This window comes from Cupriavidus taiwanensis, from assembly GCF_900250075.1.
Taxonomy (GTDB): Bacteria; Pseudomonadota; Gammaproteobacteria; order Burkholderiales; family Burkholderiaceae; genus Cupriavidus; species Cupriavidus taiwanensis_C.
In genome coordinates, this window is the sequence record NZ_LT977071.1 from 1,595,621 (window position 1) to 1,652,298 (window position 56,678).

Genomic DNA, 56,678 nt, shown 5'->3' on the forward strand with positions numbered 1-56,678 from the left:
GTTGCTGGTATCGACCTTGCACGCCGGCGCCAGCCTGTACCTGTGTGCGCGCTTCAACGCCGCGGACCTGGCCGCGGCGATCCGCGATGGCGCGATCACGCTGCTGCAGGGCGTGCCGGCCATGTTCAGCCGCATCCTGGCCCACGTGCGGGCCACCGGTGTGCCATTGCAGCCCTCGCCGCGACTGCGCTATCTCTACACCGGCGGCGGCCCGCTCGACCCTACCCTCAAGCGCGATGTCGAGGCGGCATTCGGCCAGCCGCTGCACCACGGCTACGGCATGACGGAGTACGCGGGATCGATGTTCGTGACGCGCCTGGACCGGCCGCGCACCGATTGCGCCGCGGGCGAGATCGTCGCGGGGGCGGACCTGCTGGTGGTCGGCGCTGACGGCAAGCCGGTGCCGCCGGGGCAGCCCGGCGAACTGTGGATCCGCGGGCCGGGCATGATGCGCGGCTACTACCGCGCGCCCGAACTGACCGCCGCGGCGCTGCGCCCCGGCGGCTGGCTCAACACCGGCGATATCGGCCGCCTGGATGCCGACGGTGCCTTGTTTATCGTCGGACGCACCAAGGACCTGATCATCCGTTCGGGCTTCACCGTCTACCCGATCGAAGTCGAATCGGTGCTCAACACGCATCCGTCGGTGCGGGTGTCGGCCGTGATCGGCCAGCCCGCCGCGGACGGCAACGAGGAAGTGGTCGCCTTCGTCGAGATCCGCGAGGGCGAGCGCTTCGACGCGCCGGAGTTGCATGACTACCTGGTCGGGCGCCTGTCGCCCTACAAGCGCCCCGAGCGCATCGTGCGCGTGGCGGCGATGCCGACGACTGCCAGCGGCAAGCTGCTCAAGCACCAGTTGCGGCAGACGCTCGCGGGCCAGGCGTAGCACGCAGGCGTGCCGCGGTGCTGCCTCAGTCCTGGCGTCCCTGCCCGTCTTCCACCAGCAGGTCCACCAGCTTGCGCGCGAACAGCGGCAAGGCGTCGAGGTCGGCCACGCAGATCTGCAGCTGGCGCTCGGCCCACTCGTCGTCGAGCTGGACGATGCGCAGCGCCATGGCCCTGGCATGGCGGCGCGCGGTGGTCTCGGGCAGCACGGCCAGGCCGACATTGGCCTCGACCATGCGGCACGCGGTCTCGAAATTGCTGACCTGCACGCGCCAGCGCAGGTTGCGCTGCAGGTCCGCCGCGGCCCGCTTCAGAAAGTTGTGGATGGCGCTGTCCTCGGGCAGGCCGATGAAGTCGTAGTCGAGCGTATCGAGGAAATCCACGCGGCCGCGCTCGGCCAGCGGATGGCTCAGCGCGGTGGCCAGCACCAGCCGGTCGCGCCGGTATGGCATGACTTCCAGCCCATCGGTACGCACATTGCCGGCGATGATGCCGATATCGACGATGCCCTCCTGCACCGCGCGCACGATGTCCGGGCTGAGCCGTTCGTGCATGTCGATGGTCACGTCCGGATGGCTGACCAGGTAGCTGCGCAGCACCGCCGGCAGGAACTCGCTCATGGCGGTGGTGTTGGCGAACACGCGCACATGGCCTTTGACGCCGGCCGCGTATTCCTGCAGGTCGCCGCTGAGCTGCTCCAGCTGGCGCAGCACGCGGCGCGCATGGGCCAGCAAGGTCTCGCCGGCACCGGTCACCTTCACGCCCTGGCTGCTGCGGCTCAGCAGCTTGACGCCGACGTGTTCCTCCAGGTTCTTGATGCGCGTGCTGGCCGCGGCCAGCGACAGGTGCGAGCGCTGTGCACCGCCGGTCAGGCTCTGGGCCTCCGCGATATGCGTGAACAGTTTCAGGTCGACCAGATCAAAGCGCATGACATCCTTCCCGGGCGTAACGACGGATTATCGCGCAAACCGCGTCATGGAACACCCCTGAGCCGCGCCGCGATTCACGCCACCGAGCGCTGCCGCGGCATGGCGCGCCCGCCGGCCAGCCTTCGCGCCGCTTCCAGCGAGACGCCGAAGCGATCATAGAATGCGCTGTCCAGATCACCGCCGGCCGGCCAGCCGACCCGGCGCCTGGCCTCGGCAAGGCCCGCTTCGCCCGCCATGACGTCGAACAGCAGCCGCATCAGCCGTTGCGTGCGGCACAGGTCGGTCAGCGCGGTCCCCTGCGCGAACAGCGCGCGGCGCAACTGCGCCGCCGACATGCCGAGCCGTTCCGCGATAAAGGCTGCGTTCCAGGCGTACTGCGGCTGCAGGAACACCCGCTTGGCAATGCGGTGATGCAGGCATTCGGAGGGTTGCGCCGGGGTCAGCCCCAGCAGCTCCAGCGTGCATGCCGCGGGCTGGGCACTGCTGCCATCCAGGCGCAGCGCAAACGCCTCGAACGGCTCGAGGGTGGCCTGCTGGCCGGCCAGCAGCACCCGTTCGTAGCCGCGCCGCCGGACCACCACCCTGCCGCGCTCGGCGCCGACCGACAGCGGAAAGGCCAGCAGCAACTGCTGCAGGCTGGCGTGCATGGAAGACTGCAGATGGACATGCATGGCGGAGCGCGAATGGCGGACAGGATCAAGCTGCATGATGGCCGCAATCCGGCGCGCGCGCCTCTGCCATTCCCGAACACTCCGTTCGCCGCCGCCGCATGCCGCGCCGTGTCAGGCGGTCGGAAACGCCTTCACCAGGTGCCGCAGCAAACCGTCCGCCACCGGCGATAAATGCCGGCCGGCGCGCGTCAGGATGTGGATGCGGCTGTTGTTCAGGATGGGATTGGCCAGCGGCAGCGATACCAGCTGCCGCAGCTGCGGCTCCTTCAGCGGCACCGAGCGCGCCGTCAGGATATAGCCCAGCCCCATCGCGGCGTATTCCCACAGCACCTTGAATGAGTTGGTGACCAGCATCGGCTTGAGCGTGATGTGCTCGTCCAGCTCCGCTGCCTGCACATGCTTGCGCACGCCGAACGAACCGGCCAGGAACGCGCCCTGGTGCTGCGCCAGGTCTGCCAGCGTCAGCGCGCGGCGGCGCCGCGCCAGCGGATGGTCCTTGTGCACGTGCGCGCGGATCGGCGACAGCCGCGAATAGTGCGAGTGCAGCCGCGCATCGTCGGGCGGCTGGAACACGAAGCCGATATGGGCCAGGTCTTCCAGCAGCAGCCGCACGGTCTCGTCCGTGCCCGCCACCTGGATGCTGCAGGTGACGTCGGGGTGCTTGCGCAGGAAGCCCTGCAGCACCGGTTCCAGCACCAGGTCGACAAAGCCTTCGCCGAAGGACAGTTCGACATGGCCGCGCTGGGCGTTCTTCAGGTTGTTCACCTCGGCCAGGAAGGTGTCGTTCAGGTCCTGCTGGCGCCGCGCGAACAGCGCCAGCAGCCGTCCCGCGTCGGTGGCGACCACGCCGCGCCCGCGCCGCTCCAGCAGCGCCAGGCCGGTGTCCTGCTCCAGCTTGGCCACGGCGCGGCTGACCACCGAGGGGTCCAGCTCCAGCACTTCGGCGGCGCCGCGCACCGAGCCGGTCTCGATGATCTGCAGCAGGCACAGCGCCCGCTTGCGGTCCAGCACGTCTTCCATGTCTTGGCCTCCTCCGGCGCCGGCGCAACGTTGTCGTTCCTGGCCGCGCCACGCGATCTCTTATCGTTGCATTTTATACAACGATTTGTCGCTACCGTTGTCATGGTTTTGGCGCGCCCCTGCGGTGAGAATGCGATGAACCACCACCATCCCGATGTCCCATGACCCTCGCCCTGCCCGCCGACCTGCAGTCATCGATCGCGACCCTCGCGCCGGAATTCGTTGCCATCCGGCGCAGGATCCACGCGCATCCCGAACTGGCCTTCGAAGAGCGCCAGACCAGCAACCTGGTCGCCGAACAGCTGGCGGCGTGGGGCTACACGGTGCATCGCGGCCTGGGTACCACCGGCGTGGTGGGCACGCTGCGCAAGGGCCACGGCAGCAAGGCTCTGGGGATCCGCGCCGACATGGACGCGCTGCCGATCCAGGAACGGACCGGACTGGACTATGCCAGCACCATCGCGGGCAAGATGCATGCGTGCGGCCATGACGGCCACACCGCGATCCTGCTGTGCGCCGCGCGCTACCTGGCCGAGTGCGCCGACTTCAACGGCACGCTGAACCTGATCTTCCAGCCGGCCGAAGAGAACGAAGGCGGCGCGCTGCGCATGCTGGAGGACGGGCTATTCGAGCGCTTCCCGTGCGACGAGGTGTACGCGCTGCACAACTCGCCGGGCATGCCGGTGGGACAGATCGGCGTGATCGCCGGCCCCGCCATGGCCTCGTTCGACCGCGCCACGGTCACGCTGCGCGGGCGCGGCGCGCACGGCGCCATGCCGCACCATGGCATCGACGTGATGCAGGGCGCGGCCAGCATGGTGCTGGGGCTGCAATCCATCGTCAGCCGCGAGATCGACGCGCTCAAGTCGGCGGTCATCACGGTGGGCGCGCTGCAGGCCGGCAGCACCTACAACGTGGTGCCCGACACCGCGACCATCAAGATCGGCGTGCGCACGCTGGACCCGCGCGTGCGCACGCTGGTCGAAGAACGCATCCAGGCCTTCGTCACGGCGCAGGCACAGAGCTTCCGCCTGCAGGCCGAGGTGGTCTACGAGCGCAAGTACCCGGTGCTGGTCAACCACGCCGCGCAGACCGAATTCGCGCGCCAGGCGGCGATCCGGCTGGTGGGCGCGGACAACGTGGTGGAGCGCCCGCCGGTGATGGGCAGCGAAGACTTCGCCTACATGCTGGAGCAGCGGCCCGGCGCCTACATCCGGCTGGGCAATGGCCTGGGCGAAGACGGCGGCTGCATGGTGCACAACCCGCTGTACGACTTCAACGACAGGGCCCTGCCGGTCGGCGCCGCATTCTGGGCGCACCTGGCGCAAAGCTATCTGGCCTGAACAAGAAACCGAGGAGACAACCCCCATGGCTACCCTGAACCGCCGCCGCTTCCTGCAACACGCCGGCCTTGCTGCCGGAGCTTCCGTACTGTCCGGCCTGCCGGCATTTGCGGCCGATGCCTTTCCCGCCAAGGCCCTGTCGCTGGTGGTGCCCTACCCCGCCGGCGGCGCCAGCGATGCGTCGGCGCGCATCTTCGGCGAATCGATCAGCAAGAGCGTGCGCCAGCAGGTGGTGGTGGAGAACTACGGCGGCGGCACCGGACTGATCGGCGCCAACAAGGTGCTGGCCGCGCCGGCCGACGGCTACACCTTCTTCCATGGCTCGATCAACGAGGTGTTCCTGGCGCCGCTGCTGAACCCCGCGGCGCGCTACAAGCCGCAGGACTTCCTGCTGGCCGCGCCGATCAGCGACGCCAATATCGTGCTGATGGTGCGCAACGGCATCGCCGTGGACAGCCTGGACAAGTTCATCGAGTTCGCGCGGCAGGGCAAGGGCAAGTCGCTGACCTACGCCACCGTCGGCATCGACTCGATCTATCACCTGATGGGCGATGCGCTGGCCGCGCGCCTGGGCGTGCCGTTCCTGCACGTGCCCTACAAGGGCGGCGCGCCGGCGCTGCAGGGCCTTGCCGGCGGCGAAGTGGACTTTGCCATCCTGCCCTACCAGTCCAGCTTCGACAGCATGCAGCAGCAGGGCCGGCTGAAGATACTGACCAGCTTCTCGCGCGCCTTGCCACCGGCGCTCAAGTCGGTGCCGCTGATTTCGCAGAGCAAGCTGGTGCCGGATTTCGAATACACCATCGGCGGCGGCTATTTCGTCAGGCAAGGCACGCCGGCGGATCGCGTGGCGGTGCTGCGCAAGGCCATCGGCGAAGCACTGGCCAAGCCGGAGATCCGCGCCAAGCTTGAAGCCGAGGGCCGCACCGTGCTGCAGCCGATCGACAGCCAGGAGCAGGCGAACCGGATGTTCGAACAGTACCTGGCCCGCGTCAACAAGCTGATCCAGGGCGTCGGCCGCAAGACCAACGCGGCCTGAGGCGCGGCGAGTTGCGGCGGCAAGGCATCAAGGCGTGCCGTCCGAGGCATCGATCCGGTAGACCCGCCCGCTGTTTGCGGACGTGCCCGGATCGGCCATCACATAGAGCGCCTGCGCGCCATCCACGCCGAACGAGAACACGCTGCCCGGCACCGTGACGTTCCAGTCGACCGGTTCGGTGGCGGCGCCATCGCGGTACACGAAGCTCTGCAGCTTGCCGGTGCACAGATCGGAATAGAAGTAGCGCCCCCGCAGCGCCGGGCTGGCGCTGCCGCGGTACACGTAGCCGCCGACGATGGCACAGCCGCCGTCGTCGTGGCCGTACTCGAACGCGGGCATGGTCAGTCCGCTCTTGTCGCAGGTGGCGGCGCCCACGCACACACTGCCTTCAGTCAGGTTCCAGCCGTAGTTCAGGCCCGCGCTGGTGGACGGCGCGACGTCGACTTCCTCGAGGAGGTTCTGGCCGACATCGGCGATATACAGCGACCCGGCGTCGAACGAGAACCGCCACGGGTTGCGCAGCCCGAGCGCCCAGATCTCGCCGCGGCTGCCGGACTGGCCCAGCAGCGGGTTGCCGGCAGGCACGCCGTAGCCCGCCGCGCCGCTGACATCGATGCGCAGCATCTTGCCGAGCAGCGTCGCCGCGTTCTGCGCGTTGCCCGCCGGATCGCCGCCACCGCCGCCGTCGCCCGTGCCGATATAGAGCATGCGGTCGGGGCCGAACGCGAGCTGGCCGCCGTTATGGTTGGAGAAGGTGGGGTGCGGAATCGACAGCAGCACCGTGCCCGAGGCGTCGGCAAGGTCCGGGTTGGCGGCCGAGACCTGGTAGCGGGCGATGGTGATGGCGCCAGCGGTGTCGGTGTAATAGACGTAGAAGCGGCCGTTGGCCGCATAGTCAGGATCGAACGCCATCGACAGCAGCCCGCGCTCGCCATCGGTAGTGGTCAGCGCGGCAATATCGAGAAACGGCGTGGCCAGCAGCGCGCCGTCGCGCACGACGCGGATACGGCCGGCGCGTTCCACCACGAACAGGCGCGCATCGCCGGCGGGCGCGGTCAGGAAGATCGGCGCCGAGTACTCGCCGGGCACCTGCGCCAGCGACAACTGCATCGATTCCGGCGCACCGTAGGCAACGCTGGCGGTCACACCCGTGCCAGCGGCCACTGCGACCACCTGCGACGGCAGCTGCGGCTTGCGCAGCGCACTGCCCGTCAGCACGCTGTCTGCGGTGACGGTGTAACTGCCGGGCGCGAGGTTGGACAGCGTGGTCGACTGGACCACGGCCTGGCGGAACTGTCCCGGCCCCGCTACCGTGATGGCCGCCGGGGTTCCGGACGGCAGGCCCGAGATGGCCAGCGTCAGCGAACCGTTGCCGCCGGTGCCGCCACCTCCCCCCCCTCCACCACCTCCACCGCCTGCACCGCCAGCGTCGCCGGCACCGGTGCTGTCACCCCCGCCACCACCTCCGCAGGCGGCAAGGCCCAGGCAGCAGGCGATGGCGAATCGGCGAAGCGCGTGGCGCAGTGCGTCGGGCATGGCGGGCTCCTGTGACGGCCGGGGCACCGCCTGGCATGCAGCAGCCGCTGCGCGGCCGCGCACTTGCGCCGGCGTGTCCGGCGGCAGGGGGCGCCTTGCCCTTGTAAAGTATGTCATGCGCGCGGCATCGGCCAACCACTGCAGATGCGCTTCAAAGCGCGCATTCCGTACAGGCGTAGTTTCCCGCACCAGCGCCGCTATCATCGGTGTGAATCTTTGCCTACAGTAAATGCGGCGGCGGTTGGCGAGTGCCGGCGGCGCCGCCTTCGCCGTCTGGTCGCGCCCCCGGAATACTGCCCGCCCGGGCGCCGCAGGCCCGATGCTGTCGCCCCCGGCACGGGTGCGAGGGCTTCGTCGCAGACCTTCGCCGTGGGCAGTTGCTGCCGGGTGCAAGCCAGTGCTGACTACTTCCCTAGATCCCCACGCGGCCGAAGCACGGCCGCGGCTGCTCGATACCGTCGACCGCGTATGCGAGACGTGCTTCGGCCTGTTCATGGCGCTGACCTTCGTGGGCGCGGTGTCGGCCGTCGGCGCGCCGGCGGATGCCCCGCGCACGATGTTCTTCACGGCGCTGGGCTGCAACCTGGCCTGGGGGCTGGCCGACGCCGTGATGTACCTGGTGCGCACGCTGACCGAGCGCGGCCGCAGGCTGTCCCTGGTCAAGGCGGTTCGCAATGCCGGCGACCCGGGAGACGCCATCGCGCGCCTGCGTGATGCGCTTTCGCCGGCCTTGCGCACGCTGGTCGACGATGCCGAGCTGGAAGCACTGCGAGGCCGCCTCGCCCGCTCCGCCGACCTGCCCGCGCGCCCGACGCTGAGCGCGCAGGATTTGCTGGCAGCGGTCGGGATCTTCCTGCTGGTGGTGCTGGCGACGTTCCCGGTGGCGCTGCCGTTTATCGTGTTTACTGATGTCTCCACGGCGCTGCTGGTATCGCGCGTGCTGACCATCCTGATGCTGTTCGGCGCCGGCATCGCACTTGGGCGCCATGCCGGCTTCGGCGGATGGATTGCCGGTGCGGCGATGACGCTGGTCGGGGTTGCACTGACCATGGCCATCATCGCACTGGGAGGCTGACCGTGCAGGCCGGAGGCAGCGCTGCACGTCCGGCGGCACGGCCGCCCACGCGGGCCGCGCTACTGGCTCCGCGACTGGCAGCACGCTGCCTGGTGCTGGCCGCGGCCATCGCGCCGCTGCCCTTGCATGCCGCCGAAGACAGCGGCACGCCGGCGAGCGCTGAGGCGCCGGCGTGGAGCGGCGGGATCTCGGCTTACCTCAACCTGCCGCGCGGCAGCGAAGCCTATGTCACGGGCATCGCCATCGCCAAGCGCGGCGTCTTGCACCTGGAGGCGCGCAGCAACTACGAAGGCATGGATGCGTACTCGTTCTTCGTCGGCTACAACCTTGGCTGGGGTGAGGCGTTGCGGCTGGATTTCACGCCGATCCTCGGCGTGGTCACCGGCAGCACGCACAGCGTCGTGGGCGGGTTCGAGGCCACCCTGACCGGCCGCTATGCCGATGCCTATATCGAGTTCGAATACGTGCCGGACGCCGAACCGTCCGGGTACGCCTACGCATGGAGCGAGCTAGCCTGGCGCCCCCGGGACTGGCTGCGGCTTGGCCTGGCAGCCCAGCGCACGCGTGTGCCCGACAATGGCCGCAATCTGCAGCGCGGCGTGTTTGCGCAAGTGAAAGGCAAGCATGTCTCCGGTGCGGTCTACTGGTTCAACCCGGCCGCGCACGACCAGATCGCCGTGGTCTCGGTCGCGCTGAGCTTCTGACGCGGCCCCGGGCGATGCGAGAAACCGGGGACGGTTTTTCCGGGGTGCGGGAATGGACCTGAAGCGCAACATCCAGCTTCACCAACCCGCCGCGCTCGAGGCCCTGCTGGCCGAGGTCCGTGCCTGCCGCGCCTGCGCGCACCACTTGCCGCTCGGCCCGCGCCCGGTGGTGCGCGCCGGCGCCAGCGCGCGCATCCTGATCGTCGGCCAGGCGCCGGGAACGCGCGTGCACGAGACCGGCATTCCATGGAACGACGCCAGCGGCGAGCGGTTGCGGCAGTGGCTCGGGGTCGACGACGCCACCTTCTGCGACGCCTCGCAATTCGCCATCATCCCGATGGGCTTGTGCTATCCGGGCCGTGGCAAGGGCGGCGACAACCCGCCGCGCCCCGAATGCGCGCCCTTGTGGATGGACCGCCTGCTGGCACAATTGCCGTCTATCGCCCTGACCCTGCTGGTCGGCCAGTACGCGCAACGGCATTTCCTCGGGGCGCGCCGCAAGCCCACGCTGACCGAAACCGTCCGGGCATGGCAGGACTACGCGCCCGCCTTCATACCGCTGCCGCACCCGTCGCCGCGCAACCAGCCGTGGTTCAAGCAGCATCCGTGGTTTGAGGCGGAGGTGCTGCCGATGCTGCGGGAGCGGGTCAGGCTGCTGCTGCGGCCTGGCGATATGCCGCCAGGCTAGGCTGCACGCGATACCTGCCGCGCCGTAGCCTGTCGAGGCGCCTCATTCGCTGGCCGTAAAGCCCGAGGCCACCACCACCGGCTGCCACTGCGCGCGCTGCGCCTGGATCAGCTTGCGCAAGGCATCTCCCGGCTTGCCGTTCATTTCCATGCCCAGCGCCGCCATCTTGTCGCGCACCGCGGGGTCCTTGACGGCGTCGAGCAGCGCCTTTTCGATCTTCGCCACCGCAGCCGGCGGCGTCCCCGCCGGCACAAAGGCCGAGTACCAGCCGGATGCCGTCTCGAACCCCGGCGCGCCCGCCTCCGCCAGCGTTGGCACATCGGGCAGCAGCGCCGACCGGCGAGTGCCGGTGACACCCAGGAAACGGATCTTGCCCGCCCGGTAGAGCTCCATCTGCCCGCCCACCGCATCGATACCCAGCGGCAGCGTGCCGCCGATCTCATCGGTCAGCATCATCACGGCGCCGCGATAGGCGGTGGGCAGCAAGGGCACGCCAATCGCCTTGCCGAGCGACAGCACCCCGAAGTGAATGCTGCCGCCGAGCGTGACCAGCCCCACGCCGCCCTTGTCCGGGTTGCGCTTCACCCATGCCAGGTATTCCGGCATGGTCCGATAGGGCTGGTTGATGCTGGCGGATGCCACCAGCGGCACGTCGGCCAGGTAGGCGACGGGAACCAGGTCCTTGTCGGGGTCATAGGCCAGCCGCTTGTAGGTCAGCGGAAAGATGGTGAATGGCGGCGCGGGGGAGATCAGCACCGTCTTGCCATCCGGTGGCGCGCGTTTGACGTTCTCCAGTGCCAGCCGCGCCGATGCGCCGGGGCGGTTCTCGACCAGCACAGGCGTGTCGAGCGAAACACGCAATTTTTCAGCAAGCGTTCGCGCGAAAATGTCGAGCGCGCCACCGGCCGCAAAGCCGACGACGATGCGCATGGGCGCTTCGCCGCTGGCGGCGCGGGCCATGGCGGGAGCGGCACTGATGCCCAGGGCCAGGGCCAATGCCAGCGCGGGGGCCAGCCGTTGCAGGGAATTCAGAAACAGCATGCGGGACTCCGATTGACGGGCGGCGGCTGCGGTCAGGCAGCATCCAGCTCAGTGTGCGCTTCCAGCGGATAGATGGGGCGGCGCAGGTTGCGGAACGGAAACTGGCTATAGTCGGAGCTGCAGACGCCGGGGCCGGCCACCAGCACGATCTCGCTGGCGATCGGCTCGAACCCGGCGCGGAAATGCTGGCGCGACTTGATCAGGATGTACTTGCGGCGCGACAGGTCGATGCCCGCGTGCGTGAACACGCCGGTATCGAACGGCTCCTGCGGCTTTTCGCAGATCACCACCAACGTGCCCGCGACATCCAGCACCACGGTGCGGCCCAGGCTCAGCTTCATGCCCGTGAACATCGGGCCGGTGACCTGATAGTTGCCGTCGGTAATGCACTGCACCCGGCCGGTCAGCCGCAGCGGGCGGCCCTTCAGGTCCAGCGCCGGCATGTCGGTCTTGCCGCCCACATCGAGCGTGACGGACTGCCCTACGCCGGCGGCAATCAATTCCACCACGGCGCCCGGATCCCAGAACGGCCCGGCGACCACGCCTTCGAGCCCCTGGCGCAGGACTTCGCCCAACACCGTCATTTCGTCCGTTGGCCCGCCTGCACCACAGTTGTCGCCATGATCCACCAGCACGACCGGACCTTGCGCGAGCGTCTTGGCGCGCGCGATGGATGCTGCCATCGGCTCGATCGGGAAGACGAAATCAGCCCGGCGTTCCCACGCCATGCCGCAGAGCTCATCGAGCAAGCGCCGGCCCGCTTCGATTCTGGTGGTCTCAGCCACGATCACCACTGCCAGGCCCGTATGCGGGATATCGGCAAGCGGAAAGCCACCGAACACCGACGCGTTGAGCACCTCGCCATCGCGCTCGGCCGTGATCGCACGCTCCATGATGTCCTTCATGGGTTGCGCGCGCGGGGTCTGGCGCAGCATGTGAGTCAGCATCGGCAGCGTGCGCCACAGCAACACCGGGCGGGCTTCCCCTTGCAGCGCCGCCATCAGGGTACGGGCGGCGCGCACGCCGGTCTCGTACACATCCACGTGGGGATAGGTGCAATAGCCGGTGATCACGGTCGCATTGTCGACCAGTGCAGCGCTGAAGTTGGCGTGGAAATCGAGCGCAACCGCGATCGGCGTCTCCGGTGCGACGGCACGGATGCGGGCCAGCAACTCGCCTTCCGCATCCGGATAACCCTCGGCCACCATGGCGCCGTGCAAGTCCAGCATCACCGCATCGCAGCCGGCGCGTACCGCCTCCACGATGGTGGCCGCCATCGACTCAAAGGCTTCGGCAGTGACCATGCCGCTGGGCACTGCGTTAGCCATCAACGGCATCACGAACTCGTCGCCCTGGCGCCGGGCGATATCGATGAATGCGGCCGCGGCGCTGTTGGTGCCCTGGCAGGCCCGCACCGCGTCGTCACCGTAAAGCGGGCCGTCGGTGCTGCCGCGGTTGAACGCGCTCAGTGGCGTGGGGATCGGCGAAAAGGTATTGGTTTCATGCCGCATCAGGGCAATGACAAAGCGCATGGACTGGCTCCGACAACGTCAAGGGATCAGTTGGATTCGAGATCGACCGCGCGCGCAATGGCGCCATAGCGGATCGATTCGGTCTGCAGGAAGCGGCGGGCCTGCTCGGGGGTGGACAGGACCGGCTCGTAGGCAAGCGTCTTCAGGCGTGCGGCGAAGTCCGCTTCATGCACGCTCGCCTTCACTTCCTGGTAGAGCCGGTCGATGACCGGGGCCGGCGTACCCGCCTTGACCATCAGCGCCAGGTTGCCGCGCACCTGCAGTGCGTCGGCACCACCCGGCCTCTGCGTTTCGAGGGCAGGAAACTGCGCAACCGGTTCCACCTGCAACACGGCCAGCGGCTTGGCCTTGCCATCCTGGACGTAGTTGACCGAAGAGCCGATCACATCGACATGGGCATAGGTCTGGCCGCCAATCAGATCCGCCATGGCCGGCGGCGAGCCGCGGTACGGAACGATAGTGAAGTCCAGGCCATTGCGGCGCTTCCAGTCGGCCAGGCCGAGGTGAGCGGCCCCTGCCACAACGTTGATGCTGATCGACACCTTGCCGGGATTGCGCTGGATATGCGCTTTCAGTTCACTCAGCGTCATCTGCTTGCGGTCGGCGCGCGTGATGATCCAGTGCGGCACGGTGCTGACGATGGTCACCGGCGTCAGGTCGGTATCGGGCCGATAGCGCAGGCCCTTGATCGTGTACGGATTGATACTGAGCGTGCCGTCGCTAGCCAGCAGCAGCGTGTTGCCGTCGGCCTTTTCCTTGAGCACTGAGGACACGCCCGGCACGGTCGCACCGCCGGCGATGTTCTCCACCACCACCGGCTGCCCCAGCCGCTGCTCCAGCTTGCGCGCGAGCGTCCGGCCGATGATGTCGTAGGAACCGCCGGCCGGGAACGGCACGACCAGGCGCAGCGGCCGGTCAGGCCACGCGGTCGCGGCACTTGCGCAAGTGGCCGTCAGCAAGGCTGCGCCGGCAAGCATGCAGCGCATGGTCGAGCGCAATCGGCATACTGCTTCCATTGGTCTCCTCCTGAGGTCTGATTGCCTCGTGATGGCTTGGAATGAATCAGGTGATGCGCCGACTATATGGGATTGGTCTCGATACCAAAAGCGAATTAAACTCGCTGTTTATTGAGCAAATGGTTAATCCACAAAGAAGCCAGTCAGCCCTGCACTCGCCTGCCATGCCTGCCGAAACCTTCATCCATACCCTGCTTGGCCGCCTCAAGCTGCGGCATCTGCGCATCATGCTGGCGCTGAGCGAGATGCAGACCGCCGCCGCCGTTGCCGTGCGCTTCCATGTCAGCCCAGCGGCAGTGTCCAAGACACTGGCCGAGATCGAAGACATCGTGGGCATGCCGCTGTTCGAGCGCGGCCGCCGCGGCCTGCGGCTGACCGATCCCGGCCGGGAAATGGCGTCGCATGCTGCGGTCTTGCTGGCGCAGCTGGAACGGCTCGCCGAATCGCTGGAGGCGGTACGCGCCGGCAGCCAGGGGGCGTTGCGCATTGCGTTTCGGACGATGTCGGTGCAGCCCTTCCTGGCACGGGCGATGAGCGACTTCTACCGGGATCATCCGCGCGTGGAGATCAGCGTGATCGAAGGCGGCATCGGCGAACTGGCGGATCAGCTTGTGGATGGCTCGCTGGATCTGCTGTTCGCCTATGACGATCCGCGCCTGTCGCTACCGGCGCTGCGCGCGGCGCCGGTGGTCCCGGCACAGAAGGTGGTGATCGTCGCCAGCCACGACCATCCGCTGCTCGCCCGCCGCAAGCTGACGGCGCGTGAATTGTCCGGGCAGCAATGGTGTATTCCGGTGTCCGGCTCGCGCATGCTTCACCTGCTGCACTCGGCGTTCCAGGCGCTGGACGCGCCAGCACCCACGCTTGGTATCCGCACCAGCGATGTCGCCGCCACCGCCAGCCTGTTGCAGGCCGGTCATTTCCTCGCGGTGTTTCCCGAGCGCATCGCCGCGCAGCTCGCCCTGGCCAAGGTGGGAAGAGTGCTGCGCTTCGAACTCGGCAGCCGCGTGGAGCCGGTGGTCGCGGTGTGGAACGACGAACTCACGCCGCGCACGCCGGCTCGCCTGTTTCGCGAGCTTGTCATGCACCGGGCCGGCGAATCCTTCATGGCCCAGCCGGTACCGTTGCTGGCCGCGCGCGCGGTTGCTGCCGCTGGCGTTAGCAAGCGCTGAGCGGAAAGCTTGCGGCCAGGCTCAGTGCGAGCACAACACCGCCGCCATCTCCTTCGCCGCACCCTGCAGCGTCGGCACCGCCTGCAGCAACGCTTCGAGCGAGGCCCGCGCGGTCGGCGCATGACAGGCAATCGCCGCGACCACCCGGCCGGGCCCGGCGCTGTCCGGTTCGCGCACCGGCACCGCCACGGCGCACATGCCGCGCACGAATTCCTCGTGATCGACGCCGATGCCGCGCGCGGCCAGCCGGTCGAGTTCGGTGTTGAGTACGGGCAGGTCGGACAGCGTGCGCGGCGTGTGCGCGGCGAGGTCCAGGCGCCGCAGTGTCTGCTGGCGTTCCAGCCGGTTCATCGCTGACAGGAACAGCTTGCCGCTGGCGGTGCAATGCAGCGGCACATGGATGCCAGGCGACAACTGCAGGCGCAGCGGCTCGTGTGTTTCCACGCGCTCGACGTAAAGCACGCGGTCGCCGTCGAGCGCGGTCAGGTTGCAGGTCTCTCCCAGCCGCGCCACCAGCCGGGCCAGGATGCCGCGGCATTCCCGCAGCAGCGGCGGGCTGCGCAGCGTCTGCAGCGACAACGCCGCCGCGGCCGGACCAGGCACATAGCCGCGCTCGGCCGGCATCCGCACCACGAAGCCGCTGCGCTCCATCGCCGCCAGCAGGCGCATCAGCGTCGCCTTCGGCACATGCAGCCGCTGCGACAGCTGCGACAGCGTCTGCGGCTGCTGCGCCCGCGCCAGGCTGGACAGCACCGCCAGCACGCGCAGGCTGCGGGCGTCCTCCTCCGGCGCCGCGTCCTCTGCTGCAGTGCGATTCTGAAACGGCATTGTCATGTTCTGTTTCACAACCGGCGTCTCCTCGCGATTGGGCTTTCCATTCCGGCCTTGAAAAATAAAATCCGGAACAGAACGTTTCAGATTATAAATCCAGGCCGCGGGCTACGTGCCCAGGCCAGCAACAGGAGACAGCGACGATGTCGCAAACCGTTGACTACATCGTGGTGGGCGCGGGCTCGGCCGGGTGCGTGCTGGCCAACCGGCTCAGCGAAGACGGCCGCTATTCGGTCTGCCTGCTCGAGGCGGGCCCGCCCGACCGCTACCCGTGGATCCATATCCCGATCGGCTATGGCAAGACCATGTTCCACAAGCAGGTGAACTGGGGCTTCTATACCGACCCCGATCCCAACATGCTGAACCGCCGCATCTACTGGCCGCGCGGGCGCACGCTGGGCGGCAGCAGCGCCATCAACGGCCTGATCTACGTGCGCGGCCAGCGCGAGGACTACGACCACTGGGCCGCGCTGGGCAATCCGGGCTGGGGCTGGGACGACTGCCTGCCCTACTTCCGCAAGCTCGAGAACAACGACCTCGGCGCCGGGCCGACGCGTGGCACCGGGGGCCCGCTCAATGCCACCTCGATCGACAGGCGCCATCCGCTGGTCGATGCCTTCGTCGCCGCCGGGCAGGCGCTGGGCCTGCCGCGCCAGACCGACTTCAACGGCGGCGACCAGGAAGGCGTGGGCTATTACCAGCTCACCACGCGCAACGGCTGGCGCTGCTCCACCGCGGTGGCCTACCTGCGCCCGGCGCGCGGGCGCGCCAACCTGCGCGTCGAGACCGATGCGCACACCACCGGCATCCTGTTCGAAGGCAAGCGCGCCGTGGGCGTGCGCTACACCCAGCATGGCCAGCCCTATATCCTGCGGGCGCGGCGCGAGGTGATCCTGTGCGCCGGGGCGCTGCAGTCGCCGCAGCTGCTGCAGCTGTCCGGCATCGGCCCGGCGCCGCTGCTGCACGAGCTGGGCGTGCCGGTGGTGCACGCGCTGCCGGGCGTCGGCGAAAACCTGCAGGACCACCTGCAGATCCGGCTGATCTACGAGGTGGCCAAACCCATCACCACCAACGACCAGCTGCGCACGCTGGCCGGCAAGGCGCGCATGGGCCTGGAATGGCTGCTGCTGCGCAAGGGCCCGCTGGCGATCGGCATCAACCAGGGCGCGATGTTCTGCCGCGCCCTGCCGCAGGAAAGCGCCACGCCGGACACGCAGTTCCATTTCTCGACACTGTCGGCCGACATGGCCGGCGGCACGGTGCATCCGTTCTCGGGCTGCACCTATTCCGTGTGCCAGCTGCGCCCGGCGTCGCGCGGCACCGTGCGGATCCGTTCGACCGACCCGTTCGAGCCGCCGTCGATGCAGCCCAACTACCTGTCGGCCGAACTGGACCGGCGCTGCACCATCGCCGCGGTGCGCTATGCGCGGCGCGTGGCGCAGACCGAACCGATGCGGGGCTTGATGCGGCGCGAGTTCCGGCCAGGCGACGATGTGCGCAGCGACGACGAGATCCTGCACTTCTGCCGCGAGTACGGCGCCACCATCTTCCATCCGTCGGGCACGGCCAAGATGGGCCCGGCCGCCGATCCGCTGGCGGTGGTCGATGCGCGCCTGCGCGTGCACGGCATCGGCGGGCTGCGCGTGGTGGACTGCTCGGTGATGCCCACGCTGGTCTCGGGCAACACCAACGTGCCGGTGGTGATGATGGCCGAGCGCGCGGCAGACCTGATCCGCGAAGACGCGCGGCGCGAGATCCACCACGCCGACGTCGCGGCGCCGATGGCCGCCGCGGCCTGAAGCGGCAAACCGGCGGGCCGGGCATCCATAAGCACCCGGCCAGCCCTGCAGCGCATCGGCGTCCATAAACATCCTTCCAGAGGACGCCGCCCACCACCAGAGGAGACAAGCATGACTAGCCCTAACGAACAGGCGATCCGCAAGGTCGCGCTGGCGTCCGTGATCGGCGCCACCATCGAGTGGTATGACTTCTTCCTGTACGGCGTGGTAGCCGGCCTGGTCTTCAACAAGCTGTACTTCCCCGGCGACGACCCGCTGGTGGCCACCATGCTGGCCTACACCACCTTTGCGGTGGGATTTGTCACGCGCCCGCTCGGCGGCGTGATCTTCGGGCACTTCGGCGACAAGGTCGGACGCAAGAGCATGCTGGTGATGACGCTGATGATCATGGGCGTCTCCACCTTCCTGATCGGGCTGGTGCCGACCTATGACAGCATCGGCATCCTGGCGCCGGTGCTGTTGCTGCTGCTGCGCGTGCTGCAGGGCATCGGCCTGGGCGGCGAATGGGGCGGCGCGGTGCTGATGGCGTACGAGTACGCGCCGCCGCACCGCAAGGGCTTCTACGCGTCGCTGCCGCAGATCGGGCTGGCGATCGGGCTGTGCCTGGCCTCGGGCGTGGTGGCGCTGCTGTCGCTGACGCTGTCGGATGCGCAGTTCCTGGCCTGGGGCTGGCGTGTCGCGTTCCTGATCTCGGCGGCGATGGTGTTCGTCGGCATGTACATACGGCTGAACGTCAAGGAAACGCCGGAATTCGCCGTGATCAAGCAGCGCAATGCCGAAACGCAGATTCCATTTGTCGACATGATGCGGCGCTACCCCGGCAATATCGTCAAGGGCATGGGCGCGCGCTATATCGACGGCGTCTTCTTCAACATCTTCGGCGTGTTCTCCATCACCTACCTGACCCAGACCGTCAACATCAGCCGCACGCAGGCGCTGGTCGGCGTGATGGCGGCGGCGATCGCGATGTGCTTCTTCATCCCGTTCTTTGGCCACCTGTCCGACCGCATTGGCCGCACGCGGGTGTATTTCTGGGGTTCGCTGATCACCGCGCTGTCGGCCTTCCCGGCGTTCTGGCTGATGCTGAACAGCGGCGGCAACACCATGCTGCTGTGGCTGGCGATCGTGGTGCCGTTCGGCATCCTCTACGCCGCGGTGTACGGGCCGGAGGCGGCGCTGTTCTGCGAGCTGTTCGATGCCCGGGTGCGCTACACCGGGATCTCGTTCGTCTACCAGTTCTCGGGCATCTTCGCTTCCGGCATCACCCCCATCATCGCCACGGCGCTGCTCAAGTCGGGCGGCGGACAACCGTGGCAGATCTGCGCCTACGTGGCGTTCGCGGGACTGGTGTCGGCGCTGTCGGTGGCGCTGATCGGGCGGCGCGCGGGGACCCCGGAGCCGGGCGAGAGCGGCGTGCCGCTGCACGGCCCGGCGCGCTGAGCGCGGGGGCAGCGGCCAGCGTTGCGGCAGGCCGGCAATGTCTTAGAATGGCACCACGCTAATGACAGGGACATTGCATGCAACCTTCGGACGGCACCGGCACCGGAACCGGCACCACCGCCGCCCCGCTTCTGCCCAAGGTGGTGCGCCAGCGGCTGCACGACACCGTGGTCGACCACCTGCGCAACTTCATCGTCGAAGGGGTGCTGGCGCCCGGCATGAAGCTGAACGAGCGCGAACTGTGCGAAACGCTGGGGATCTCGCGCACGCCGCTGCGCGAGGCGCTCAAGGTGCTAGCCGCCGAAGGGCTGATCGAGATCTCGCCCAACCGCGGCGCCAGCGTCTCGCGCATGAGCGAGGCCGAGGCGTGGGAGGCGTTCGAGCTGATGAGCGGGCTGGAAGCCTTTGCCGGCGAGCTGGCGTGCGAGCGCATCACCGCGCCGGAACTGGCCGAGATCAAGGCGCTGCATTACGCCATGCTGGCCTGCCATGCCCGCAACGACCTTCCCGGCTACTACAGCCGCAACCAGGAAATCCACGACCGCATCGCCGCGGCGGCGCGCAACCAGACCCTGCTGCAGACCTACCTGACGCTGAACCGGCGGCTCAAGGCAATGCGCTTCCGCTCCAACCACCAGACCGACAAGTGGGACCGCGCGGTGCACGACCACGAAGAAATGATCCGCGCGCTGGAAGCCCGCGACGGCAAGCGCCTGGCGTCCATCCTGCGCCAGCACCTGCTGGAGAAGCGCGCGGCGGTGATGCAGATCCACCCGGATCCGGCCAGCGCGCCTGCCGTCCCCAACGCCTAGCGCGGCGCGCCCTCAGCGCCGCGTGGCCAGGATGCGGTAGCCGCGGCTGCAATGCTCCTGCGCCGCGGCGCGGGCTTCATCCGGATCGTCGAACAGGCCGGCCTGGGCAATCCCCGGCACCAGCACGGCCTCGCCGGATTCCGCGCCGAGGAAGCGCCCGTCGCGCGACTGGACGATATACAGCACGTCCGCCTCAACCTCTTCCACCGGCTGGCGCCAGCCGGCAGACTGGCCCAGGCGCCTTTGTCCGGGCACGCTGCCGCCCGCGCCGGCCTGCTGCTGTCCGTCGTCCGCGCCGCCTGCGCGGCGCGCTACCTGCAGGTTGTTGCGCACCTCGTTGACGCCCAGCACGTCCTCGGCCAGCTCTTCAATGCGGTACTTGATGCCGCGGTCGGCCACGGTGCCGGTCAGCGTGACGATGCCCGAGCCAACGTCGACGGTCACGTCCGAGACATCGTCGTCGGCATGCGCCAGCCGTTCGCACAGGTCGTCGCGGATGCGCGTGTCGGTGCGCTGGTAATTCTTGGGCAGCCGGCGCGACGCGGTCCGGGCCGGGATGCCGGGACGGTACTGGTCTTCCGGTCCCTCGCCGTCTTCCGTGCCATAGCGCGCCTGCCCGTAGCCAAAGCCCGCGCCGCCCGGATTGCCGCTGCGCCAGTGGTGTGCCTGGCGGGTATCGCCGGGCTCGCCATAGCCGCGGTTGCGCCACGTTTCCCTGATTTCCGAGGGTGGATAGTCTTTCATGGATTGCCTCCGATCTGGACGCGTGTTCGTGCGCCGTGTCTGCTATCGGTAGCATCATCCATGCCTCGCGACCGCCCACCGCAGCGCGCAGCGGCTCGCGCGCGCCGGACGGCCCCGCCGGCGTGTACCGCGCAAGCACGGCAACGATCGAAGTTTTTACACGGTGGCGCCGGGCGCGGGCCGGTCGAGGTAGCCCCCGACGATACGCACCAGCAGCGGCAGCTTGCCGGTGAAGAAGTGATCCGCGCCCGGCACCACAACCACCGGCAATGCCTGGGGCCTGGCCCAGTCGAACAGCGCGGCCAGTGCCGCGCGCTCGTCGCGCTCGCCGTGGACCACCAGGCAATCGGCCGGCACCGCCGGGTGTCATAGCTGCGATGGCCTTTCACCACGCCGTAGGGGGTGCCTGTCAGCACCAGGTGGCGGATCGGCACGGACTGCGCCGCCAGGGCCGAGGCTACATGGGTCATGACGAAGGCACCGAAGGAAAACCCGGCCAGCGCCAGCGGCAGGCCGGGATGCGCGTCGCGCAGGTGGGCCACTACCGCCAGCATGTCCTGCGCCTCGCCGCGGCCCTGGTCATGGGCGCCGCCGGAACCCTCCACGCCGCGAAAATTCGGCCGCACGGTCAGGTAGCCGCGCGCCACCAGCGCCTTGGCCAGCTGGTGCGGCACCTTGTGCGTGGCCGCGCCGCCCAGCAACGGATGCGGATGGCACACCACGGCAATGCCGAGCGGATCGCCTTGCGGTCGGTCGACCAGCATTTCAATCGGCCCGGCGTCGCCGTCGAGCCTGGTCTTTTCGGTGCCTGACGCAACCGCCATGCGTTCTCCAGAAGATGTTGAGTGACTGAGTGCGGGCCGCGCATGGCCCGAAGCCCGTGATGTTACTGCGATGACGGCGAGCATGCCGATGGCGGTCGCGCGGCGGCGCGCATATGGATGCGTATCAATTTGTCACAGTGTGCCCGATCCGCCGCAGCATGCGGCGGTGTGGCGGATGCGCTTTTCTATAATTTCGCGAATCGCGGCGGGGCCGGTTGCATCCGGCCCAGCCCTCCGCGGCCAGCTGCCGGTGCCCTCGTTTGGGCGCATGGGGCCTGGCCGAACCATGCGCCGAGAGGATCGCCAGCGAGCGGCGTCCCCTCGCCTGTTCATTGCCGGTGTCCCGGCCGTTCCCGCATCGATCGCCGTGCCGCATCCTGCCTGATGCGGCTCGACAGGCGATCCCTTAGGTCGATGCCGGACTGCCGCAAGCCGTCACCTGCCGACGAGATTCCGCCATGAGCAACGTTTCACGGCTCGCACTGGGCCTTGCGCTCGCTGCGCTATGCCACCTGATGCCAGCCACCCTGCCCGCCGCGAGCGCGGCGCCGGCGTCCGAGGCCGCCTCCGCCACCGAGGCACAGCAGCCGCCCGCCCTCACCCACACCGAAGCCAGCGCCGAACTCAAGCGCCTGCAGACCGAGCAGGACCGCATCAAGCAGCAGGCCTCCGATCCAGACGGCACCACCAAGCTGGATGAGCTCGACCATGACCTGCACAAGCTCGATGCCGATGTCGACAAGCTGTCCGCCGCGCTGGCGCCGCAGCGCGCCCAGCTGCAGGCGCAGCTCGACGTGCTGGGCCCGCCGCCGTCGGACGGCATCACCAAGGAAGCCCCGGCGGTGGTGCGGCAGCGCGCCGAACTGAACGCGCGGCGCCTGCAGCTCGATGCGCAGGTCAAGCAGGCGGCCGAGAGCAAGGAGAACATCGCCAACCTGAGCGGCCAGATTGCACGGCTGCAGCGCAGCCAGCTGAAAGACCAGCTGGCGCTGCGCTCCGACAGCATCCTCAACCCGCAGTTCTGGAAGCCGATGGTCAGCCCCGCCGCCGAGGACCGCGCGCGCATGGCCGCGTTTATGGACCAGGTAGAGCCGATGGTGCAGCTGGCGTGGCAGCCGTCGCAGCGCGCCGCCACCATCGCGCTGCTGCTCCTCGCGCTGGGCGTGTGGCTGCTGGGCAAGCGCCTGGCCGAACGCGCGCTGGCCTGGTTCTGCCTGAACAAGCTGCCGCCAACGCGGCTGCGGCGCAGCGCGCTGGCGCTGGCCACCACGCTCGCCACCGTGGCCACCACCGGCCTCGCGGTGCAGATCGTCTACAACGCCTTCACCCGCAACTATGAACTGCCGCCGGACCTGATGACGCTGTACGGCGGGCTGGTCAAGCTGACCCTGACCAGCGCCCTGATCGCGGGCCTCGGGCGCGCGCTGCTGTGCACGCGCCACCCGTCCTGGCGGCTGCCCGCGCTGGCCGATCCCGTGGCGCGGGCGATGAAGCCGTTCCCCGCGGTGCTGGCCGGGCTGTTGCTGCTGGCCGGCACGCTGGAACAGCTCAACCGCATTGCCGATACCAGCGTGCAGGTCACGCTGCTTGGGCGCGGGCTGGTCTCGCTGGTGGTGGTGCTGACCATCGGCGCGGCGCTGCTGCGCGCCAACCGCGTGCGCAACGAGCTGGCCGCCGCCGGCGAGCAGCCCGAGGCGCGCGCCACGCTGGCGGGCATGATCCACGCCGGCGTCACGCTGATCGTGATCGTGTCGATGGTGGCGCTGCTGGCGGGCTATATCAGCTTTGCGCGCTTCCTGACCTATGAGCTGGTCTGGTTCGACATCGTGCTGTGCAGCCTGTACCTGCTGACCCAGGTCACGCGCGACCTGTTCGAAAGCCTGTTCTCGACCCAGCACGCCAGCGGCCAGGTGATCAAGCAGCTGTTCGGCGTCGACGATGCGCGCCTGGAGCAGGCCGCCACCATCCTGTCCGGCATTGGCGCCAGCCTGTTGCTGCTGCTGGCGGTGGTGGCGCTGCTGACCGGCGGCTTCGGCACCACCCCCGCGGACCTGGTCAACAGCCTGGTCACCGTGCTGGGCGGTGAAAAGCTGCGCAGCCTGAACATCATGCCCGAGCGCATCCTCAATGCGCTGGTCGCGCTGGGCGTGGGCATCTGGCTGCTGCGCACGGTGCGGCGCTGGCTGGATGCGGAGCTGCTGCCCAAGCTGTGCATGGAGCCCGGGCTGCGCGCGTCGCTGATCACGCTGTTCAGCAATGTCGGCTACGTGCTGCTGGTGCTGCTGACGCTGTCGCTGCTGGGCGTGCGCTGGGACAACCTGGCGTGGATCGTCAGCGCGCTGTCGGTCGGCATCGGCTTCGGCCTGCAGGAGATCGTGAAGAACTTCGTCTCGGGGCTGATCCTGCTGACCGAGCGCCCGGTCAAGGTGGGCGACATGGTCAGCATCGCCGGCGTCGAGGGCGACATCCGCCGCATCAACGTGCGCGCCACCGAGATCCAGCTCGGCGACCGCTCCACGGTGATCGTGCCCAACTCGCAGCTGATCTCGCAGAACCTGCGCAACGTCACCATGAGCAACAGCACCCAGGGGGTGGCCTCGCTGCAGCTCACCTTCCCGCTCAACACCGACCCCGAGCAGCTGCGCGACCTGCTGCTCGACGTCTACCGCGAGAACGAAAGCATCCTCGACGTGCCCGCACCGTCGGTGATGTTCAGCCAGCTGGCGCCCAACGGCATCACGCTGTCGGTGACCGGCTATGTCGGCAGCCCGCGCATCGCCGCGAATACGCGCAGCGACCTGCTGTTCGAGATCCTCAAGCGGCTGCGCGGCGCCGGCATCTCGCTGTCGGTGCCGCAGTCGCTGCGGCTGGAGAACATGCCGCCGTTCGGCCCGGAACCGGAGCGCGCGCTGGCGACCGGCTGATTGTCGGCGACAGCGCCCGCTGCCCCCCTCGCGGTGTAATGCCGTTCAGTTAACCACTGTCGTTCCCGCGTAGGCGGGAACCCAGCGACTTCAGAAGACGCTGGATTCCCGCCTACGCGGGAATGACGGTAGTGTTTGATGACTAAACTGAACGGCATTGCCCCTCGCGGCGGCGTTTTCCACCGCCAGCGCCGCCAGCCAGCGGCCGAATCACCTGCTCTTCGTGCGCCGCCAGGCGCATAGGGCACGGCGGTGCCGCGCTACATATTCTCGTAGAAAGATTGTTCGTTTTGCTATATTCTCATAACGAGAATATCCAGACGACCCCGCTTGCGCCTGCCGCGCCCGACCGCCGATGGAACTGGCTGAACTCGAAATCTTCCGCGCGGTAGCCACCGAGCAGAGCATCACCCGCGCCGCGCGCCTGCTGGACCGGGTGCAGTCCAACGTCACCACGCGCGTCAAGCAACTGGAAGAGGCGCTTGGCGTGGCGCTGTTCCAGCGCGACAGCAAGCGCATGCTGCTGACGCCCGAGGGTCACCGGCTGCTCGCCTATGCCAACCAGATGCTGGCGCTGGCCGAAGAAGCGCGGCAGTCGGTGCGGGGCGCCGCGCCGTCGGGCCGCCTGCGCATCGGCACCATGGAAAGCGCCGCCGCCAACCGCCTGCCGATGCCGCTGGCGCGCTTCCACGCGGCCTGGCCGGGCGTGGAAATCGAGATCCGCACCGGCACCACGCGCGCGCTGGTCGATGCCGTGCTCGACCACCGGCTCGATTGCGCCGTGGTCGCGCATCCGGGCGAAGGGCCGGCGCGCGCGGCCGATCTGGATGAACTGGCCCCCGGCCTGGAAGGCACCTACCTGTTCACCGAACACCTCCAGCTGGTGCTGCCGGGCAGCCATCCCAAGGTGCGCGGGCCCGGCGACGTGGCATTGCGCCGCCTGGCCGCCTTCCCGAAGGGCTGCACCTACCGCCAGTGCGCAGAAGCCTGGCTGGCGCAGGGCAGCGACGACATGCGCCAGCGCCTGGCCATCACCGAGATGCCGTCGTACCACGCCATGCTGGCCTGCGTCAGCGCCGGCACCGCGATGGCGATCCTGCCCCGCTCGCTGCTGGCGCTACACCGCGACACGGTCGACGTGCAGACCGTGCCGGTGCGCGCGGTGCACACCTATATCGTCAGGCGTGCCGGCTATGCCACGCACGCCTGCGACGCCTTCGTGCGCGAACTGCGCGACGGCTGACCCTGCCGTTCCCCTCGCTGCACCCTCGCCATCGACCCTGCCAAGGAGCGCAAATTGACCCACTCGACTTCCACCGCTGACCGGCTGCCCTTGTTGCGCCGGCTCGGCATCCGCACCCCAATCATCCAGGCGCCCATGGCCGGTGTCAGCACGCCTGCGCTGGCCGCGGCCGTCACCAATGCCGGCGGGCTCGGTTCGCTCGGCGTTGGCGCCATGGATGCAGAAGCCGCGCGCAAGGCCATCCGCGAGACTCGCGCGCTGACCAGCGGGCCGTTCAACGTCAATGTGTTCTGCCATGCGCCGGCCGTCGCCGATGCCGCGCGCGAGCAGGCCTGGCTGGCCTATCTTGCACCGCGCTTCGCCGAATTCGGCGCGACTCCGCCGGCGGCGCTGCGCGAGATCTATCGCAGCTACGTCTCCGACGAAGCCATGCACGCGATGCTGCTGGAAGAACGCCCGGCCGTGGTCAGCTTCCATTTCGGGCTGCCCGATGCGGGCCGCATCCGCGCGCTGCGCGACGCCGGCATCGTGCTGCTGGCCAGCGCCACCTCGCTCGATGAGGCGCGCGCCATCGAGGCGGCCGGCCTCGACGCGATCGTCGCGCAGGGCATCGAGGCCGGCGGCCATCGCGGTGTGTTCGACCCGGCCGCCGTCGACGAAGGCCTGGGCACGTTCGCGCTGGTACGCGTGCTGGCGACGCAGACCCGCCTGCCGGTGATCGCCGCGGGCGGCATCATGGACGGTGCCGGCATCGCCGCGGCGCTGGCGCTCGGCGCGCAGGCCGCGCAGCTTGGCACCGCGTTTATCGCCTGCCCCGAGACCGTGGCCGACGGCCCTTATCGCGAGGCGCTGCTGCAGCCGCACAAGCGTCCGACCGTGCTGACGCGGGCCATTTCCGGCCGCCATGCCCGTGGCCTGGCCAACCGCTTCACCGAGCTGGGTGCGGCAGCCGGCGCGCCCGCCACGCCCGACTACCCCACCGCCTACGATGCCGGCAAGGCCCTGCACGCCGCCGCCAAGGCGCACGGCAGCGCCGACTTTGCCGCGCAGTGGGCCGGCCAGGCGGTGGCGCTGGCCCGGGCACTGCCGGCGGCGGAGCTGGTCTCGGCGCTGGCCGGCGAGCTTGCCGCCAGCGCGCGCGGGCTGGGGGCGCTGGCCGAAACGCTCGGATAGGCGCTTTCGGACACGGCCGTCTTACCGCGTCTTGCACCGCATTAAAAAAGCCAGGTCCTAAAAGCCGCGGTTACAAAGCTAACAAGTCGACCCGGGGCCCGAAACACCTTGATCGCCGCTTTGCGTCCATCATTCAGGAACACAAGCTGTGCATGACAAGGAGTCCGAAATGCGCCCCTCCACCCGCATCGTCGCCGCGGCGGTCCTGGCCGCGACCCTCGTAGCCGCCGGTTCCGCCTCGGCGCGCGGCCGGCACCACCACCATGGCGGCTCCAATGCCGGCGCGGTGCTGGCGGTCGGCGCGCTGGCCGGCCTGGCGCTGGGCGCCATGCTCGCCTCGGGTCCGGTGGTGGCGGCACCGGTGGCGCCGCCACCCGTCACCTACGCCCCCGCGCCGGTCTCGTACGCGGCGCCGGCGGTACCGCCGGGCTACTGCTACCGCGACTATGACCGTGCCTACGTGCCGTGCGCCCCGCAGCCTTCCGGCTACTACCGCGAGGCGCCGTACTACGGCTACTGAGGCCTGCCGCCATGCCGGTCGACCGCGACTATTTCGCCGGCCTGTACGGCCGCAACCAGGACCCATGGGGCATCGGCACGCGCTGGTACGAAGCGCGCAAGCGCGCCCTGCTGCTGGCCACGCTGCCGCGCGAGCGCTTTGCCCGCGCCTTCGAGCCCGGCTGCGGCGGCGGCCACCTCAGCGTGGCGCTGGCGCCGCGCTGCGACGCGCTGGTGGCGATGGAACTGGCCGAAAGCGCTGCCGAGCAGGCGCGGCAACGGCTGGCGCCGTTCCCGCACGCACGCGTGCTGACCGGCGAACTGCCGCAGCAGTGGCCCGAGGGCAGCTTTGACCTGATGGTGTTTTCCGAACTGGGCTACTACTTTCCCAAGCCCGACTGGCACGAAGTCGCGGCCATGGCCGCGCGCGCGCTGGCCGACGACGGCGTCATCGTCGCCTGCCATTTCCGGCATCCGTTCGCCGAGCAGCAGATCACCGCGCAGGCGGTGCATGACGCGATCGGCGCGCAGCGGGGGCTGTACCGGCATATCCGCCACGAGGAACCGGATTTCGTGCTGGAACTGTGGACGCGGCAGCTGGAGATGCGGCTGGCGTAGGTGGCTGCGCGGATCGGGAAAGCGAAACGCCCCATGCAAGCAGCGACTTGCATGGGGCGTTGTCTTTGGGCAAATCAGCCGGCCAGGTCCACCGGTTCATGATTTTCCGCCGGAGTACTCCCTCTCCCGCTTGCGGGAGAGGGTTGGGGAGAGGGCCGGTGCATCGACGAAGTAAAGCGCGTCGGTATGCCAGTGCCTGCCCTCTCCCCCGGCCCCTCTCCCGCAGGCGGGAGAGGGGGAGCAAACCAGCGGTTCAACAATTACACCGGCACATCCCGCGTCGGATCCGGCTTGCGGTCGTCGAACCAGCGGTACAGCGTGGGCACCATCACCAGCGTCAGCAGCGTCGACGTGATCAGCCCGCCGATCACCACCACCGCCAGCGGCCGCTGGACCTCGGAACCCGGACCGGTCGAGAACAGGAACGGCACCAGGCCCAGCATGGCAATAGTCGCGGTCATCATCACCGGGCGGAAACGCTGGGTCGCGCCCTGCACCACCGCCTCGTCGAGCGACAGGCCCGAATCGCGCAGCGTGCGGATGTACGACACCAGCACCACCCCGTTCAGCACCGCCATGCCCCACAGCGCGATAAAGCCCACCGACGCCGGCACCGACAGGTATTCGCCGGTGACGAACAGCCCGATGATGCCGCCGATCGACGCGAACGGCAGCACCGTGATGATCAGCGTGGCGAAGCGCAGCGAGTTGAACAGCAGGAACAGCAGGAAGAAGATCGCGGCGATGGTGACCGGCACGATGATCTTCAGGTGGCCCATGGCGCGTTCCATGTTCTGGAACTGGCCGCCCCACTCCAGGTAGTAGCCTTCGGGCAGCTTGACCTTGGCGTCGGTGGCCTGCTGCAGCTCGGCGACGAAGCCGCCGAGGTCGCGGTCCTTCACGTTGATCATCACCACGACGCGGCGCTTGGCCATTTCGCGGCTGATCTGCGCCGGGCCGTCGTTGACTTCGATCCTGGCCACGCTCTGCAGCGGCACCTGCGTGCCGTCCGGCGTGTTCACCAGCAGCTGGCGGATCGACTGCACGTTGTTGCGGAACTCGTCCGGCAGGCGCACCGCCGCGGCAAAGCGGCGCTCGCCTTCGAAGATATCCGTGGCGCGCTTGCCGCCGATGGCGATCTCGATCACGTCGTGGATGTCGGAGACATTCAGCCCGTAGCGCGCAATCGCCTGGCGGTCGATCTCGATCGACAGGTACTGCTGGCCCGATACGCGCTCGATGCGGATATCCTGCGAGCCCTGGATGCCGCCGGCGACGCGGGCGATCTCGCCCGCCAGCTCGCGCAGCTTGTCCAGGTCATCGCCGAACACCTTCACCGCCACGTCGGAACGCACGCCGCTGACCATTTCGTCGACGCGGTCCGAGATCGGCTGCGCCATCACGATCTGCACGCCCGGAATGGCCTTGAGCTTTTCGCGGATGGCATTGGCGATATCGTCCTGGGTCCAGCCGTCGGGCCACTCGTCGCGGTCCTTCAGGCTGGCGATCGGGGTCGATTCGTTCTGGCCCTGCGGGTCGGCCGGGCTTTCGCCGCGGCCCACGCCCGACACCACCGACTTCACGCCCGGCACGCCCAGCACCAGCTTGTTGGCTTCCTTCTCCAGCTTGATCGACTCTTCCAGCGAGATATTGGGCACGCGGTCGATCGCGGGCACGATCGAGCCTTCCTTCATCTCGGGGATGAACGAGGTACCAAGCAGCGGCACGATCAGCAGCGTGGCGACAAAGGCGCCGACCGCGCTGAGCACGGTCTTGCGGCTGTTGCCCAGCGCCCAGTGCAGCAGGCGCAGGTAGTGGCGCTTCATGAAGGCGATCAGGAACGTGTCATGCTCGGCACCGCCCTTGAGCAGGTACGACGACAGCACCGGCGACAGCGTCAGCGACAGGAACAGCGAGATCGCCAGCGCGATCGAGATGGTGAACGCCAGCGGCGCAAACATCTTGCCTTCCATGCCCGACAGCGTCATCAGCGGCAGGAACACCAGGATGATGATGCCGACGCCGACGATCACCGGCGTGGCCACTTCCTGCACCGCCTTGACCAGGATCTCGGTCTTGCTCAGTCCGGGCTCCTTGTGGCCGAGCCGCTCGAACGCGTTCTCGACCACCACCACCGAGCCGTCGACCATCAGGCCGATGGCGATCGCCAGCCCCCCCAGTGACATCAGGTTGGCCGACAGCCCCGCCTCGTTCATCACCATGAAGGTCAGCAAGGGCGTCAGCACCAGCGTGGCCAGCACGATCACCGACGAGCGCACGTCGCCCAGGAACAGGAACAGCACGATCACCACCAGCACCACGCCTTCGAGCAGCACCTTGGTCACGGTCCACAGCGCCGCGTCGACCAGCTCGCTGCGGTCGTAGTACGGCACGATCTGCAGCTTGCCCGGCAGCATGCCGCGCTCGTTGATCTCGGCCACGCGGGCCTTGACGCGGCTGACCACTTCCTTGGCATTGCCGCCGCGCATCATCATGACGATGCCGCCGACCGCCTCGGTCTGGCCATTCTTGACCAGCGCGCCCTGGCGCACCTCATGGCCGATGGTGACGTTGGCCACGTCGCGCAGGTAGACCGGCGTACCGTTGACTTCCTTCAGCACGATGCTGCCGAGGTCCTCGACACCCTTGGCCAGGCCGACGCCGCGGATCAGGTACTGCTCGGCGTAGTGCGGCAGCACGCCGCCGCCGGAGTTGGCGTTGTTGCGCGCCAGTGCCTCGTAGACCTGCTGGATCGACACGCCGTAGTGGCGCATGCGCTCCGGGTTGACCAGCGCCTGGTACTGGCGCACGTAGCCGCCCTGCGAGTTGATCTCGGCCACGCCGGGAATCGAGCGCAGCAGCGGGCGCACCACCCAGTCCTGGGCGATGCGGCGCTCGGCCAGCTCTTCCTGGGTCAGTTCGCGGTTGCCGTCGTCGGCGCGGTCCAGCGTGTACTGGTAGACCTCGCCCAGGCCGGTCGAGACCGGCCCCAGCACGGGCGTGACGCCCTCGGGCATGCGCCCGCCCACTTCGATCAGGCGCTCCATCACCAGCTGGCGCGCGAAGTACACGTCGGTGGCATCGGTGAACACCAGCGTGATCAGCGACAGGCCGGCCTTGTTCAGCGAGCGCATCTCTTCCAGCCCGGGCAGGCCGGTCATGGCCATTTCCACCGGCACGGTGACAAAGCGCTCCACTTCCTCGGGCGAACGGCCCGCGGCTTCGGTGGCGATCTGCACCTGCACGTTGGTCACGTCCGGGAACGCATCCACCGACAGCTTGGTGGCAGCGCGCAGGCCGAAGAAGAACAGCACCACGGCAAGGACGCACACCACCAGCCGCTGCTTGATGGCGGCTTCGACTAGGGATTTCATCATGGCCGATTACCCTTGTTCGAGGCGCTTGCGCTCGTTGTCCAGGTGGAAGGCACCCTCGACCACGATGCGGTCGCCGGCCTTCACGCCGTTCTGGACCACGCGCATGCCGTCGCTTTCGGCGCCCAGCTTGACGCGGGTCAGGCGGTACTTGTTGCCCGGCATCTCGACATAGACCAGCTCGTCATTGCCGTCGCGCACCACCGCCGCCGCCGGCACCACCAGCTGGTCGACCGGCTTGCCGGCAATCAGCATGCTCGCCAGCATGGCGGGCTTGAGCCGGCCCTCGCGGTTCTCCAGCTCGGTGCGGACCAGCACCGTGCGCGATTGCGGATTGACCGTGCGGCCCACGTAGATCAGCTTGCCGGTAATGGTCTGGCGCCCGGCGCCGTTGGCCAGCGACGGCACCTCGATCTCGACGCTCTGGCCTTCGGCCACCTGCGCGGCCTGCTGCTCGGGCACCTCGGCCACCACCCAGACCCGCGACAGGTCCGCCACGGTATAGAGCGCGTCGGCGGGCTGCACCACCTGGCCCTGCGCCACGTTGCGCTCGACCACGGTGCCGCTGATGCTCGAATACACCGGCGAGTGCGAGTTGATGCTGCCGCTCTTGGCCAGCTGCGCGATCGAGCTCGCCGACATGCCCAGCACGCGCAGCTGGTCGCGATAGGCGCGCATCTCGGCCGAGGCGATCGCGAGTTCGCTCTCGCGGCGCTGCAGTTCGCCGCGGCCGATCACGTCGGCGGCGAACAGCTGGCGCGCGCGCTCGGCGTTGCGGCCTTGCAGCTCGGTCTGGGCCTCGCTCTTCAGGAACGCCATCTGCGCCGCGCCCAGCTCGCTGCTGTGCAGGCGCGCCAGCACCTGGCCGGCCTTCACTTCCTGGCCCAGCGTGGCATACAGGTCGGTGACGCGGCCGGTCACGCTGGCGCCGATGCGCGACACGCGCTGCTCGTCGAAATCGATGCGGCCGGCCACGCGCAGCATCTCGCTGAACGGGGAGGTGGCCACCGGGGCCACCTTCAGGCCCTTCTGCAGGTTGCCCTCGGGCTGGATCACGCCGGGCGGCAGCTTGGGCGCCTCGGCGACCGGCTCAGGTTTGTCGGAACAGGCCGCCAGGCTGAACGTCAGGACGGCGGCGGCCGTCAGCGAAAGCAGGAAATTGGGACGCATGGTTATTTCTGTTCGATGTTGAACGTCGGCTGCAGGCCCGGCGCGGCGGTGGCGCCCGGGGCGGTCGACATAAGCTTTTCGATCTGGATCGCGGCCAGCTGCAGGTCGTACTGCGCGGCGATCAGCTCATTGCGCGCGCCACGCAGCACGCGCTGGGCATCGAGGTAGTCCAGGATGCCGCGCTCGCCGAAGCGGTAGGCGGCCTCGGCCACGCCCAGCGCCGACTCGGCCTCGCGCACGATGCCGGACTCCAGCGCCGTCACCTGGGCCTGGTTGATCTCGTACTGGCGGTAGGCCGCTTCCAGTTCCTGCGTCAGCTCGAACTCGCGCATCTCCAGCGCGCTGCGCGCCTGCGTGGCCTGCGCCGTGGCTTCGCCCACCGGGCCGCGGCGGCGGTCCCACAGCGGGATGGTCAGGATCAGGCCGATCTGCGAGACATTGTTGTCAGGCTGGCGGTCGGTGCTGGCACGCAGTGCCACTTCCGGCCAGCGCAGCGACTTCTGGTAGTCCACGCCCAGCTGCGCGCGCTCCAGCTCCGTGCGGCGCTGGACCAGTTCGGCGTTGCCGGCGATCATGGTGTCGCGCAGCGCCTGCAGCGGCGGCACGTCGGGCGACTGGCCCAGCGTGCCCGCCAGCGAATACTGGCCCGGCATGGCGCCACCCACCTGCTGGCGCAGCGCGGCCTTGGCCTGGTTGACGCGCAGCTCGGCGGTCTGCTGGCTCTTCTGCGACGCCAGCAGTTCGGTCTCGGCCTTGATCAGCTCGTAGCGCGGGGCCTCGCCCACCTCCACGCGCAGGCGTGCGCGCGAATGGATCTGGCGCATCATCGCCAGGTCTTCCTCGGCCGCGTGCAGTTCGCTCTCGCGGCGCAGCACGTCGTAGTAAGCAGTCTTCACGCGCGCGGCCAGGTCGGCCCGGAAGCCCTGCCGCACCGCCTGCGACGACTCCAGCCCGCGGGTCGCCATGGCCTCGCGCAGGCTGCGCTGGTGCGGGTAATCGAACTTCTGCACCACCGCATAGCTGGGCGCATTGCCACTGGCCACGCCGGGCTGCTTGCCCGACAGGCGGCCATACATCACCTCGACCTGCGGATTCGGATAGGCGCGGGCGCTGCTGATGGCGGCGCTGGCCGCATCGACATTGGCTTCGGCGGCGGCCACGCCCTTGTTGGTGGACTGGGCCAGGTCGAGCAACTGGGGCAGCGAGTAGGCGGGTCCGGCGGCAGCGGCGCCGGCAGGAGCGGTCTTCGGTACGGCGGCGGCCGCCAGGATGGCGGCGCCCGGCAGCGGCGCGGCAGCCGGCTTGGACAGCGGTGCGCGGGCCGCGGGCGCGGCACCGGCCAGGTCTGTCGCCTTCGCGGAGGTCTCGCCTTGGGCTCCGGCCTGGGCCGGGGCCGCGGCAAGCGCCATCAGCGAAAGCGACGCGATCAGGGTCAGCTTGGTTGTTGTCATGAGTCGGGAATGCAAGCAGTACGTCTGCCTTTCGCCACGCTGCCGCCCGCCTCGGGTGACGCTATCAGGAGGACGCGGTCACGGCAGGACGCACAACGGCGGCGGCATGCCCGCGCGGTCAGGCGGCAGGCAGGCTGGCGATATCAGGCAAAGGGGCGCGGCCCGCGGCCGGGCGGCTGCATGCGGCAGCACGCGCGATGCGGGCGCAGGAAAGCGGTCAGGCCAGGAATATGGGCGGCCGGAAAAAGGCCGAAGGCGGCGGATCGGCGCGGCCTGGCGGGCGCTGGGCCACGTCGCCGGTGGGCAGCAGCAGCTTCACCGGGGGTAATGCAAAGAGCGCGCTGGATTCCTCGATCTCGTCGAGCAGGTCGAGCGGATCGAGCAGGTCGGCCGACCAGATATTGCAGTACCCAGGGGGCGGGTCATCGCAGATATCGTCGTCGTGCAGCCCGTCGTCGCCGGGCACCACGATGCGGCCCAGATCGTCGACGGGCTGGGCCGCCGCCATGTCGATCAGGTCCACCCCCGCCTGCTGCGGCCCTGGCAACGCCGCGCGCGCGTCCGCCGCTGCTCCAAAGGAGAGCAGCGACAGGCACATGGCAGTCAGCAGCAGGAACAACAGTCGCATTGGGTCGGGGGCATTGACGGCATCGCCGGGGACCAGGGTGTGTCACGGCCACCGGGATGCTGCAGGACAGCATTGTAACTGAACGATTACGATTGACAGGGAATCGTTACGTTCGTTCCCTTGCTGTAGAGAGATCGCGCGCCTTGCAGGCCTTTCAGACTTGTCTCCTACCCCGCTATTGCCCGGCTCCGTAGGTTTCATGGACCCTTTGACCAGCGGCAAAGAGTCCATCGTCTGCAACTTTGTAATACAGAAACGAGTGACAAATGAGCGCTATAATTGCGTATTACCCATTGTCGGAGCCACTCATGCAAGGCACGACCCTGTCATTCCGCGCAGGCGAAGAACTGGCCGAGCAAACCCGCGCGCTGGCGACGGCGGCAGGCCAGAAGACGTCGGACTACATCCGCGACGCCGTCCGCGAGAAAAACGAGCGCGAGATGGGCAACCGTATCGCGATGCTGTCGCGCAAGTTAGGGGCGAAGCACCTGGCCGCCAACGAAGAGATGGACGGCACCGCCGGAGACGGCCTTGCTTGAGCTGAGGCGGGGACAGGTCTGGGAGGTCGATCTCAACCCCCAGACCCACCGGGAAGAGCCGGCCAAGCGCAACCGGCCAGCGCTGGTGCTGCAGACCGACCTGCTCAATGACGCGGGGCATCCGACCACCATCGTCGTGCCCGGGACATCGCAGATCGAGCCCGAGGATTGCTTTCCCCTGCGGGTGGCGCTGGGGAAGTTGCCGGGGCTGGCTTATGAAACGGATCTTCTGATCGACCAGGTCCGCGCGATATCCAATCGCCGTTTCCTGGGCAGCCATCCGGTGGCGACATTGGCCCCCAACCACCTGCGCAAGGTGGAAGAGGCCATGCGCCTGCTGCTGCGGCTGTAGGCCGCAGCGACGCAGGACGGCTGCGTCGCTGCATGATATGCAGCGTCACTGCATATCATGCAGCCGCCCTACACCACCCTGAACCCATGCGTGCCGTCGCGCTCCAGCTGCGCGATCAGGCCGAACTCCCAGTCCAGGTAGCCCTGCATGGCCTCGCGCGGGTTGTCGGTGCCTTCATAGGGGCGGCGATAGCGGTCGGTGCGGTCCGAGGCCAGGCGCGTCTCGCCGCTCTCCAGCGGCAGCCCCGCAGCAACCCACGCCTGGGTGCCGCCTTCCAGCACGAAGACCTCGGCATCGGTCAGGCGGCGCAGGTCGGCGGCGGCAAAGCGCGCCAGCAGGCTGCTGCCGCAGGTCAGCACGTAGCGCTGCGGCCGCGGGATGCGGGCCAGCGCGTCGGCCAGCTGGGCGCGAATGACAAAGTACGCCCCAGGGATATGGCGCCTGACGTAGTTGGCGCTGGTGGTGAAATCCAGCACCGCAGTGCCGTCGTCACCGGCATCCAGCCATGCGGCCAGCTGTGCCGTGCCGATGCTGGCGACGGGCGCCGGCGTTGGCACCGGCGCGGCGACCGCCCCGGTTTCGCTGCGCGCCGACGCGGCCACCGGTTCCACCACCCAGACCTCCCAGCCCATCTGCGCCAGCCAGGATCCCGTCATGCCGGCGCGCACGTCGTCATCGTCCGCCAGCACGATGCGCGCGCCGCGCACCGGCGCGCTGTGGTCGGTTTCCTGCACCAGCTGCCCGCCCGGCGCGTTGACGAAACCCGGCAGGTGGCCGTCGGCGAATTCCTCCGGCGTACGAACATCGAAGCGGTACAACGTGCGCCCGGGCGCCTGCAGCGTGTCCAGCTGCGCCAGCGCGATGCGCCGCACGCCGGCCCGGTCGGCGATTTCGCGCGCGCCGCGGCGGGCGCTGTCGCGGTTGGCGTCGCCGACCGTGGACGGGGCGCGGCGGCTGGCGCCATGCTCCAGCTGCTGGCCGGCCAGGGTCCAGCCGATGGTGCCGTTGCGCAGCGCCGCCACCGGGTTCGGGATCCCCGCGTTCACCAGTGATTGCGTGCCGATGATGCTGCGCGTGCGGCCCGCGCAGTTCACGATCACGCGCGTGCGCGGATCGGGCGCGAGCTCGCGCACGCGCAGCACCAGCTCGGCACCCGGCACGCTGGTGGCGGTGGGGATGCTCATGGTCTGGTACTCGTCGAAGCGGCGCGCATCGACGATCACCACATCGGCGCGGCTGTCGATCAATGCCTGCACTTCCTCGGCCGCCAGCGACGGCGTATGGCGGGCGGCTTCGACCACTTCGCCGAACGACTTGCTCGGCACGTTGACGTCGCGGAACACCTCGCCGCCGCCCTCGATCCACGCGCGCAGCCCGCCCTCCAGCAGATGCACGCGGGTATAGCCCAGGCCTTGCAGCACCGCCGCCGCGCGTGGCGCCAGGTCAGCGCCGGCATGGTCGCCGTAGACCACGACCAGGGTATCGCGGCGCGGGATGCGCGCCCACGCGTCCAGCTCCAGCCTTGACAGCGGGAAGTTGGCAGCCCACAGCGGGTGCTCCTGCGCGAAGGGATCTTCCTCGCGCACGTCGATCAGTGCGATTTCGTCGCGGTTGCGCAAGGCGTTGCGCACGGCTTCGGGAGAAACCGTCGGAAAGGCCGGCGTAGCGGAAACGTTGGTCATGACTGGGCAAGTTCGCGGGAGCGGTCCCACGGGTTGGGCAGGGTCTGGTTGGAATAGCCCGAGACAAAGGGCTTGCGGGTGCCGTCCTCGGCGTAGACCGAGCGGCGCACCGCGCCGATATTGGCGCCGTAGACATGGATGCTGACCGAGACGCGGTCGTCGTAGGCGTTGTTGACGCGATGGATATCGCCCACGGCCGGCGACACGGCTTCGACCTGCCCGGGCAGCAGGCGCACGCTCGCGCCGCTGGCGACCGGGCGCCCGGCGGCATCGAGCGCGAACGCCTGCGCATCTTCCGCGCCGCGCAGCATGCCGATCAGGCCCCACACGGTGTGGTCGTGGATCGGCGTGCGCTGGCCCGGTCCCCAGACAAAGCTGACGATGGAAAAACGCTCGGCGGAATCGCAATGCAGCAGGTGCTGCTGGTAGTACTCGGGGTGCGGCCGGGCCCACGCTTCGGGCAGCCAGTCATCGCGCGCGACCAGCTTTGCCAGCAAGGCCCCGCCTTCACCCAGGATGCGGGGCTCGTCGGGATGCTGGTCGAGCAGCGCGGCCAGGCCGGTGATGAAATCGCGCAGCGGTGCCAGCGCGTTGGGATCGGGGGAACTGCCCATGGGAATGCTCCGGGTGTCTCGTGGTGGTTGCCGGCCGCCGGGGCCGGCCATGCGCCCTCTGCGGGGCGCTGGCCCCGCAAACATAGCACGGCGGGCGCGGTGGCGCTTACACGCCAAGTTGCGCGCGCCCGGCGGCGAGCAGGATCGAATCGTTCTGCGGCGTATGGATGCGGCTGCACAGCACGTCGCGATAGTGGCGCTCGAGCGGGTGGTTGCGGCTCAGCCCGTGGTTGCCCGACAGCTGCAGCGCCAGCTCCGCCGCGCGGATGGCATTGCCGGTCACGGTGAACTTCAGCAGGCCGCTGTCGGCAATGGCCGGCGGCTCGCCCGCGTCGGTGCGCGCCGCGGCGTCGTCGAGCAACACCTGGTTGACGCGCAGCAGCGCGGCGATCTCGCCGACGGCCTCCTGCACGCGCGGCAGCGTGGCCAGCGGCGCGCCCAGGCTGCCGGGCGCGCGCTCGCGCACGAAGTCGTTGAGCCAGGCGGATGCGGCGCGCGCCACCGCGTCATAGAGGCTGCCCAGCAGCACCACCATCCAGGCCTGCTGGTCGGCGTTGGCGTCAGCGTCCGCCTGGCTGGCGCCGGCCGGCGCCCACGCCGATGGCGCACGGATATCGACGGCGTGGTCCGGCGGGATCCAGACGTTGTCGAGTACGGTCTCGTGGCTGCCCGAGGCGCGCAGGCCAAGGTGGTTCCAGTTCTCGACGATGCGCACGCCGGCGATACCAGCCGCGGGCCCCGGCACCAGGAACACGCCCACGCGCGGCTGCGGCTCGTCGGTGCGCGCCCACACCGCGAGCCAGCGCAAGGCCGGGATGCCGGTGCTGTACAGCTTGCGGCCGCTGATGCGCCAGCCGTCGGCCACGCGCGTCGCCACGGTGGCCGGCAGGCCGCCGCGCGCGGGCGAGCCCAGTTGCGGTTCCACGCGCAGCGAGTTGATCAAGGCGCCCTCCTGCACCGCGCTGGCGAAGACCTGCTCGCGCAGCGCCGCCGGCCAGTGCGAATCGGCGCGCGCAATGGCGCGATGCTGCAGGTAGGTCATGGTCAGCACCAGCGCGGTCGCGGCGTCGCCGCCGGCCAGCGCGGCCACGATGCGGCGCGCCTGCGCCAGGCCCGCGCCGCCGCCACCGTGCGCGCGCGGCACCACCTGCGCGATCAGGCCATGGTCGTGCAGCAGCACGAAGTTGTCGTGCGGGAAGCTGGCCGCGGCATCGTGCGCGCCGGCGTCGCCGGCAAAGCGCGTCGACAGCGCCGCCAGCGACTCGCCAAGGCGCGCATCGCTGCCTGGCAGCCGGCGCAGGGCAGACGTCGAAGACATGGAACAGGACTCCGGAAAAGATCAGCGCAGTGCGCATCGAATGCCGCCTAGCGTAGCGCCGCCGTGGCCCGGCGAAAACGATGCTTATTGAATATGGAGCGTCGTTTTTATTCGTTAGCGAAGCCGCGCCGCTGTCGTACTTTCTGCCTCAGCCCAATCCCGCCCGACACCGACTTCCAGGAGAACGCATATGAGCGTCGATTTCATCGGCATGATCCAGAGCCAGAAGCAATCCGAGATCCATCCCCCGTCAGGTCCGGTGATCGATCGCGACTACGTGCGCGCGTTTGCCCAGGCCCATGAACAGGCCGGATTCGACCGCATCCTGGTGCCGCACCACTCCACCGGACCATCGGCGACGCTGACCATCGCCTACGCCGCCAGCGTGACCGAGCGCATCCATTTCATGCTGGCGCATCGCCCCGGCTTTACCGCGCCGACGCTGGCCGCCCGCCAGATCGCCACGCTCGACCAGTTCAGCGGCGGCCGCCTGGGCGTGCATGTCATCTCCGGCGGCTCGGACAGCGAGCAGCAGCGCGACGGCGACTTCCTCGACCATGACCAGCGCTATGCGCGCACCGACGAGTACCTGCACATCCTGCGCCGCATCTGGACCGAGGCCAGGCCGTTCGACCATGAAGGCCAGTTCTACCGCTTTACCCAGGGCTTCTCCGAGGTCAAGCCCGCGCAGCAGCCGCATGTGCCGATCTATTTCGGCGGCGCCTCGGTCGCCGCGCTGGCGGTCGCGGGCAAGCATGCCGACGTCTACGCGCTGTGGGGCGAATCGCTCGACCAGGTGCGCGAGCTGACCGCACGTGTGCGCGCCGAAGCCGCGCGCCACGGCCGCACGGTGCGCTTCTCGGTATCGTTCCGCCCGATCCTGGCCGATACCGAGGACAAGGCCTGGGCCCGCGCCGACCGCATCCTGGAACGCACCCGCGCACTGCGCGTGCAGGCCGGCTACAGCCGCGGCGGCCCGCAGCAGAGCGAGGGGGCGCGCCGCCTGCTGGCGGCGGCCGAGCAAGGCGACCGCGTCGACCAGCGCCTGTGGACCGCGATCGCGCGCGAGACCGGCGGGCGCTCCAACTCCACCGCGCTGGTCGGCACGCCCGAGCAGGTCGCGCAGGCGCTGCTGGCCTACTACGAACTGGGCGTCACCACCTTCCTGATCCGCGGCTTCGATCCGCTCGAAGACGCCGTCGACTACGGCCGCGAACTGATCCCGCGCGTGCGTGCCTTGGTGGCGCAGCACGACGCCGCGCAAGGGACACAGCGCCAGGCCGCCTGAGCGCATCCCCACCCCACCACACCACGAAGACGGGAATCCCACATGAGCCAGAACCTTAACCATGCCGACCCGCGCCGACGCCGCGTGCTGCGGCTTGCCGGCGCCGCGGCCGTGGCCGCGCCCGCGCTGATCCTTGGCCGGCAAGCCTGGTCGGCGCCGCGCAAGCTGACCTTTGCCTGGAACCAGAATTCCTTTTGCCTGACGCCGGTCGTGGTGGCGCAGGAGAAAGGCTTCTTCGAGAAGAACGGCCTGCAGGTCGACCTGATCAACTACAGCGGCTCGACCGACCAGTTGCTGGAATCGATCGCCACCGGCAAGGCCGACGCCGCGGTCGGCATGATCCACCGCTGGCTCAAGCCGCTCGAAGCCGGCTTCGACGTCAAGATCATCGGCAGCTCGCACGGGGGCTGCGTGCGGCTGGTGGGGGCGAAGGCCGCGGGGGTCACCACGCTGCAGCAACTGAAGGGCAAGACCGTCGGCGTCAGCGACCTGGCGGCGCCGGGCAAGCACTTCTTCACCATCCTGCTGGCCAAGCACGGCATCGACCCCGACAAGGACGTCACCTGGCGCCAGTACCCCGCCGACCTGCTGGGCGTGGCGGTCGACAAGGGCGAGATCCAGGCCATCGCCGACGGCGACCCCAATCTCTACCTGCTGGAAAAGCGCACCAACGGCGCCTACGTGGAACTGGCCACCAACCTCACCGGCGAATACGCGCGCAAGGTCTGCTGCGTGGTCGGCGCGCGCGGCGAACTGGTGCGCAACGATCGCCCCGCGGCGACCTCGCTGGCGCGCGCCATCGTGCAGGCCACCGACTATGTCAACGAGAATCCCAACGAGGCCGCGAAGGTGTTCGCCAAGTACTCGCCCAAGATCAATCCGGACGACCTGCGCAAGCTCTACGCCACGCTGACCTATACCCACCACCCGACCGGCGTCGACCTGCGCGACGAGATCGCCTTCTATGCCGACGATTTCCGCCGCATCGGCGTGCTGAAGAAGTCCACCGATGCCAAACGCCTGGCGCAGCATGTCTACGCCAACGTGCTGGGGTAATGCCATGACCACAAGCCCAAGCGCGCTCGAGCCAGGCCTCGGGCGCCAGCCCTCTGCGGCGCCCGCATCGCACGCGACCGCAGCCGCAGCCGCATCCAGCCACGCCGGCCCGATCTGGGCCACCGGCATCCTCGCTGCGCTGGCCTGGGCCGCGTTTGGTGCGCTGACATGGCAATGGCCCAACCAGGCCGTGGGCTTCAGCGACTGGGCCTATACCGCGGAACTGGGCATCGCCGCGCTGGCCGGCGCGGTCTTGCTGGCCGTGGTGGCGCTGGCCGGCCAGCGGGCCCGGACCGCGCAACGCCCACTGGCGTCGTTGCGCACCGCCGGGCCGTGGCTGGTGGCGCTGCCCGTCGCGCTGTCGGCCTGGGAAATCCTGACCGCCAAGACCGCGATCCTGCCCACGCCCTTCTTCGCGCCGCCGCAAGCGCTGATCGAGGTGTACGCGGACGACTGGCCGCGGCTGGGCGAGAGTGCGCTGAACACGCTGAAACTGCTGGGGCTGGGCGTCGCGTACGGCGGACTCGCGGGCTTCCTGGTGGGCGTGTCGATCGGCTGGTCGCGCCGCATCGGCTACTGGGTGCATCCGGTGCTGCGCGTGCTGGGGCCGCTGCCCTCGACCGCGCTGCTGCCGCTGACCTTCTACTTCTTCCCGTCGAGCTATTCCGCAGCGGTGTTCCTGATTGCGCTGGCCACGGCGTTCCCGGTCGCGGTGCTGACGTGGTCGGGCGTGGCCGGCGTCAACAAGAGCTATTACGACGTCGCGCGCACGCTGGGCGCCTCGGGCTGGTTCCTGGTGCTGCGCGTGGCGATCCCGGCGGCGCTGCCGCAGGTGTTCGTCGGCCTGTTCATGGGGCTCGGCGCTTCGTTCTCGGTCCTGGTCACCGCGGAAATGATGGGCGTGAAGTCCGGCCTGGGCTGGTACCTGACCTGGGCCCAGGGCTGGGCCTCGTACGTGAACATGTATGCGGCGCTGATCGTGATGGCGCTGCTGTTCTCGGGCGTGATCACGCTGCTGTTCGCCGCGCGCGACCGGGTGTTGTCGTGGCAGAAGGGGACGGTGAAATGGTGAGCGTGGTGGAGCGGTTGAAGGCGGCCGGATCCCGCGTGCATGCGCAGAAGGCTACCCCATCCCTGGCGCCGCAGAAAGATGCTGGCGCTGCCGCCGGCGATGATCCGAAAGGACTGGCCGGGGCCCGTATCGATATCCGGCAGGTCAGCCACTGGTTCGGCCATGGCAACGAGCGGCTGCAGGTCCTTGACGATGTCAGCCTCAGCGTTGCGCCGGGCGAATTCGTCGCCCTGCTCGGCCCCAGCGGCTGCGGCAAGTCCACGCTGCTGCGGCTGGTCGCGGGCCTGGAGCAGCCAGCGTCGGGAGACATCCTGCAGGACGGCGTGCCGATTACCGAGCCGGACCCGTCGCGCATCGTGGTGTTCCAGGATCCCACGCTGTACCCGTGGCGGCGTGTCTGGGACAACGTCGCGCTCGGGCTGCAGGCGCAGGGCATCCTCGCGCAGCAGCGCCATCGCGTGGACGACGCACTGCGCCGGGTCGGGCTGGAATCGTTCGCGCGCGCCTTCCCGCACCAGCTGTCCGGCGGCATGGCGCAGCGCGTGGCACTGGCGCGCGCGCTGGTCAACGATCCGCGGCTGCTGGTGCTGGACGAGCCGCTGGGCAAGCTCGATTCACTGACGCGGCTGGCAATGCAGGGCGACCTGGTCGAGCTGTGGCAGCGCTCGCGCTTCTCGGCGCTGCTGGTCACGCACGACGTGGAAGAGGCGCTGTTCCTGGCGCAGCGCGTCATCGTGTTCAGCCAGCGCCCCGCGCGCATCGCGGCCGAGATCCGCGTCGACCTTCCCTATCCCCGACATCGCGGCGATCCGCGCCTGACCGCGTTGCGCCATGAGGCGCTGCGCCACCTGGGGCTCGACGCCAGCTGGTAATGCAACGCATGGCGCCGACCTTCCGCGCGCGGGCCGGCCAATGAGCGGCCCGCCGCCGCAGGCATGGCTGAATGCGCTGCTGGTGCTGATCGAGGCGCTGCAGCGCGGCCTGCTCTGGCTCTGGCATGCGCTGGGCCTGACCGGCGACAGCCACGGCCAGCCCGCATGGCCATGGGCGCGGCGCATCGCCGGCGAGACCCTGCTGATCGACCTCGGCCTTGCCCGCCAGGTCGGCCTGACCCTGTGCGCCGTGGCCGTCGCCGTGCTGGCCATGGCGCTGGCGCTGACCTGGCGCCGCCGCCGCGGCGTGCTGGTGGCGGCCGGCGCGCTGGCGCTGGCAGCGGCTCCGTGGCCCAGCGCATCGCTGCTGCTGGTGCCAGCCGCGCCCACCAGCTTCCACGCCAGCCCGGCACGGTTTTCCGTCGACACCATCGCCCTCGGCGCGCGCGTCTATGCACAGCATTGCGCCGCCTGCCACGGCACCGACGGGCGCGGCGAAGGACCGCTCGCCGCCAGCCTGGCGGTGTGGCCGCCCACGCTGGCCGGTCCGCTGCTGGCACGGCGCGCCGACGGCGAGCTGTTCTGGCACGTGCTGGCCGGCATGCGCGACCGGCACGGGCAGCCCACCATGCCCGCCTTCCGTGACCGGCTTGGCGACGGCGAGGCCTGGGCCGTGATCGACTACATGAAGGCGCTCTCGGCCGGCAGCGGCAGCGCGGGCAACTGGCCCGTGCCGCTGCAACTGCCGGAGATGGCGGTCCGTTGCCCCGGCGCCGCGCCGGTCGCCCTGTCCGCATGGCGCGGCGGGCAGCGCGTGCGGCTGGTGGCGGTTGACGGCACCACCGCGCTGCCGTTCGAGGATCCCCGCTTCCTGACCGTGCTGCTCACCCCCGACGGCCGCCCGCCAGCGCAAGTGCCACGCTTCCGCGCGGGCTGCATCGCTGCCTCGGCGCAGGCCTGGCAGGCCGTCGCGGCGATCTCCGGCCTGGCGCCCACGAACCTGGCCGGCACGCAATTGCTGGCCGACCGCGCCGGCTGGCTGCGTGCCCGCGGCATCCCCGGCCGGGCCTGGTCCGATGCCGACCTGGTCTGCGTCTCCGGCCCGGCGGCCGCCGCACCACGCGCCCCCACCGCCGGCGCCGACGGCCTGACAACGCTGTTGCTGCGCATGGACGCCGAGCCGGTGCGCTTCGTCAAGGGCGGCTTCATTCACTGAGCCGCCGTCACCAGGCCGCACCGTTCGCGTGCGGTCCATCTGATTGACCTTCCCGCTTTTTTCTACAGCCACCGCTGGGCCTGGTTGCGCCGACTGCCGCACCCCAGCCCAAAAAATGCTTCAAGAGACACTCAATTCGGCGATTCGTCTCATTTTTTCTTCAATTTCATTCCGTAAATCAAAACTTTCTATTGACCAACGGAAATCTTCCGCCTACATTTCCCCCAACAAGCAATTTTCCGGAACGCCATGTTCCACTTTATAACACCCTCATCAGGAGACAACGCCATGCGCGACCTCGAAACCACCTCGAATCCCGCCGTTTCCGGTGGCTCGGCCGCCGCGAAAGACGGCCAGGTGCCGGCCGGCCCGCAGACCATGACCCCGTCCGAAGCCTTCGTCGAAACGCTGGCCGCCAACGGCGTGACCGACATGTTCGGCATCATGGGCTCGGCCTTCATGGACGCGATGGACATCTTCGCGCCGGCGGGCATCCGCCTGATCCCGGTGGTGCACGAGCAAGGCGCCGGCCACATGGCCGATGGCTACGCCCGCGTGTCGGGCCGCCACGGCGTGGTGATCGGCCAGAACGGTCCCGGCATCTCCAACTGCGTGACCTCGATCGCCGCCGCTTACTGGGCCCACAGCCCGGTGGTGATCGTCACCCCGGAAGCCGGCACCATGGGTATCGGCCTGGGCGGCTTCCAGGAGGCCAACCAGCTGCCGATGTTCCAGGAGTTCACCAAGTACCAGGGCCACGTCACCAACCCTGCGCGGATGGCCGAGTTCACCGCGCGCTGCTTCGACCGCGCCAAGGCCGAAATGGGCCCGACCCAGCTGAACATCCCGCGCGACCACTTCTACGGCAAGATCACCGCCGAGATTCCCAAGCCGCAGCACCTCGACCGCGGCCCCGGCGGCGAGCAGAGCCTGAACGAAGCGGCCGAGCTGCTGGCCAATGCCAAGTTCCCGGTGATCATCTCGGGTGGCGGCGTGGTGATGGCCGATGCGATCGAGGAATGCAAGGCGCTGGCCGAGCGCCTCGGTGCACCGGTGGTCAACAGCTACCTGCACAACGACTCGTTCCCGGCCAGCCACCCGCTGTGGTGCGGCCCGCTCGGCTACCAGGGCTCGAAGGCGGCGATGAAGCTGATCTCGCGCGCCGACGTGGTGGTGGCGCTGGGCTCGCGCCTGGGGCCGTTCGGCACGCTGCCGCAGCACGGCATGGACTACTGGCCCAAGACCGCCAAGATCATCCAGATCGACGCCGACCACAAGATGCTGGGCCTGGTGAAGAAGATCTCGGTCGGCATCTGCGGCGACGCCAAGGCCGCCGCGATCGCGCTGACCCAGCGCCTGGCCGGCCGCACGCTCGCCTGCGATGCGACCCGCGACGGCCGTGCCACCGAAATCGCCAACGAGAAGGCAGCGTGGGAGAAGGAGCTGGACGACTGGACCCACGAGCGCGACCCGTACTCGCTCGACATGATCGAAGAGCAGAAGAACGAGCGCACGCCCACCGGCGGCCACTACCTGCATCCGCGCCAGGTGCTGCGCGAGCTGGAAAAGGCCATGCCGGAAGATGTGATGGTGTCCACCGATATCGGCAACATCAACTCGGTGGCCAACAGCTACCTGCGCTTCGAGAAGCCGCGCAGCTTCTTCGCGGCGATGAGCTGGGGCAACTGCGGCTACGCCTTCCCCACCATCATCGGCGCCAAGGTCGCGGCGCCGCATCGCCCGGCCGTGTCGTACGCCGGTGACGGCGCCTGGGGCATGAGCCTGATGGAAACCATGACCTGCGTGCGCCACAACATCCCGGTGACCGCGGTGGTGTTCCACAACCGCCAGTGGGGCGCGGAGAAGAAGAACCAGGTGGACTTCTACAACCGCCGCTTCGTCGCGGGCGAGCTCGACAACCAGAGCTTCGCCGGCATCGCCAAGGCGATGGGCGCGGAAGGCATCGTGGTGGATCGCCTGGAAGACGTGGGCCCGGCACTGAAGCGCGCCATCGACCTGCAGATGAACCACGGCAAGACCACCATCATCGAGATCATGTGCACCCGCGAACTGGGCGACCCGTTCCGCCGCGATGCGCTGGCCAAGCCGGTGCGTTACCTGGACAAGTACAAGGACTACGTCTGAGTCCGAGCTTGCACAGGCGCATCGCTTGCGATGAGCGTATCCCCTCTCCCGCTTGCGGGAGAGGGGAGAACACCGGGGGCATAGCGTCGGACGCTGGCCCTTTTTTCAGTTTCACCGAGCCAACCACCATGAAACCCATCCTCCGCATCATCGAGCGCGCCCGCGCCGCGCCCCGCCGCATCGTGCTGTGCGAGGCCGACGACCCGCGCATCCTGCAGGCCGCGCAGCGCGCCACGCAGGAAGGCATCGCGCGCATCGTGCTGGTTGGCGAGCCGCGCCAGATCAACGCCGCCGCGGCCATCCACGGCATCGCGCTCGACGGCATGACGCTGGTGGATCCCGCCACCTCGGCGCTGACGCCCTCCTTCGCCCAGCAGCTCTTCGCGCTGCGCCAGAAAAAGGGCATGACGCTCGACGACGCAAAGCGCGCCGTGCTGGACCCGCTGTGCTTTGCCAACCTGATGGTGCGCCTCGGCCATGCCGACGGCTCGGTCGCGGGCGCTGCCCACACCACCGCCGACGTCGTGCGCAACGCGATCCAGCTGATCGGGCTGGCCCCCGGCTTCCGGCTGGTGTCGAGCTTCTTCCTGATGATGCTGTGCGAGCCGTTCCACACGCTCAAGGGCGGTCTGATCTTCTCCGACTGCGGACTGGTGGTCGACCCGGATGCCGAGGCCCTGGCCGATATCGCCATGGCCGCCGCCGACAGCGCGCGCGCCCTGCTGAACGACGAGCCGCGCGTGGCGATGCTGTCGTTCTCGACCAGCGGCAGCGCCCACCATGCCGCCGTGGACAAGGTCGTGGCCGCCACCGAGCGCGTGCGCGCGCAGCGCCCCGGCCTGGCCATCGACGGCGACGTGCAGCTCGATGCCGCCATCGTCGCCGAGATCGCCGCGCGCAAGGTCGCGCATTCGCAGGTGAACGGCCACGCCAACGTGCTGGTGTTCCCCAGCCTGGAGGCCGGCAATATCGGCTACAAGCTGGCCGAGCGCGTCGGCGGCGCCAAGGCCATCGGCCCGATGCTGCAGGGACTGAACAAGCCGGCCAATGACCTCTCGCGCGGCTGCAGCGCCGACGACGTCTTCCATGTGATCGCCGTCACCGTGGTCCAGGCGCAGGCCAGCGCGGAAACGGCCACCAAGGGCGAGCAGGCGGCATGAAGGCAGAACTGTTGTTGCCGCTGCTGGGCCTGCAAGCCCTGCTCGGTGCCGGCACCTATTTCCAGACCGTGACCGGCTTTGGCCTCGGCATGATCGTGATGGGCGCCACCAGCGGCCTGGGCCTGGCCCCGGTCGCCACCGTGGCCGCCGTGGTCAGCCTGGTGACGCTGGCCAACAGCGCCTGCGCGCTGCCCGGCAAGTTCCAGCATATCGACTGGCGCGCCGTGGGCGCGGCGGCGATCGGCATCCTGCCTTCGGTGCTGGTCGGCGTGCTGGTGCTGGAATACCTGAGCAGCACCGCCGCCACCCTGCTGCAGCTGCTGCTGGGCGCTGTGATCCTGTACGGCGGCCTGAGCGCCGCCTTCAAGCCCGAGCCGCTGCCGCAACGCTCCGGCGACGGCAGCTTCTTCATGAGCGGCGTCTTTGGCGGCTTGCTGAGCGGCATGTTCGGCGTCTCGGGGCCGCCGCTGATCTTCCAGTTCTACCGGCAGCCGATGAAGCCGGTGGAAATCCGCTGCGCGCTGATCCTGGTGTTTACCGTGACCTCGTCCGTGCGCACGCTGTTCTCGGCCTGGCAGGGGCAACTGGACGCCGCGATCTGCCTGCAGGCCGCGGTCGGGGTGCCGGTGGTAGTGATTGCCACGCTGCTCGGGCGACGCTTTCCGCCGCCGTTCTCGCCGACCACGACTCGGCGCGTCGCGTTCGGGGTGCTGATCGGGATCGGGGTTAGTTTGATGCTGCCGGCGATTTCGGCGTGGGTGCGCTGACTGAAGGGGCTGTAAGCGTACAACGCCACCCCGCACTTCAGCGTGCCGCCTCCGTCAAGGCCGCCATGAACGCCTGCCGCATCGGCGTCTGCTCGGCGTTGCGATGTCGAAGCACCCCTACTGTTCCCTCGCGGCGATAAGGCAGCGGCAACGGCACCACCTGGCCCAGCGCATGGAAATACGCGGTCATCCGGCCGGACATCACCGCCAGCAATTCGCCTTGCTGCAGCAACGCCACGTTGGCCAGCACGGTGGCGCTTTCGATGCGGACCGTGGGGGCCGGCTCGCCGGCGAGCGCCAGTTCATAGTCCAGTTCGCGCCGGATCTGACTGTTGGCCGGCGGGCCGATCCAGGTGTACGGGCGCGTCTCTTCCCACTTGAGCTTGCGCCGGCGCGCGAGCGGATGGTTCGGCCCCGCAATCACGCGTATGGTCTCGGCATAAAGCAGGTCGCAGCGCAGCGGCGCGTCGATGCCGTGCACCTCGGTGCGTCCCACCACGAAATCGAGCCGGCCCTCGCGCAGCGCGGGCAGCATGTCTTCCACCGTGCCTTCGGCAAGCGACAGATGGGCGTGCGGAAACGCTTCGCGGAAGCGGCAGATGGCGTCGGGCAGCAGATCGACCGCCACGGTCGGGGTTGCGCCGATGGCCAGCTGGCCCGCCGCGCCGTCGGCCATCACGCGGATGGTGTCCTGGGTCCGCGCGATCTCGCTGAGGATGGTGCGCGCGTGCACCACCAGCGCGGCACAGAAACGCGTGGGCACCAGCCCGCGCGAATGCCGTTCGAACAAGCTCACGCCGAGTTCGCTTTCCAGCTCCGCCAGCCAGCGCGACAGGGCCGGCTGGGTCATGCTCAGGCGCTCCGCGGTATGGCTGACATTGCGGGTTTCATAGAGCGCCACCAGCACATGCAATTGCCGGATGCGCAGGCGCTGGGTCCAGTCCATGCCATGCCTTTTACGTTATATCAGCGGCCATTTTAATCATTTCCGGGTTATCCCTGCCGATGCCATAATTTTTTCAACGGCTGCGCCATGGATGCATCCGCCGCGCCCCCGCGCCCAGCACGGGGCCTCGCCAACCCCCACGCCCCGGCCATGACCCGTTCGCCTTCCCGCCCCAACTTCCTGCTTTTCATCACCGACCAGCACCGCGCCGACCACCTCGGCGTCTACGGCAACGACGTGGTGCACACCCCCAATATCGACCGGCTGGGCCGGCATGGCTGGGTAGCGGAGCGCTGCTACGTGGCTTCGCCGATCTGCATGCCCAACCGCGCGTCGTTGCTTACCGGGCGGATGCCGTCGGCACATGGCGCGCGCCACAACGGCATCCCGCTGCCGCTGTCGCAAGTCACCTTCGTCGAGCGGCTACGCGAGGCGGGCTATCGCACCGGTCTGGTGGGCAAGTCGCACCTGCAGAACATGACCGGCCTGCCGCCGGTGTGGCCGCGTCCGCACGATCCGCCTACCGCCGGCGAGGCACGCCGCCCGGAGGCAGGCCGCTTCGACCAGGAATGGGGCCCGGCCTGGCGCGACGAAGCGGGCTTCGACATGTCGCTGCCGTTCTATGGCTTTGGCGACGTGCAATTGGTGATCGACCACGGCGACACCGCCGGCGGGCACTACCGCCGCTGGCTGGAACAGCACCACGCCGAGGTCGCGGCCATGTGCGGGCAGGCGCATGCGATCCCTACCCCGGACTACGCGCTGTCCGCCGCGCGCCAGGCCTGGCGCACGCGCGTGCCCGAAGCGCTGTCGACCACGGCCTGGATCGGCGCACGCACCATCGACCTGCTGGAGCAGTATGCGCAGGCGGACGCACCGTTCATGCTGCAGTGCTCGTTTCCCGATCCGCACCACCCGTTCACCCCGCCCGGCCGCTACTGGGACATGTACCGGCCCGAGGACATGCGCTTGCCCGCGTCGTTCCATGACGATGCCGCACTGGCGCCGCCCCATCTGCGCTGGATGCACGCGCAGCGCGATGCCGGGCGCGCGGTCAAGCACACACCGGCGATGTTTGCCTGCACCGAACGCGAGGCGCGCGAGGCGCTGGCGCTCAACTACGGCTCGATCGCGCATATCGACGACACCATCGGCCGCGTCATGGCACGGCTGGCTGCGCTTGGGCTGGACCGCAATACCGTGGTGCTGTTCACCAGCGACCATGGCGACTTCTTCGGCGAGCATCAGTTGTTGTGGAAAGGCCCGCTGCACTACCAGGGCCTGATACGCACGCCGCTGGTGTGGTCCGAACCTGAGGCGCGGGCTGAAGCGGGGACGACGTCGGCGCGCAGCCACGCGTTGTGCTCGACGATCGATATCGCCCCCACCATCCTGATGCGTGCCGGCTGCCTGCCTTACAACGGCATGCAGGGGCTGTCGCTGCTGCCGGCCATCGCCGGAGAGCCGCTGCCGCGCGAGGCGCTGCTGATCGAAGAAGAGAACCAGCGCACGCTGTTCGATTTTCCGATGCGCACGCGCATGCGCACGCTGCAGACGGCACGCTACCGGCTCAGCGTTTATGAAGGCGTGGACTGGGGCGAGCTGTACGACCTGGACCAGGATCCCACGGAGTCGCGCAACATCTGGCACGAACCCGCGCTGGCGGATGTGCGCCAGAAACTGCTGCATGAGCTGGTGCGGACGATGATCGGGCATAGCGACGCCAGTCCCAACCCGACCGCGCTGGCCTGAAGCTGCGACTGCCACCACGCCATCAGCCGCCATACCGATAACGACATCGACGGAGACAAGACATGACCCGCCTCATCGCCTTCCTGCCCGCCTTGGCCGCGCTCGCATCGCTGGCCACCGCGCCCGCGCAGGCCCAGGACACGTACCCATCGCGCCCGGTACGCCTGATCGTCAACTTCCCGGCGGGCGGCCCGCTCGATACCGTGGCCCGGCTCATCGCCGAGCGCGCGGGGCGCGACCTCAGGCAACCGGTGGTGGTCGAGAACCGCGCGGGCGCCGGCGGCAACGTCGGCGCGGAAGCCGCCGCGCGCGCCACGCCTGACGGCTATACGCTGCTGATGTCGACCGACACGCTGGTGACGGTCAACCCGTTCGCCTACCGCAAGATGGCATTCGACCCGGTGCGCGACCTGCAGCCGATCGGCCTGGCCGGCACCTTCAACCAGGTGCTGGTGACGCATCCGGACCTGAAGGCCGGCAACCTGAACCAGTTCCTGGCGCTGGCCCGGAGCAAGGACCTGTCCTATGCGTCGGCGGGTATCGCGTCCCCCGGCCATATCGCCTTCGAGATGCTCAAGGTCCGCACCCGGATCCCCGCTACCCACGTGCCTTACAAGGGCAATGCGCCGGCGCTGAGCGACGTGCTCGCGGGCCAGGTACCGGCCGGCTTCCTGGCCACGCCCACGGCTGTGCAGTACATTCGCAGCGGCAAGCTGGTGCCGCTGGCGGTTTCCGGCCACAAGCGCGATCCGCTGCTGCCCGACGTGCCAACCGTCGCCGAAGCCGGCGTCGCGGGATTTGACGCCGAGTTTGCCTTCGTGATGCTGGCACCCGCGGGCATGCCCGCCCCGATCCGTGCGCGCTGGGAGCAAGAGCTCAAGTCCATCTTCGCCGATGCCGGGTTCCAGCGCACGCTGGCAGCGCAGGGCGTGCGGCCGCAGGCCAGCGACGGCGCCCAGGCGGCGCAGTGGCTGAGCGCGGGCAGCAAGCGTTGGGGAGAGCTGATCCGCAAGCTGGGGGTCTCGCTGGATTGAGACCGCCAGTACCCGCCCTGGCGCGCGGCTGCGCTCAGGCCACCGTCCCCGCCGGCCGCCCCAGCGGCGCCGCGTCTTCCTTGCCGCCACTGCCGCCGGCCTGCTCCAGGTCCATGCCGGTGGTTTCGGGCAACAGTGCCGCGGCCACCACCACCATCGCATAGCCGACGCCCGCGACGATCGCGATCGCGGTCGGCAGCGAGGTGTGGCCCGAGCTGAGCCATCCCACCGACAGCGGGAACAGCGAGCCGATCACGCGACCGGCGTTGTACGAGACGCCGTACCCGGTCGCGCGGATATCGTTGGGATAGGATTCGGCGATGGTCGCGCCGATGCCGGCGAACACACCCTGCATCAGCACCCCCAGCGGGAAGCCGAGGAACAGCATGGATGTATTGGACACCGGGATCACCATGTAGACCAGCGCGGCGATGAACGCCCCCGCCGCGAATACGATGTACGTAAGCCGCCGGCCCCAGCGATCGGTGGCATAGGCGCCCGCCACGTAGCCGGCCAGTGAGCCGATGATGGTGACCGTCAGGTAGGAACTGGTGCCGAACACCGACAGGCCGCGCTCGGTCTTGAGAAAGGTGGGCAGCCATGTGGCAATGGCGTAGTACGCCCCCAGCATGCCCCCGGACAGCAGGCTGCACAGCAGCGTCTTGGCCAGCAGCGGCCCGCGGAACAGCCGGCCCAGCCCCGCCAGCGCCGAACCGTGGTGGCCGGCGGCGCGGCTCTTCAGGAAGATCTCGGGCTCCTCCAGGTTGCGGCGCAGGTAGATCACCACCAGCGCCGGCAGGATGCCGAGGAAGAAGCAGACGCGCCATGCGGTCTCCGCCGGCAGCACGCTGAACGTGATCGCATATACGATCGCCGCCGCGCCCCAGCCAAAGGAATAGCTGCTAGCGGTGAAACCCGAGTATTTGCCGCGGTGTGCCGGGTTGCGGATCATCTCGGTCACCAGCACCATGCACAGCGACGACTCGCCGCCGAAACCCAGCCCCTGAATCATGCGGAATACCATCAGCTGCTCCGGCGACTGCGCCAGCCCGCACAGGAAGCACGCGCCCGCGAACACGATAATGGTCCAGCGCAGCACGCGCACGCGGCCGTAGCGATCGGCCAGGATGCCGGCCCCGATGGCCCCGACCAGCGATGACACCAGCGTCCAGGTGACGATCGCCCCCGCCGTCGATTTGCTCATGCCCCACTGCCCCAGCAGCGTGGAAATGAGGAAGGAATAAATCATGAAGTCGAACACGTCGACGGCATGCCCCAGGAACGCGCCATAGAATCCCTTGCGCTCCATGCGCGACAAATCACGGAACCAATCGAACATGATCCCCTCCCCAGTGGTGTGTGATGTGTTTGTGGTCGGTTGTAATCAGGTGTGGTGCGCCGCCGGCAAGGCGGTCGCCCGCGGCGGCCGGTAGGCATAGCCTGCTTCCTCCAGCAGGCAGGCAAAACGCAAGGCGGTGAGATCCCGGTAGCGGCCGGCGACGATCTGCACGCCCACCGGCAGGCCGCCAGCACCGGGGCCGATCGGCGCCACGGCGGACGGCAGGCCGCACAGACCCGAGTGGCCGGCCCAGAACAACTGCGTGGTCATCGGCTGCGGGGCCCCGTTGACGCTAAGCGTGCGCTGCCACGGCTCGCCGGCCTCGTCGAGCGCAAACGCCGTGGTGGCGGCGGCCGGGCACAGCAGCACGTCGTAGCGGGTGAAGAAGCTGCGCCATGCGGCGGCAAAGCGTTCGCGCGCCACCTGCAGGCGCAGCCAGTCGCGGTGGCGCAGCGTCGCGCCGGTGTACTGCAGGGTCGCGTAGTCGCGGTCGCCGGCGGCGGCGGTGGCGCTGCGGGCCAGCGCATCGGCGAAGGCCGCGTCATCCATGTGCACCGAGGTGGTGGCGCGCAGCAGCGTCACGTAGGCATGCCACAACTCGCCGGCGCCGAAGTCCGGCCGTTCATGCCAGCCGACGTGGGCACCTTGCTCCGCCAGCCAGTGGCCCAGCTGCCCGATCTGCGTGGCGACCTCGCCGTCCGCTTCGGCCTGGGCATGGGTGGGCAACACAGCGATGCGGAAGTCGGCGAGCCGGCGGTGCGGGCATTGCGGCCACTGCAGGCGGTATGGCAGCGCGTCGTCACCGTCCGGGCCCGCGATCACGCGCAATACCGGTTCCAGGTCGCGCGCGCTGCGCGCCAGCGGGCCGGCGACATTGATGTCCTGCTCGCCGAAGCGCGCGGCACCAGTGCCGTGGCCGGCTAGCGGCACCAGCCCGTGGCTGGGCTTGAGCGAGAAAATGCCGCAGTAGTGCGCCGGATTGCGCAGCGACGAACCGATGTCGGAACCCACGTCGAAGAACGACAGGCCGGCGCAGACCGCCGCGGCGCTGCCGCCGGACGAGCCGCCCGGCGTGCGCGTCGGATCGTGCGGGTTGCGCGTGGTGCCGTAGATCGCGTTGTAGCTCTGCCAGTCACGCAGGCCGAGCGGGACATTGGTCTTGCCGAGCAAGATCGCGCCGGCATCGCGCAGCCGCTGTACCACCACCGCGTCGCGCCCGGCCACGTGCCCACGCAGGGCCGGATTGCCGCAGGTGGTCGGCCAGCCGGCGACATCGAACGACTCCTTGACCGAGAACGGCACGCCGTCGAGCACGCCGCGTGCCTGGCCGGCACGCCGGCGCCGGTCGCTGTCGCGCGCGGCCGCGCGGGCCGCGTCGAAATCCGACAGCACCATCGCATTGATGATGCCGTGCCATTGCCTCTGCGCCGCCTCGCACGCGTCCACCAGTTGCTCCGCAGACACCGTGCCGTCGGCAAGCCGCTGCGCCACCTCCCATAGCGGCGGAAATCCGCCAGTGGTCCAGTCGGGCAGGTTCACATCGGCTCCTTGTCGTTATCCGCGCCGTTCGGCACGGTGGGGGCGTATGAGGGGCTCAGGCGTACTTCGGCTGCGTTGGTATACTATATTCCGTATCGGGCGCAGTGCAAGGACAATGCGCGCGCGGGCATCCGCGAGCGCGGTGTGCGCAAGTTTTGGATGACAGGGGAGGATGGCCCGCAGAACGCGTGCCAGGGAGGAAGGCCGGAACAACCAGAACGTGCGGCGGAGCCCGCCGCGCGTCATTCAGTAAGGGTCAGCAATGGCCGCGGCGCGGGGCGCGGCCGCCCAGCGCGCGGAAGAAGCGGCCGATATCGCGCAGCCGCAGCGGCACCAGAGGGGTGGCATGGCGCACCGCATCACGGGCGGCAAAGTGGCCGAGCAACTGCTGGCCGACGGGTTGCGAAAGGTAGCGTTGTTCGGAGGATTGCATGGCGAATCTCGTGACCTTGAATGACTACAGTATACACTCAATTGGTGCAGTGCGTCATATCAGGGCACGTCATGCCCTGCTCAAGGGCATCCATGCATGCGGAGCCGGGATGGGCCACGCTTCGGTACCACCATGGGACAACCCGGAGAAGGCAGCCGGAGCGTTCAGGCCGCCTGCGCCGCGCTGCCCTGCCCTTCCACCGGCAGGTCAGCCGCCTTGGCGGCGCTGTAGACATGGCGCGCGGCCAGCAGGGCCGCCAAATCGGCGTCGCCGGCGATCACCGCCTGCAGGATCTGCGCGTGCTCGTCCCAGTTCTGGCGCGCGCGCACCACGTTGGCCGGGCCGAACAGCACCGCGGTGCGCTCGCGCAGCGAACGCATCATTTCCTGCAGCACGCTGTTGGCGGCGATGGTGCCGAGCACTTCGTGGAAGCGCGTATTGAGCGCCAGCAGTTCATCCGCGCGGCCCTGCGCCGCGGCCTCCATGCCCTGCCGCAATACGGTTTCCAGCTCCGCCACCAGCGCCGGGTCGCGCCGCTGCGCGGCGAGCTTGGCGTTGAGGCCCTCCAGCGTGGCGCGAACTTCGACCATCTCGCGCGCAATCACCGGCGACAGGCTGGCCACGGTCGCGCCGCGGCGCGGCTCGATCACCACCAGCCCTTCGCTGGCGAGCGCGCGCAGCGCCTCGCGCACCGGGATGCGCGATACGCCGAGTTCCGCCGAGAGCTTGTTCTCCACCAGTCGTTCGCCCGGAGCGTATTTGCCGTTCAGGATGCCCTCGCGCAGCTTGTCGGTAACAAGGGCGAACAGCGGCGAGTGGCTGGCACCGAGGCTCAGCGGCTCGGCGGGCGCGGCAGGAGACGGAGTGAGGGACATGGGTCGGCAGAGGCGTAAGCGGAGAGGCTGGCGTCATTGTATACCAGCCATTTATGCATACCGCCATGTCTTAACAAGGGTGCTGGAACGTGAAGCTGTCGGCGTAGAGGTGGTCGGGACTGGCGCCATGCGCAATAAAGGCGGCACGCGCGTCACGAATCATATCCGGCGAGCCGCACAGGTAGATGGCGTACTCGCTGAGGTCGCCCAGGTCGGACAGCGCCGCGTCATGCACATAGCCGCGCCGGCCCTGCCAGTCCGCGCCGGCGCGCGACAACACCGGCGCGTAGCGGAAGTCGTAGAGCCGTTCGCCCCACCCCGGGATCTCGCGGTGCAGGTACAGGTCCTGCACTTCCCGCATGCCCCAGTACAACGACACCGGCGGGCAGTCGGGATCGTCCATCAGCGATTCCAGGATCGCCTTGATCGGCGCCAGGCCGGTACCGGTGGCCACCATCAGCAGCGGCCGGTAGTCGCTCTCGCGGTAGAAGAAGCTGCCCAG

49 protein-coding genes and 1 pseudogene (2 of these 50 running past the window's edge) are annotated in these 56,678 nt (G+C 68.9%); 27 read left to right on the forward strand and 23 right to left on the reverse strand.

Annotation, left to right across the window (positions count from 1 at the left end; genetic code table 11):
- A protein-coding gene (locus CBM2588_RS23545) for a class I adenylate-forming enzyme family protein (protein ID WP_115682739.1) crosses the window boundary here: on the forward strand, positions 1–886 show its 3' portion. The gene continues 647 nt to the left of window position 1, outside the view; the window shows 886 of its 1,533 coding nt (coding positions 648–1,533); the start codon falls outside the window, past its left edge; its stop codon occupies positions 884–886.
- Positions 887–911: 25 nt separating this feature from the next.
- Here CBM2588_RS23545 and CBM2588_RS23550 read toward each other — a convergent pair whose 3' ends face one another.
- From CBM2588_RS23550 to CBM2588_RS23560, 3 genes are all read right to left on the reverse strand, one after another.
- Positions 912–1,814, reverse strand: coding sequence for a LysR family transcriptional regulator (locus CBM2588_RS23550; RefSeq protein WP_115682740.1), 903 nt, complete (start codon positions 1,812–1,814; stop codon positions 912–914).
- Between the two features lie 74 nt (positions 1,815–1,888).
- Positions 1,889–2,521, reverse strand: a complete 633-nt coding sequence (locus CBM2588_RS23555; protein ID WP_231942254.1) for an AraC family transcriptional regulator — start codon at positions 2,519–2,521, stop codon at positions 1,889–1,891.
- A gap of 75 nt (positions 2,522–2,596) precedes the next feature.
- Positions 2,597–3,505 carry a LysR family transcriptional regulator gene (locus tag CBM2588_RS23560; protein WP_115682741.1) on the reverse strand — a complete coding sequence of 303 codons (909 nt, stop codon included), beginning with the start codon at positions 3,503–3,505 and terminating at the stop codon, positions 2,597–2,599.
- A 161-nt stretch (positions 3,506–3,666) separates the two neighbouring features.
- Here CBM2588_RS23560 and CBM2588_RS23565 point away from each other — a divergent pair, with 161 nt between their 5' ends.
- Together CBM2588_RS23565 and CBM2588_RS23570 are read left to right on the forward strand one after the other, a co-directional pair.
- Positions 3,667–4,848 carry a M20 aminoacylase family protein gene (locus tag CBM2588_RS23565; protein WP_115682742.1) on the forward strand — a complete coding sequence of 394 codons (1,182 nt, stop codon included), beginning with the start codon at positions 3,667–3,669 and terminating at the stop codon, positions 4,846–4,848.
- Positions 4,849–4,873: 25 nt separating this feature from the next.
- A complete protein-coding gene (locus CBM2588_RS23570) occupies positions 4,874–5,884 on the forward strand; it encodes a tripartite tricarboxylate transporter substrate binding protein (RefSeq protein ID WP_115682743.1) in 1,011 nt (336 codons plus the stop codon).
- Between the two features lie 27 nt (positions 5,885–5,911).
- Here CBM2588_RS23570 and CBM2588_RS23575 read toward each other — a convergent pair whose 3' ends face one another.
- Positions 5,912–7,420, reverse strand: coding sequence for a PQQ-dependent sugar dehydrogenase (locus tag CBM2588_RS23575; RefSeq protein WP_115682744.1), 1,509 nt, complete (start codon positions 7,418–7,420; stop codon positions 5,912–5,914).
- A 397-nt stretch (positions 7,421–7,817) separates the two neighbouring features.
- Here CBM2588_RS23575 and CBM2588_RS23580 point away from each other — a divergent pair, with 397 nt between their 5' ends.
- The 3 genes from CBM2588_RS23580 to CBM2588_RS23590 are packed head-to-tail and all read left to right on the forward strand — an operon-like array spanning position 7,818 to position 9,887.
- Positions 7,818–8,495: a hypothetical protein gene (locus CBM2588_RS23580; RefSeq protein ID WP_115682745.1), complete on the forward strand. Its 678-nt coding sequence runs from the start codon at positions 7,818–7,820 to the stop codon at positions 8,493–8,495.
- Between the two features lie 2 nt (positions 8,496–8,497).
- On the forward strand, positions 8,498–9,199 hold the full coding sequence (locus tag CBM2588_RS23585) for a hypothetical protein (RefSeq protein ID WP_231942255.1): 702 nt from the start codon (positions 8,498–8,500) through the stop codon (positions 9,197–9,199).
- Between the two features lie 52 nt (positions 9,200–9,251).
- A complete protein-coding gene (locus CBM2588_RS23590; protein WP_115682747.1) occupies positions 9,252–9,887 on the forward strand; it encodes a uracil-DNA glycosylase family protein in 636 nt (211 codons plus the stop codon).
- Positions 9,888–9,929: 42 nt separating this feature from the next.
- Here CBM2588_RS23590 and CBM2588_RS23595 read toward each other — a convergent pair whose 3' ends face one another.
- The 3 genes from CBM2588_RS23595 to CBM2588_RS23605 are packed head-to-tail and all read right to left on the reverse strand — an operon-like array spanning position 9,930 to position 13,476.
- Complete coding sequence (locus tag CBM2588_RS23595) at positions 9,930–10,928, reverse strand: tripartite tricarboxylate transporter substrate-binding protein (RefSeq protein ID WP_115682748.1); 999 nt, start codon at positions 10,926–10,928, stop codon at positions 9,930–9,932.
- Positions 10,929–10,960: 32 nt separating this feature from the next.
- On the reverse strand, positions 10,961–12,460 hold the full coding sequence (locus CBM2588_RS23600; protein WP_115682749.1) for a M81 family metallopeptidase: 1,500 nt from the start codon (positions 12,458–12,460) through the stop codon (positions 10,961–10,963).
- Between the two features lie 26 nt (positions 12,461–12,486).
- Complete coding sequence (locus tag CBM2588_RS23605) at positions 12,487–13,476, reverse strand: Bug family tripartite tricarboxylate transporter substrate binding protein (RefSeq protein WP_115682750.1); 990 nt, start codon at positions 13,474–13,476, stop codon at positions 12,487–12,489.
- Between the two features lie 41 nt (positions 13,477–13,517).
- Between CBM2588_RS23605 and CBM2588_RS23610 the strand changes: the two genes are divergently transcribed.
- Positions 13,518–14,648 carry a LysR family transcriptional regulator gene (locus tag CBM2588_RS23610; RefSeq protein ID WP_231942256.1) on the forward strand — a complete coding sequence of 377 codons (1,131 nt, stop codon included), beginning with the start codon at positions 13,518–13,520 and terminating at the stop codon, positions 14,646–14,648.
- Positions 14,649–14,669: 21 nt separating this feature from the next.
- On the opposite strand, the gene CBM2588_RS23615 is transcribed toward CBM2588_RS23610, so the two are convergent.
- Positions 14,670–15,494, reverse strand: coding sequence for an IclR family transcriptional regulator (locus CBM2588_RS23615; protein WP_115682752.1), 825 nt, complete (start codon positions 15,492–15,494; stop codon positions 14,670–14,672).
- Between the two features lie 128 nt (positions 15,495–15,622).
- Here CBM2588_RS23615 and CBM2588_RS23620 point away from each other — a divergent pair, with 128 nt between their 5' ends.
- The 3 genes from CBM2588_RS23620 (at position 15,623) to CBM2588_RS23630 (ending at position 19,530) form a co-directional block, all read left to right on the forward strand.
- Complete coding sequence (locus CBM2588_RS23620; RefSeq protein WP_115682753.1) at positions 15,623–17,278, forward strand: GMC family oxidoreductase; 1,656 nt, start codon at positions 15,623–15,625, stop codon at positions 17,276–17,278.
- A 111-nt stretch (positions 17,279–17,389) separates the two neighbouring features.
- A complete protein-coding gene (locus CBM2588_RS23625) occupies positions 17,390–18,718 on the forward strand; it encodes an MFS transporter (protein ID WP_115682754.1) in 1,329 nt (442 codons plus the stop codon).
- 77 nt (positions 18,719–18,795) lie between these two features.
- Entirely contained in the window at positions 18,796–19,530 is a 735-nt protein-coding gene (locus CBM2588_RS23630) for a GntR family transcriptional regulator (RefSeq protein WP_018008539.1), read from the forward strand.
- Positions 19,531–19,542: 12 nt separating this feature from the next.
- Here CBM2588_RS23630 and CBM2588_RS23635 read toward each other — a convergent pair whose 3' ends face one another.
- Complete coding sequence (locus tag CBM2588_RS23635; RefSeq protein WP_115682755.1) at positions 19,543–20,274, reverse strand: BON domain-containing protein; 732 nt, start codon at positions 20,272–20,274, stop codon at positions 19,543–19,545.
- Positions 20,275–20,430: 156 nt separating this feature from the next.
- A pseudogene (locus CBM2588_RS23640) lies at positions 20,431–21,098 on the reverse strand (alpha/beta hydrolase).
- Between the two features lie 458 nt (positions 21,099–21,556).
- Here CBM2588_RS23640 and CBM2588_RS23645 point away from each other — a divergent pair.
- The 5 genes from CBM2588_RS23645 (at position 21,557) to CBM2588_RS23665 (ending at position 27,554) form a co-directional block, all read left to right on the forward strand.
- Positions 21,557–24,022, forward strand: a complete 2,466-nt coding sequence (locus CBM2588_RS23645) for a DUF3772 domain-containing protein (RefSeq protein WP_115682756.1) — start codon at positions 21,557–21,559, stop codon at positions 24,020–24,022.
- 355 nt (positions 24,023–24,377) lie between these two features.
- On the forward strand, positions 24,378–25,265 hold the full coding sequence (locus tag CBM2588_RS23650; protein ID WP_115682757.1) for a LysR family transcriptional regulator: 888 nt from the start codon (positions 24,378–24,380) through the stop codon (positions 25,263–25,265).
- A gap of 54 nt (positions 25,266–25,319) precedes the next feature.
- Positions 25,320–26,438: an NAD(P)H-dependent flavin oxidoreductase gene (locus CBM2588_RS23655; protein WP_115682758.1), complete on the forward strand. Its 1,119-nt coding sequence runs from the start codon at positions 25,320–25,322 to the stop codon at positions 26,436–26,438.
- A 169-nt stretch (positions 26,439–26,607) separates the two neighbouring features.
- Positions 26,608–26,958: a mechanosensitive ion channel protein MscS gene (locus CBM2588_RS23660; RefSeq protein ID WP_115682759.1), complete on the forward strand. Its 351-nt coding sequence runs from the start codon at positions 26,608–26,610 to the stop codon at positions 26,956–26,958.
- An 11-nt stretch (positions 26,959–26,969) separates the two neighbouring features.
- Complete coding sequence (locus tag CBM2588_RS23665; RefSeq protein WP_115682760.1) at positions 26,970–27,554, forward strand: methyltransferase domain-containing protein; 585 nt, start codon at positions 26,970–26,972, stop codon at positions 27,552–27,554.
- Between the two features lie 260 nt (positions 27,555–27,814).
- Here CBM2588_RS23665 and CBM2588_RS23670 read toward each other — a convergent pair whose 3' ends face one another.
- The 4 genes from CBM2588_RS23670 to CBM2588_RS23685 form a co-directional block, all read right to left on the reverse strand.
- On the reverse strand, positions 27,815–30,931 hold the full coding sequence (locus CBM2588_RS23670; protein WP_115682761.1) for an efflux RND transporter permease subunit: 3,117 nt from the start codon (positions 30,929–30,931) through the stop codon (positions 27,815–27,817).
- Positions 30,932–30,937: 6 nt separating this feature from the next.
- Positions 30,938–32,098: an efflux RND transporter periplasmic adaptor subunit gene (locus CBM2588_RS23675; RefSeq protein ID WP_115682762.1), complete on the reverse strand. Its 1,161-nt coding sequence runs from the start codon at positions 32,096–32,098 to the stop codon at positions 30,938–30,940.
- Positions 32,099–32,100: 2 nt separating this feature from the next.
- Positions 32,101–33,549 carry a TolC family protein gene (locus tag CBM2588_RS23680; protein WP_115682763.1) on the reverse strand — a complete coding sequence of 483 codons (1,449 nt, stop codon included), beginning with the start codon at positions 33,547–33,549 and terminating at the stop codon, positions 32,101–32,103.
- A gap of 217 nt (positions 33,550–33,766) precedes the next feature.
- A complete protein-coding gene (locus tag CBM2588_RS23685) occupies positions 33,767–34,177 on the reverse strand; it encodes a cobalt-zinc-cadmium resistance protein (RefSeq protein ID WP_115682764.1) in 411 nt (136 codons plus the stop codon).
- A 308-nt stretch (positions 34,178–34,485) separates the two neighbouring features.
- On the opposite strand from CBM2588_RS23685, the gene CBM2588_RS23690 reads away from it, so the two are divergent.
- Both CBM2588_RS23690 and CBM2588_RS23695 read left to right on the forward strand, forming a co-directional pair.
- Positions 34,486–34,716: an antitoxin of toxin-antitoxin stability system gene (locus CBM2588_RS23690; protein ID WP_115682765.1), complete on the forward strand. Its 231-nt coding sequence runs from the start codon at positions 34,486–34,488 to the stop codon at positions 34,714–34,716.
- The gene (locus tag CBM2588_RS23695; protein ID WP_115682766.1) at positions 34,709–35,068 is read left to right on the forward strand and encodes a type II toxin-antitoxin system PemK/MazF family toxin; all 360 of its coding nucleotides are present in this window, start codon (positions 34,709–34,711) and stop codon (positions 35,066–35,068) included. The genes CBM2588_RS23690 and CBM2588_RS23695 overlap by 8 nt, the downstream gene beginning before the upstream one ends.
- 68 nt (positions 35,069–35,136) lie before the next feature.
- On the opposite strand, the gene CBM2588_RS23700 is transcribed toward CBM2588_RS23695, so the two are convergent.
- The 3 genes from CBM2588_RS23700 to CBM2588_RS23710 all read right to left on the reverse strand — a co-directional run bounded on the left by CBM2588_RS23700 (position 35,137) and on the right by CBM2588_RS23710 (position 38,682).
- Complete coding sequence (locus CBM2588_RS23700) at positions 35,137–36,750, reverse strand: rhodanese-related sulfurtransferase (RefSeq protein WP_115682767.1); 1,614 nt, start codon at positions 36,748–36,750, stop codon at positions 35,137–35,139.
- Positions 36,747–37,364: a cysteine dioxygenase gene (locus tag CBM2588_RS23705; protein ID WP_115682768.1), complete on the reverse strand. Its 618-nt coding sequence runs from the start codon at positions 37,362–37,364 to the stop codon at positions 36,747–36,749. The genes CBM2588_RS23700 and CBM2588_RS23705 overlap by 4 nt, the downstream gene beginning before the upstream one ends.
- Before the next feature lie 106 nt (positions 37,365–37,470).
- Entirely contained in the window at positions 37,471–38,682 is a 1,212-nt protein-coding gene (locus CBM2588_RS23710) for an acyl-CoA dehydrogenase family protein (protein ID WP_115682769.1), read from the reverse strand.
- Positions 38,683–38,872: 190 nt separating this feature from the next.
- Here CBM2588_RS23710 and CBM2588_RS23715 point away from each other — a divergent pair, with 190 nt between their 5' ends.
- The 8 genes from CBM2588_RS23715 to CBM2588_RS23750 all read left to right on the forward strand — a co-directional run bounded on the left by CBM2588_RS23715 (position 38,873) and on the right by CBM2588_RS23750 (position 48,258).
- Positions 38,873–39,970: an LLM class flavin-dependent oxidoreductase gene (locus CBM2588_RS23715; protein ID WP_115682770.1), complete on the forward strand. Its 1,098-nt coding sequence runs from the start codon at positions 38,873–38,875 to the stop codon at positions 39,968–39,970.
- Positions 39,971–40,012: 42 nt separating this feature from the next.
- Positions 40,013–41,026, forward strand: a complete 1,014-nt coding sequence (locus CBM2588_RS23720; RefSeq protein WP_115682771.1) for an ABC transporter substrate-binding protein — start codon at positions 40,013–40,015, stop codon at positions 41,024–41,026.
- Between the two features lie 4 nt (positions 41,027–41,030).
- Positions 41,031–42,098: an ABC transporter permease gene (locus tag CBM2588_RS23725; RefSeq protein ID WP_115682772.1), complete on the forward strand. Its 1,068-nt coding sequence runs from the start codon at positions 41,031–41,033 to the stop codon at positions 42,096–42,098.
- Positions 42,092–42,970, forward strand: coding sequence for an ABC transporter ATP-binding protein (locus tag CBM2588_RS23730; protein ID WP_172583709.1), 879 nt, complete (start codon positions 42,092–42,094; stop codon positions 42,968–42,970). The genes CBM2588_RS23725 and CBM2588_RS23730 overlap by 7 nt, the downstream gene beginning before the upstream one ends.
- A gap of 40 nt (positions 42,971–43,010) precedes the next feature.
- A complete protein-coding gene (locus CBM2588_RS23735) occupies positions 43,011–44,186 on the forward strand; it encodes a c-type cytochrome (protein ID WP_115682773.1) in 1,176 nt (391 codons plus the stop codon).
- A 378-nt stretch (positions 44,187–44,564) separates the two neighbouring features.
- Positions 44,565–46,331 carry a sulfoacetaldehyde acetyltransferase gene (gene xsc, locus CBM2588_RS23740; RefSeq protein ID WP_115683707.1) on the forward strand — a complete coding sequence of 589 codons (1,767 nt, stop codon included), beginning with the start codon at positions 44,565–44,567 and terminating at the stop codon, positions 46,329–46,331.
- Positions 46,332–46,459: 128 nt separating this feature from the next.
- On the forward strand, positions 46,460–47,491 hold the full coding sequence (gene pta / locus CBM2588_RS23745) for a phosphate acetyltransferase (RefSeq protein ID WP_115682774.1): 1,032 nt from the start codon (positions 46,460–46,462) through the stop codon (positions 47,489–47,491).
- Positions 47,488–48,258, forward strand: a complete 771-nt coding sequence (locus CBM2588_RS23750) for a sulfite exporter TauE/SafE family protein (protein ID WP_115682775.1) — start codon at positions 47,488–47,490, stop codon at positions 48,256–48,258. The genes pta and CBM2588_RS23750 overlap by 4 nt, the downstream gene beginning before the upstream one ends.
- Before the next feature lie 37 nt (positions 48,259–48,295).
- On the opposite strand, the gene CBM2588_RS23755 is transcribed toward CBM2588_RS23750, so the two are convergent.
- Complete coding sequence (locus CBM2588_RS23755; protein WP_115682776.1) at positions 48,296–49,204, reverse strand: LysR family transcriptional regulator; 909 nt, start codon at positions 49,202–49,204, stop codon at positions 48,296–48,298.
- 150 nt (positions 49,205–49,354) lie between these two features.
- Between CBM2588_RS23755 and CBM2588_RS23760 the strand changes: the two genes are divergently transcribed.
- Positions 49,355–50,956 carry a sulfatase family protein gene (locus tag CBM2588_RS23760; RefSeq protein WP_115682777.1) on the forward strand — a complete coding sequence of 534 codons (1,602 nt, stop codon included), beginning with the start codon at positions 49,355–49,357 and terminating at the stop codon, positions 50,954–50,956.
- A 62-nt stretch (positions 50,957–51,018) separates the two neighbouring features.
- Complete coding sequence (locus CBM2588_RS23765; RefSeq protein WP_115682778.1) at positions 51,019–51,990, forward strand: Bug family tripartite tricarboxylate transporter substrate binding protein; 972 nt, start codon at positions 51,019–51,021, stop codon at positions 51,988–51,990.
- Positions 51,991–52,024: 34 nt separating this feature from the next.
- Here CBM2588_RS23765 and CBM2588_RS23770 read toward each other — a convergent pair whose 3' ends face one another.
- The 5 genes from CBM2588_RS23770 to CBM2588_RS23790 form a co-directional block, all read right to left on the reverse strand.
- Positions 52,025–53,329 carry an MFS transporter gene (locus CBM2588_RS23770; protein WP_115682779.1) on the reverse strand — a complete coding sequence of 435 codons (1,305 nt, stop codon included), beginning with the start codon at positions 53,327–53,329 and terminating at the stop codon, positions 52,025–52,027.
- A 45-nt stretch (positions 53,330–53,374) separates the two neighbouring features.
- Positions 53,375–54,868: an amidase gene (locus CBM2588_RS23775; protein ID WP_115682780.1), complete on the reverse strand. Its 1,494-nt coding sequence runs from the start codon at positions 54,866–54,868 to the stop codon at positions 53,375–53,377.
- Between the two features lie 256 nt (positions 54,869–55,124).
- Positions 55,125–55,301 (reverse strand): hypothetical protein, encoded by a 177-nt coding sequence (locus tag CBM2588_RS23780; protein WP_172583656.1) that lies wholly within the window; start codon positions 55,299–55,301, stop codon positions 55,125–55,127.
- A 164-nt stretch (positions 55,302–55,465) separates the two neighbouring features.
- Positions 55,466–56,176 carry a GntR family transcriptional regulator gene (locus CBM2588_RS23785; RefSeq protein WP_115682781.1) on the reverse strand — a complete coding sequence of 237 codons (711 nt, stop codon included), beginning with the start codon at positions 56,174–56,176 and terminating at the stop codon, positions 55,466–55,468.
- Between the two features lie 70 nt (positions 56,177–56,246).
- Positions 56,247–56,678, reverse strand: partial view of a 2Fe-2S iron-sulfur cluster-binding protein gene (locus CBM2588_RS23790; protein WP_115682782.1) — the end only. Its footprint extends 570 nt past the window's final position; only the last 432 of its 1,002 coding nucleotides appear in the window; the start codon falls outside the window, past its right edge; its stop codon occupies positions 56,247–56,249.

Excerpts from the sequence above, each read along its gene's own strand:
- CBM2588_RS23550 (WP_115682740.1), bottom strand. The coding sequence starts at position 1,814 with ATGCGCTTTGATCTGGTCGACCTGAAACTGTTCACGCATATCGCGGAG.
- CBM2588_RS23555 (WP_231942254.1), bottom strand. The coding sequence starts at position 2,521 with ATGCAGCTTGATCCTGTCCGCCATTCGCGCTCCGCCATGCATGTCCAT.
- CBM2588_RS23560 (WP_115682741.1), bottom strand. The coding sequence starts at position 3,505 with ATGGAAGACGTGCTGGACCGCAAGCGGGCGCTGTGCCTGCTGCAGATC.
- CBM2588_RS23565 (WP_115682742.1), top strand. The coding sequence starts at position 3,667 with ATGACCCTCGCCCTGCCCGCCGACCTGCAGTCATCGATCGCGACCCTC.
- CBM2588_RS23570 (WP_115682743.1), top strand. The coding sequence starts at position 4,874 with ATGGCTACCCTGAACCGCCGCCGCTTCCTGCAACACGCCGGCCTTGCT.
- CBM2588_RS23575 (WP_115682744.1), bottom strand. The coding sequence starts at position 7,420 with ATGCCCGACGCACTGCGCCACGCGCTTCGCCGATTCGCCATCGCCTGC.
- CBM2588_RS23590 (WP_115682747.1), top strand. The coding sequence starts at position 9,252 with ATGGACCTGAAGCGCAACATCCAGCTTCACCAACCCGCCGCGCTCGAG.
- CBM2588_RS23595 (WP_115682748.1), bottom strand. The coding sequence starts at position 10,928 with ATGCTGTTTCTGAATTCCCTGCAACGGCTGGCCCCCGCGCTGGCATTG.
- CBM2588_RS23600 (WP_115682749.1), bottom strand. The coding sequence starts at position 12,460 with ATGCGCTTTGTCATTGCCCTGATGCGGCATGAAACCAATACCTTTTCG.
- CBM2588_RS23605 (WP_115682750.1), bottom strand. The coding sequence starts at position 13,476 with ATGGAAGCAGTATGCCGATTGCGCTCGACCATGCGCTGCATGCTTGCC.
- CBM2588_RS23610 (WP_231942256.1), top strand. The coding sequence starts at position 13,518 with ATGAATCAGGTGATGCGCCGACTATATGGGATTGGTCTCGATACCAAA.
- CBM2588_RS23620 (WP_115682753.1), top strand. The coding sequence starts at position 15,623 with ATGTCGCAAACCGTTGACTACATCGTGGTGGGCGCGGGCTCGGCCGGG.
- CBM2588_RS23625 (WP_115682754.1), top strand. The coding sequence starts at position 17,390 with ATGACTAGCCCTAACGAACAGGCGATCCGCAAGGTCGCGCTGGCGTCC.
- CBM2588_RS23630 (WP_018008539.1), top strand. The coding sequence starts at position 18,796 with ATGCAACCTTCGGACGGCACCGGCACCGGAACCGGCACCACCGCCGCC.
- CBM2588_RS23635 (WP_115682755.1), bottom strand. The coding sequence starts at position 20,274 with ATGAAAGACTATCCACCCTCGGAAATCAGGGAAACGTGGCGCAACCGC.
- CBM2588_RS23645 (WP_115682756.1), top strand. The coding sequence starts at position 21,557 with ATGAGCAACGTTTCACGGCTCGCACTGGGCCTTGCGCTCGCTGCGCTA.
- CBM2588_RS23650 (WP_115682757.1), top strand. The coding sequence starts at position 24,378 with ATGGAACTGGCTGAACTCGAAATCTTCCGCGCGGTAGCCACCGAGCAG.
- CBM2588_RS23660 (WP_115682759.1), top strand. The coding sequence starts at position 26,608 with ATGCGCCCCTCCACCCGCATCGTCGCCGCGGCGGTCCTGGCCGCGACC.
- CBM2588_RS23665 (WP_115682760.1), top strand. The coding sequence starts at position 26,970 with ATGCCGGTCGACCGCGACTATTTCGCCGGCCTGTACGGCCGCAACCAG.
- CBM2588_RS23670 (WP_115682761.1), bottom strand. The coding sequence starts at position 30,931 with ATGATGAAATCCCTAGTCGAAGCCGCCATCAAGCAGCGGCTGGTGGTG.
- CBM2588_RS23675 (WP_115682762.1), bottom strand. The coding sequence starts at position 32,098 with ATGCGTCCCAATTTCCTGCTTTCGCTGACGGCCGCCGCCGTCCTGACG.
- CBM2588_RS23680 (WP_115682763.1), bottom strand. The coding sequence starts at position 33,549 with ATGACAACAACCAAGCTGACCCTGATCGCGTCGCTTTCGCTGATGGCG.
- CBM2588_RS23685 (WP_115682764.1), bottom strand. The coding sequence starts at position 34,177 with ATGCGACTGTTGTTCCTGCTGCTGACTGCCATGTGCCTGTCGCTGCTC.
- CBM2588_RS23690 (WP_115682765.1), top strand. The coding sequence starts at position 34,486 with ATGCAAGGCACGACCCTGTCATTCCGCGCAGGCGAAGAACTGGCCGAG.
- CBM2588_RS23700 (WP_115682767.1), bottom strand. The coding sequence starts at position 36,750 with ATGACCAACGTTTCCGCTACGCCGGCCTTTCCGACGGTTTCTCCCGAA.
- CBM2588_RS23705 (WP_115682768.1), bottom strand. The coding sequence starts at position 37,364 with ATGGGCAGTTCCCCCGATCCCAACGCGCTGGCACCGCTGCGCGATTTC.
- CBM2588_RS23710 (WP_115682769.1), bottom strand. The coding sequence starts at position 38,682 with ATGTCTTCGACGTCTGCCCTGCGCCGGCTGCCAGGCAGCGATGCGCGC.
- CBM2588_RS23715 (WP_115682770.1), top strand. The coding sequence starts at position 38,873 with ATGAGCGTCGATTTCATCGGCATGATCCAGAGCCAGAAGCAATCCGAG.
- CBM2588_RS23720 (WP_115682771.1), top strand. The coding sequence starts at position 40,013 with ATGAGCCAGAACCTTAACCATGCCGACCCGCGCCGACGCCGCGTGCTG.
- CBM2588_RS23725 (WP_115682772.1), top strand. The coding sequence starts at position 41,031 with ATGACCACAAGCCCAAGCGCGCTCGAGCCAGGCCTCGGGCGCCAGCCC.
- CBM2588_RS23730 (WP_172583709.1), top strand. The coding sequence starts at position 42,092 with ATGGTGAGCGTGGTGGAGCGGTTGAAGGCGGCCGGATCCCGCGTGCAT.
- CBM2588_RS23735 (WP_115682773.1), top strand. The coding sequence starts at position 43,011 with ATGAGCGGCCCGCCGCCGCAGGCATGGCTGAATGCGCTGCTGGTGCTG.
- xsc (WP_115683707.1), top strand. The coding sequence starts at position 44,565 with ATGACCCCGTCCGAAGCCTTCGTCGAAACGCTGGCCGCCAACGGCGTG.
- pta (WP_115682774.1), top strand. The coding sequence starts at position 46,460 with ATGAAACCCATCCTCCGCATCATCGAGCGCGCCCGCGCCGCGCCCCGC.
- CBM2588_RS23750 (WP_115682775.1), top strand. The coding sequence starts at position 47,488 with ATGAAGGCAGAACTGTTGTTGCCGCTGCTGGGCCTGCAAGCCCTGCTC.
- CBM2588_RS23755 (WP_115682776.1), bottom strand. The coding sequence starts at position 49,204 with ATGGACTGGACCCAGCGCCTGCGCATCCGGCAATTGCATGTGCTGGTG.
- CBM2588_RS23760 (WP_115682777.1), top strand. The coding sequence starts at position 49,355 with ATGACCCGTTCGCCTTCCCGCCCCAACTTCCTGCTTTTCATCACCGAC.
- CBM2588_RS23765 (WP_115682778.1), top strand. The coding sequence starts at position 51,019 with ATGACCCGCCTCATCGCCTTCCTGCCCGCCTTGGCCGCGCTCGCATCG.
- CBM2588_RS23770 (WP_115682779.1), bottom strand. The coding sequence starts at position 53,329 with ATGTTCGATTGGTTCCGTGATTTGTCGCGCATGGAGCGCAAGGGATTC.
- CBM2588_RS23780 (WP_172583656.1), bottom strand. The coding sequence starts at position 55,301 with ATGCAATCCTCCGAACAACGCTACCTTTCGCAACCCGTCGGCCAGCAG.
- CBM2588_RS23785 (WP_115682781.1), bottom strand. The coding sequence starts at position 56,176 with ATGTCCCTCACTCCGTCTCCTGCCGCGCCCGCCGAGCCGCTGAGCCTC.